A 56,492-nucleotide genomic window follows, 5' to 3' on the forward strand; every position below is an offset into this window, starting at 1 on the left:
CGGTGGAACTGAGCGCGGCTCAGAAGAAATCGAGACGTGGGCGCAATATTGCGCTCGGCGTGCTGCTGGCTGGTCTGGTGGTGCTGTTCTACATCATCACCATCATCAAGATCGGTTCTCACTGACGATGTGAGGCCGGGAGGAGAGGAGGAGGACATGGCGAACATGGGAGCAGAGACGGGAGCGGCGACCACGCAACGGCTCAGCAATCGCTCGATCCTCGTGCTGTGTCTGGTATTCTTCTTCGCCATGATCGGCATGGCTTATGCGGCAGTGCCGCTCTATACGCTCTTCTGCCGGGTGACGGGGTACAACGGCACCACGCAGCGCGTCGAGCAATATTCCGACGTCATTCTCGACAAGACCATCAACGTTACCTTTGACGCCAACACCTCCAACGGCCTGAACTGGGATTTTCGTCCGGTCGACAGGCTGGTGACGCCGAAGATCGGTGAAACCGTGCAGGTGACGTTCAAGGCAACGAACCGCTCGCCGGTACCGACCACCGGTACGGCGGTGTTCAACGTGACGCCGATGGAAGCGGGTGCCTACTTCAACAAGGTTGAGTGCTTCTGCTTCACCGAAACCACGTTGCAGCCGGGTGAGACGCTGGAAATGCCGGTGGTGTTCTTTGTCGATCCGGATATCGCCACGGCGCGCGAAACACGCAACATTCATACTTTGACGCTTTCTTATACGTTTTATCCGGCCAAAACGGAAAAACCGGTTGCGTCGCTGCCGGTCAGGACGGAAGCTGACGCAAGTAAATTGTGAGAGGAGGCCGGGTCTTCGCTGGAAGGCCGGGTCAGGGAAGAGACATTCGGGGATTGTCGCACATGGCAGATACGCATCAGAAAAAACACGACTACCACATCATAGATCCCAGCCCCTGGCCGCTTCTGGCGTCGATCGGCGCCTTCGTGCTGACCTTCGGTGGCATCTGTTACATGCGTTATCTCTCCGGCGGCTCCTTCAAGCTGTTCGGACATGAGCTTGCCAATCCCTGGCTGTTCTATATCGGCCTCGTCATCGTGCTCTACACAATGTACGCATGGTGGTCAGATACGATCAAGGAAGCGCACGAGGGCAGCCACACACCGGTCGTTTCGCTGCATCTGCGTTACGGCATGATCATGTTCATCGCGTCGGAAGTGATGTTCTTCGTCGCGTGGTTCTGGGCCTATTTCGATGCCAGCCTTTACCCGCATGAAGCCATTCAGGCATCGCGCCTCGAATTTACCGGCGGGCAATGGCCGCCGAAGGGTATCGAGGTCATCGATCCGTGGCATCTGCCGCTCTACAATACCGTTATCCTGCTTCTGTCCGGCACCTGTGTCACCTGGGCGCACCATGCCCTGCTGCACAACGACCGCAAGGGTCTGATCGCCGGTCTGTCGCTCACCGTCGTGCTCGGCATCCTGTTCTCCACCGTGCAGGTGTACGAGTACATGCACGCGCCGTTCGACTTCAAGAACTCCATCTATGGCGCAACCTTCTTCATGGCGACCGGCTTCCACGGTTTCCACGTCTTCGTTGGAACCGTGTTCCTGTTGGTCTGCCTGTTCCGGGCGCTCGTCGGTGATTTCACGCCGAAGCAGCATTTCGGTTTCGAGGCGGCCGCGTGGTACTGGCATTTCGTCGACGTCGTATGGCTCTTCCTCTTCTTCGCGATCTACATCTGGGGTGGCTGGGGCGCACCTGTCCACGGCTGATGGTTCCCGAAACAGACGTGGGAGCGGCCTGCGGGCCGCTCTTTTCGTTTGCGGCGGAGAAAAAAGCTTCTTAGAGGGGGAGATCGTCATGGCCGGACGGGAGGGCGATGTTTTCGCGCCTGTGGATCCAATCAAGGCGGGTTTGGCGGGCTGCTGCCCGCGCTGCGGAAACGGCAGGCTGTTTGATGGGTTTCTCAAGCTGAAACCGGAATGCACTGCCTGCGACCTGGATTATGCTTTTGCCGACGCGGGCGACGGTCCTGCGGTTTTCGTGATGCTGATCGTCGGTTTTCTGGTGATCGGCCTTGCGCTGTGGGTTGATGCCCGTTTCGCGCCGCCGGTCTGGATGCATGCCATGCTTTGGCTACCATTCGCGGTCATCATTTCCCTTATTCTGCTGCGCAAGCTCAAGGGCATCATGATCGCCCTGCAGTATCGCAACAATGCAAGCGAAGGCAAAATCGATCGTGAATGACGTATCGCGTATCAACGCTGCGGAGCGGCGTGTCGGCTTTGCCGCCCCGCTTGTCCTGCTCGCTCTCGCTATTCTTCTCGGGCTTGGCACATGGCAGGTCCAGCGGCTTCACTGGAAGGAAGGCCTGATCGCCGATATCGCCGAGCGGCGTGTGGCGCACCCGGCGTCTCTTGCCGATATCGAGGCGATGGCGACGTCGGGCGATGATATCGAATATCGCCGTGTGGCGCTTTCGGGTGTTTTTGACCATGGCCGCGAACGGCATTTCTTCGCCACTTACGCTGGCCAGACCGGATATTATGTCTATACCCCGCTGACGCTTGGCGATGGCCGGGTGATCTTCGTCAATCGCGGTTTCGTTCCCTTCGATGTGAAGGAGCCAGCCAGGCGCCAGCAGGGGCAGGTGGAGGGCGAGGTTCACATCCAGGGATTGGCGCGTGCGAAACTCGCAGGCAAGCCATCCCTGATGCTGCCCGACAACGACATTGCCAAGAACATCTTCTACTGGAAGGATCTGATGGCGATGGCGGAAAGCGCAGGCGTTCCCGCCGCGCGGCTGGTGCCGATCTTTGTGGATGCGAATGAAGCGCCCAATCCTGGCGGCTGGCCGAAAGGTGGCGTGACGCTCACAGATTTGCCGAACAATCACCTTCAATATGCGATAACGTGGTATGGCTTGGCGGCAGCCCTTGTCATCGTCGTCGGTTTTGCCTATTTCCGGAACCGAAGCGGGCAAGACGATTGATCGGTGTCCGCGGACCGGAAGGAGAGGCCGTCGCGAAGGCCAGGGAGAGGTTACAGGAGCAGGAATGAACATTGCCGTTTCCAAACCCCCTTTGACGATCAGGCTGTGCGGGCCGCGCGGTTTCTGCGCAGGCGTCGACCGCGCCATCCAGATCGTCGTGCTGGCGCTGAAGGCCTATGGCGCGCCAGTCTACGTGCGTCACGAAATCGTTCACAATCGCTACGTCGTCGAAGGGCTGGAAGCCAAAGGTGCGGTTTTCGTCGAGGAACTGCATGAAATTCCTGCCGAACACCGCGAGCAGCCGGTGGTCTTTTCGGCGCATGGCGTGCCGAAATCCGTGCCGGAGGATGCGCAGGCACGCAATCTATTTTATCTCGATGCGACATGCCCGCTGGTTTCCAAGGTTCACAAGCAGGCCATGCGCCATCAGCGCCTTGGCCGCCATGTGGTCCTGATCGGCCATGCCGGACACCCGGAAGTCATCGGCACCATGGGGCAGTTGCCGGAAGGTACGGTGTCGCTGGTCGAGACGGTGGACGATGTGGATCACTACGAACCCGCAGATCGCGAAAACCTCGGTTTCGTCACCCAGACGACGCTTTCCGTCGACGATACCGCCGGCGTTATCGCCAAGCTTCAGGAGCGGTTCCCTGCCATTCAGGCACCAGCCGCCGACAGCATCTGTTACGCCACCACCAACCGTCAGGATGCGGTGAAGCAGGCGGCTCCCGGCTGCGATCTGTTCATCGTTGTCGGCGCACCGAATTCGTCCAACTCGAAGCGTCTGGTGGAAGTCGCACTTCGCGCAGGCGCGAAACGTTCCGTGCTGGTGCAGCGCGCCGCGGAAATCGACTGGGCAGAGATCGGCGATGTTCGCACCGTTGGCCTTTCGGCAGGCGCATCCGCTCCGGAAGTGATCGTCGATGAGATCATCGAAGCCTTCAAGGCACGTTTCGACACGACGCTCGACCTTGCCGTCACCGTCGAGGAAACAGAACATTTCCTCGTGAACCGTGAGCTTCGCTCTGTCGAACTGACGATTGAGGACATGGCTTTCGTCAACGGCAATGCCAGCAATGCCCTGCCGCCGAAATCCGCCACAGACAGTCTTTCCTGATCGCGATTTTTAACGTCATTCCTAGCAAGAGATTTGAAATTGGCAGTTTACACGGACATCACAGAGGATGACCTGAGGGATTTCCTCTCGCAGTACGATGTCGGCACGCTCACGTCCTACAAAGGGATTGCCGAAGGCGTCGAAAACTCCAATTTCCTGCTGCACACGACGAAAGATCCGCTGATCCTGACGCTTTACGAAAAGCGGGTGGAAAAGTCCGATCTGCCGTTTTTCCTTGGTCTGATGCAGCATCTGGCGGCGAAAGGTCTGTCCTGCCCGCTGCCGCTGCCGCGCAACGATGGTGCGCTGCTCGGAGAGCTGTCCGGTCGTCCGGCTGCTCTCATTTCGTTCCTTGAAGGCATGTGGCTCAGAAAGCCGGAAGCGAAACATTGCCGCGAAGTCGGCAAGGCGCTCGCCGCCATGCATCTGGCCGCCGAAGGTTTCGATATCAGACGCCCTAATGCGCTTTCAGTCGAAGGCTGGAGGGTCCTGTGGGAAAAATCGGAAGCGCGCGCCGACGAGGTCGAGAAGGGCCTGAAGGCGGAAATTGCACCGGAGCTTGAGTATCTGGCCGCAAACTGGCCCGCGGACCTGCCTGCCGGCGTCATTCATGCGGACCTGTTTCAGGACAACGTGTTCTTCCTCGGCGACGAACTGTCCGGTCTGATCGATTTCTATTTCGCCTGCAACGACTTGTTGGCCTACGATGTGTCCATCTGCCTCAATGCGTGGTGCTTCGAAAAGGATGGCGCTTATAACGTCACTAAGGGCAAGGCGCTTCTGGAGGGCTACCAGTCGGTGCGCCCTCTGAGCAAGGCGGAGCTTGAGGCGCTGCCGCTTCTGGCGCGCGGCTCGGCGCTGCGCTTCTTCCTGACCCGCCTCTACGACTGGCTGACGACGCCGGAAGGTGCGCTCGTCGTGAAGAAAGATCCGTTGGAATATCTGCGCAAGCTGCGCTTCCACCGGTCGATCAACCATGTCACCGAATACGGGCTGGCTGACGTATGAAGCATATCGATATCTTCACCGATGGTGCCTGCTCCGGCAATCCGGGGCCGGGCGGCTGGGGTGCCGTGCTGCGTTTCGGCGAGGTCGAGAAGGAATTGTCCGGCGGCGAGGCCGACACGACCAACAACCGCATGGAACTGATGGCGGCCATTTCGGCGCTGAATGCCCTGAAGGAGCCGTGCGAGGTCGATCTTTATACTGACAGTTCCTACGTGAAGGACGGCATTACCAAGTGGATTTTCGGCTGGAAAAAGAAGGGCTGGAAAACCGCTGACAACAAGCCGGTCAAGAACGTGGAGCTGTGGCAGGCGCTTGAGGCGGCGCGCGAGCGTCACAAGGTCACGCTGCATTGGGTAAAGGGCCATGCCGGTCATCCCGAAAACGAGCGTGCCGACGAACTTGCGCGCAAGGGCATGGAGCCGTTCAAACGGCGGTAACGAAAGCCTGCTCTATTCTGCCTCGATGTTGATCGGGCCGCAATTACGGGGTTGAGAAAACTGAAACCCGACATATCGTGTCGGCAAATATCCGCCTGGGCGCCGATTCTGGTCCGCCCGCAGCGGGAACGACAACGCAGGCAGAGGAGCCAATCATGATCCTGCATTGTGTATTTTTGCGTTTCAAGGCAGCAACGGCGCCTTCCGAAAAACATGCGGTTTTCGAGGCCATCGCTGCTCTCAAAGACGAGATACCCGGCATAGTGGATGTTAAATACGGCCAGAATGTCTCGCCGGAGGGGCTGAACGGCGGCTTCGTGGATGGTTTCGTCGTGACGCTGGAAAGCCCGGAGGCCCGTGATGAATACCTGTCACACCCCAGGCACGTCGAGGTCGGTGAACGTCTCGTTTCCCTGACCGATGGCGGACTGGCGGGGCTTCTGGTCTTCGATATGAACATATGAAAAAGGGCGGTTTTACCGCCCTTTTCTTTATGCGGCAGCCTGTCGGATCAAAGCTGCTCGATCATCGTGGCAGCCGAAGAGACGGTTGCCTGACCGGGATTGTCCTCGACGTTGAGGGATTTCACCACGCCGTTTTCGACCAGCATGGAATAGCGCTTGGAGCGCACGCCAAGGCCACCGCCGGAAAGATCGGCATCAAGGCCAAGGGCCTTGGTGAAGGAGGCATCCCAGTCGGGCAGGAAGTGGATCTTGCCCTGTCCACCGGACGATTGCGCCCATGCGCCCATGACGTGCCAGTCGTTGACGGCAACCACGGCGATATCGTCAACGCCCTTGGCAAGAATGGCGTCGCGGTTTTCCAGATAACCGGGCAGGTGGTTCAGCGAGCAGGTGGGCGTGAAAGCGCCCGGCACGGCGAAGAGAACAACCTTCTTGCCGTTGAAAAGGTCATCGGTCGTGGTTTCTACCGGGCCGTCCGCCGTCTTTTCCTTGAAGGTCGCGGACGGCAGCTTGTCACCGATCTTGATGGTCATGTCTTTGCTCCTCTGGCCATGCGATTTGCAGGACTATAGAGCATGGATATTGAAAATCGAGAGCCGTTTTGCGTTCTTTCAGAGGGGCGGCGCGGCAGATCAGGGTTTGGGGAAGGCGAGGTTTGTTTCCATCGCCCGGTTGCCGCTCTTGACCAGAATGGGCCAGCTTTGGCCCTGTACCTGATAGGTCTTGGGCAACCCCTTTATGTTCATGTAGAACGATAGCTTGCGTTTGTCGCGCACCAGGTTCTGCGGCTCGAAATAGGCAAAGCCCGAAGGCCCGGCCACGAAGATTTCCGTTTCTTTCGGCGCATTTTCAGGCAGCAGAAGCTGAACGCCAAGCATGCTCTTGTCGGGTGTGATGTGGAAGCCGGTGACATTGAAGTCGTCGGACGGCGCCTCGGGCAATGTCGTGCGGGCCTCATTCAACAACTGCCGTTCCTCCGTATCGGCATCGCCGGGACTGCCGCGGCCGATTTCGAAAGTCGCCTCGAAGGGAATGCAGATATTCTGGCACACGCCGATGAAGGCAGTCATCTTTATCTTTTCGCTCGTCGCATGGCCGACCGTCCTGAGTTCGAACGGAAGCCCGACGGCGCGATCATAGCCGATGTCGTTGAGATCGCCGTTCTTGATCATCTTGGGAACGGGATAAGACATGGACGCCAAGGTCACGCCGCTGGATGGGTCGAGGTTGATCTGTGGTGGAATGCCCGCTTCTCCCGGTTCCCGCCAATAGGTGATCCAGCCCTCGTTGGGTTCGATCTGCAGGACACCGCGTATGGTGCCTTCCTCGTCCCGGGCGAGGCTTGCTACGCGCATTCGCCCACCTTCGCTCGTCGCCCAGTCGGTAATCTCCGCCTTCGCGGCGTGGGCGCATCCGATGACGATAACGGTTGCGATACAAGAACGTGAAAACTGGATGAATGTCCTGATGCTCATTATTTCCGTCTAACCCAACATCGGCAGGTGGGCCAGTTACGATTTTGTGCCGTTCATCATTTTCGGTTGATTGATGGCGCGGGATGCCGCATCCTGTTGATTGTCGAAATGCGACGCCGCGCTCCGCCGATGTGCGGGCGGCGGCCTTCCGGAGGCGCCTGTGAGCTTTTCAACCCTGATGGAAAAACGCGAACGTGGCTTTCTCGACGGTCAGTTCCTGATCGCCATGCCGGGATTGGACGATGGAAACTTCGCCCGTTCGGTCGTTTACATCTGCGCCCATTCGGACGCGGGTGCCATGGGATTCATAATCAACCGACCGCAGCAGATCACGTTCACGGATATCCTGCTGCATCTGAAGCTGGTGGACAGCAATGACGCGATCATGCTGCCCAACCGCACCCGCGAATTCCCCATCCAGTCCGGTGGTCCGGTGGAAACCGGACGGGGTTTCGTGCTGCACTCGGATGACTACGGAAGCGAGTCCAGCATTCCGGTGAGCGATGAGATTTCGCTGACCGCGACCCTCGATATCGTGAGAGCCATTTCGGACGGACGCGGCCCGCGCAGGGCCACCATGCTGCTTGGTTATGCAGGCTGGGGGGCGGGGCAGCTTGAAAATGAAATCGCCAACAATGGCTGGCTGAACTGCCCGGCCTCGGATGAGCTGATCTTTGATCGCCTTCTCGACACCAAGTATGAACGGGCGCTTGCGTTGATGGGCGTCGACGCCCGCATGCTTTCGGCGGACGCCGGACACGCCTGAAACTCCCCACACCTTGCAATTTATCGCCGGAACCAAAGTCTGATCCCCGACGTTACTCTCCCGAAAACCGGACGAACCAGCCGGTTCAACAAAGGAGAAACACCATGGGTAGCACATCGGACAAGATCGCTGGCAAAGCCAATGAAGTTGCTGGCAAGGTGAAGAAGAACGTCGGCGAAGCCACCGGCAATAATGAACTGCGTGCCAAGGGTGCTGCCCAGGAAGCCAAGGGCAAGGTGCAGACGAGCGTCGGCAAGGCCAAGGACGCCGTCAAGGGCGCTGTCGACCGTATGTAAGGTCGGACCTCACCGTGAGCGTTCACGGGAAGAAATTCGAAGCGCATGTGTCTTTGGCACATGCGCTTCTGTCGTAATCGCACCCCCTTTTCTGGCAACGTCCTCCCGTTTCCGGTCAACATTGACAGGTTCCCTCATGAAGCTTTTCTCCTGCGCCTCCTGCGGACAGCCAGTGCATTTCGATAACCGTTTCTGCGTGGCCTGTGGCCATCGGCTGGCCTTTGTGCCGGAGCGCCTTGCCATGGAGGCGTTGGCGCCCGTTGGGGAGCCGAACTGGCAACTCGTGGCTCAGCCCGAAAAGCAGGTGCGTTTTTGCGCCAACGAGGTGAACGACATCTGCAACTGGGCGGTGCCTGCGGAAAGTGACAGTCCCTTTTGTCCGGCATGTAGCCATAACCGGCTCGTGCCGGATATTTCCACAGAAGAGGGGATCGGACAGTGGCGACGCATCAGCCAGGCACAGCGCCATCTGTTCTATTCGCTGCTGCGGCTAAACCTTCCGCATCCGAACCGTGATGTTGATCCGGCAGGCGGCCTCGTTTTCGATTTTCTGGTGGATGAAGTGGCACCCGATGGTTCCATCATTCCGGCAATGACGGGACATGACGAGGGACTGATCGCCATCCGTGCGGCGGAAGCCGATGATGTGACGCGCGAGCAGGTAAAGGCCAACATGAACGAGCCGTACCGAACGCTGCTCGGCCATTTCCGCCACGAGGTCGGACATTTCATCTGGAACAAGCTGGTGCGCGACAAGAATCTTTTCGCACCTTTCCGTGCCGTCTTCGGAGACGAGCAGGAGGACTACGGGGGTGCGCTGAAGCGAAATTACGAGCAAGGGCCGCGCCCGGACTGGCAGGAAAGCTTCATCAGTTCCTATGCCTCCGTGCATCCGTGGGAGGACTTTGCGGAATGTTTCGCTCATTATCTGCACATCGTCGACACGCTGGAAACCGCGCGAGCCTTCGGTGTTGCAATCGATCCTGACGGGCACGAGGAGATGGCGGCGGAGGTGACGTTCGATCCGTATTACGCCCGCAGCGCCGAACAACTCGTCAAGGCGTGGATACCGCTCAGCGTCGCCATCAATTCCATCCAGCGCAGCATGGGGGAGGCGGACCTTTATCCCTTCGTGCTGAACCCGCCGGTGGTGTCCAAGCTCGAGTTCATTCACGCACTGCTACATGGTCAAGTCGCATCCCAGAACTGGGCGCAACAGGAAATTCTGCAAGGCGTGATGGTTCAGTAAGCGATGACACACACTCGGCGTCATCCTCAGGTCAGGCCCGAGGATGGCGTCGCATAGGGTGAGGACCGCAATGGTACTTCGTCAATCTACGAGGCCCGCTTGGTCTGCTGGAACTGTTCGCGCAGCAGTTTCAGCGCCGTTTCTGCCGAACCCGGCGTTCCGAACAGGAAGCTCTGCCCGTAGTGGCAGTTCATGCGGGCAAGTTCCGCCGCATCTTCCGGCGTTTCGATGCCTTCCGCCACGACCTGCATGTCGAGCGCGCGCGCCATGGCGATCACCGAGCGCAGAAGCACGTTGCGCTTGTCGCTGGTATTGGCAACCAGAGCCTTGTCCAGCTTGATCGTGTCGAACGGGAAGCGGGTGAGATAGGCAAGTGACGAATAGCCCGTGCCGAAATCGTCCATGGCAAGGCTCAAACCGGTTTCCTTGAGCTTGGAAAGCACCAGACGCGCCTGCTCAGGATTTTCCATGACAACGGATTCCGTCAGCTCGAGCTTCAGCTGCTGCGGGTTGCATCGCGTGCGGGTGAGCATGCTGCGCACGTCGTTGTAGAGCTCGTTGTTCAGCAACTGAGCACTGGAGATATTGACCGAAATGAAGATCGGCATCTTGTCGATGGCGTGCTGCCAGTCCATCAGGTCGGTTGCCGCACGCTCCAGAGCGAACATGCCGAGCGGCTCGATGAGGCCGGACGCCTCCGCCACGGGAATGAACTCGCTCGGCGGAATATTGCCGCGTTTGGGGTGCTCCCAGCGCATCAGCGCTTCGAAACCGGCCAGCCCGCCGTCATCCAGCTTGATGATCGGCTGATAGGCAAGCGACAGTTCCTTGCGCTCGATAGCGCGGCGCAGATCGCTTTCCATCTGCAGACGATCCGTGCCGGAGGTGCGGAAGGCCGGGCGGAACGGTTCGACGCGGTTGCCACCAGCCCGCTTGGCCCGGTACATGGCCAGTTCCGCATCGCTGAGCAAACCGGCTGCACTTTCCTGCTGATCGATCCATGACACGAGGCCGATGGAGGCCGTCAGGATGATTTCGCGGTTGGCGAAGTTGATCGGCACCATGATCGCCTTGTTCACCGCATCGGCGAAGTCGGCGACACGCTGCGGGTCGCGCTCAGAGGTGAGGATCAGGCCGAATTCGTCGCCACCAAGACGGGCAAGCGTGTCCTGCGGTTTCAACAGACGGCGCAGGCGCCGTGTCAACGCGATCAGGATATTGTCGCCCGCCGCGATACCGAGCGTGTCGTTCACCAGTTTGTAGCGGTCGATATCGATCGCCATCACCGTCGGGCGCACACTGTCGCCATCGGTTGACAGGTTGAGGATCGATTGCAGGCGGTCGAGGAAGACCTGGCGGTTCGGAAGTCCGGTCAGGTTGTCGTTCATCGCGTCCTGCAGCAGCCGCTCGACAGAGTTCTTCTGCTCGGTGATGTCGGTGATGGTGCCGACGCAGCGGATGATCTCGCCGTTCGAACCGAGAACCGGACGGGCGCGGATCTGCAGCCAGTGAAAATGGCCGTCCTCGGCGCGGATGCGGAACTCGTGGTTCAGGCGGCCTTTACGGTGATCCAGCAGCACGTCGAGCGTCGCCTTGAAGCGGTCACGGTCGTCAGGGTGCAGGCGTGGCAACCAGTTGCGGGCCGCACCGTGCATCGTGCCCGGCTCAAGGCCGAGACGGTTGGAAATGTCGGGTGTGGTGACGATACGGTCGCGGGTCACGTCCCAGTCCCATACGGTATCGCCGGAGCCGGTGAGCGCCAGCGACTGCCGCTCGAGATCGGAGAACAGCCCCTGTTGGTAGGCGCTGCCGGCAAAGGCGTGCTGGATGACTGTGAAACCTATCAGCAGCACGATCAGAACCAGGCCGCCACCGAGTGCAGGCTGCACGATGTCGTTGTCCAGCTGGCCCGTCACCGTCAGCCAGCCTCCGAACAGCCAGACGATGATCAGCGCCCACGAAGGCACCAGCAAAATCGCCCGGTCATAGCGGTTGAAGCCGAGATAGATGATGAGTGCGATGCCCGCCGTCGCCGTCAGCGCAAAGGAAACGCGCGCGATACCTGATGCGATGGAGGGATCGTAGATTGCCACGCCGAACAGCAAGGCAAGACCGACCACCCAGGCAAAGGTCGCATAACCCAGATGTGCATGCCATCGGTTGAGATTGAGATATGTGAACAGGAAGACGACGAAGCTGGAGGCGAGCGCCACTTCCGCGCCCGCCCGCCATATTCGCTGGTCGCTCGATGTCACGGTGATGAGCTTCTCGAGGAAGCCGAAGTCGACACAGATATAGGCCAGAACAGCCCAGGCAAGCGCTGCCGATGCCGGGAGAACCGAGGTTCCCTTCACGACGAACAGGATCGTCAGAAGCACGGCCAGAAGACCGGCAATACCCAGCACGATGCCGCGATAGAGCGTAAAGGCGTTGATGGTGTCCTTGTAGGCTTCCGGCTCCCACAGATAGATCTGCGGCAGCTGCGGTGTCGAAAGTTCGGCAACGAAGGTGATGACCGAGCCGGGGTTCAGCGTGATGCGGAACACGTCGGCATCCGGGCTTGGCTGCCGGTCGAGCGCGAACCCTTCAGATGGCGTGATGGCCATGATGCGCTGCGAACCGAGGTCCGGCCAGAATAGCTTCGAATTCACCAGACGGAAATGCGGTGCGACGATGACGCGCTCCAGCTGTTCTTCGGAAACATTGGCAAGCGCGAAAACGGCCCAGTCGCCCTGGTGATCCTGCGAGCTGGCGCGCACCTCGATGCGGCGGCGAATTCCATCCGGCCCGGGTGCCGTGGACACCTGAAAGGCTTCACCCTGATTGGCGTAGATATCGGTCGTGGCGGTCAGGTCCAGCGCCGTGTCATCACGGGAAATCTTGACAGGTTCGAAAGCATGCGATGCGGAAGCGAAAAAAAATAGCAGCAAAAAGACAGTCGCGGCCAGAAACAGCGCCGCCATACGTGGAATAAAGCGTGGCGCAAAGTGATCGTTGGTCATGTATCGTACTTCGTTCCGCCGGAGCTTTGCTTGTCGGCAAGAAGGGAAAACATCATATGATCCCGCCATTCGCCGTTGATTTTCAGATATTCCCGCAGGAGACCTTCCCGCTGGAACCCGGCATTTTCAAGAAGCCGGATGCTTTTGAAGTTTTCCGGAATACAGGCTGCCTCGATGCGGTGCAACTGAAGTCCGTTGAAGATGTAGGGTATTACCAATTTTAATGCGGCAGACATATGGCCTCGGGCGGCATGACGCTCACCGATCCAGTATCCGACCATGCAGCTTTGCGCCGCGCCGCGGCGGATGTAGCCGACGGTCAGTCCGCCGAGCAGCGTCGTTTCTTTTTCGAACAGCAGAAACGAAACCGCGGTGCCGGAAGAGAATTCCTGCCCGTTGCGCACGACGCGCATGCGAAACGAGCTTTCCGTTAGCTCATCGGTACGCCAGGCGGGCTCCCACGGCTGCAGGAACTGTCGGCTTTCGGATCGCAACGTGTGCCATTGCTTGAAATCGCCGTAACGCGGCAGTCTCAGAAGGTGGTTGGCGCTGCGCAGCTCTGGTGTGTCGTGGTGTCGGGAGAGAAAACGCAGCATTCAAGTCCCTGTGCGGAACGCCTCCGCTCTCAGCCGTTTGCGATGATCTTTGTTGGCTGCTGCGCCGAAAGCGCCGCAGTGATGTCCGAGAGCGGTGCCAGATGCTCGAGCGGGCCGATGGCGGACAATGTCGGAACTCTATCGAAAAACAGCCGTCCTGCAAGATCGGTGAGGCGCTCGGTTGTGATGTCGCCGAGGCGCTGCATCATTTCCTCGTTGGGGATTGGTCTGCCATAGAGCATCATCTGGCGGGCGATCTGGCCAGCGCGGGCTGCGGGGCTTTCCTGTCCCATCAGCAACTGCGCACGGATCTGAGCACGGGCGCGGTCGATTTCCTGCTGGTGGATGTTCTCGGACGATTTTTTCAGCTCGTCAACGATGACCGGCACGAGTTCGGGAAGATCCGTGCTGCCGGTTGCCGCATGCACGCCGAAAATGCCGGTGTCGGAGAAACCCCAATGGAAGGCATAGACGGAATAGCAGAGGCCTCGATGCTCACGCACTTCCTGGAACAGGCGGGACGACATACCGCCGCCGAGAATGTTGGCAAGGATCTGGGAGCAGTAGAAATCGCGGGCGTGGTAGGCCTTGCCCTCGAAGCCGAGCAGAACCTGCGCGTCCATGAGGTCACGCGTTTCGCGGATTTCCCCGCCGGTATAGATAGCCTTTTCGAAGACAGGCGGTGCGGAAGGGGTGATCGGCAACGAGGCGAACCGCGATTCCACCTGCCTGACGAAGCTGTCGTGATCGACGGCGCCAGCAGCGACAACGAAGATGCGGTCCGTCGTGTAATTGCGGGACAGATAGTCGCGGATCTGGCCGGTCGTGAAGGATTGCACCGTGTCCGGTGTGCCGAGGATCGGACGCCCGATCGTCTGATCGCGATAGGCGACGCCTGAAAAGTTGTCGAAGATCACGTCATCGGGCGTATCGGTCGCAGCGCCGATCTCCTGCAGAATGACGTTCTTTTCGCGCTCAAGCTCGTCTTCATCGAACAGCGATTCCGTGAGGATATCTGCAAGAATGTCGACAGCGAGCGGGACATGATCCTTGAGAACGCGGGCGTAATAGGAGGTTGTTTCGGTCGAGGTCGCCGCGTTTACCTCTCCGCCGACATTCTCGATCTCTTCGGCGATCTGCCGCGCGGTACGCCGCGATGTGCCCTTGAAGGCCATGTGTTCGAGAAGGTGGGCAATGCCGTGTTCGGCAGTCGTTTCGTTGCGGGAACCTGACTTGACCCACACCCCGAGAGCGACGCTTTCGAGATGTGGCATTCTTTCTGTCACAACGGTCAACCCGGACGAAAGCCGGGTCAAATTTACTTTCATATCAGCGTCTTTCCGCGTCTCTATTGGCTGGCGCGCGCATGTTTGCCGATAAATGTTTCCACGGCTTTAAGCTCTGCGTCCAGAACGTCGAAACGCTCCTCCCGGTTCATAAGATCGGAGAGCCATACTGGAAGCGCCGGATCGATTGCGCAAGCGGATTTTACGGCGGCCGGGAATTTAGCCGGGTGGGCGGTCGACAGAACCACCATCGGGCTGGATGCCTTCTCATGCTTTGCAGCAACGAAAACGCCGGTCGCCGTATGCGGATCGATCAGGTATCCGGTCTTTTCCAGCGTCTCGCGGATCGTTGCGGCAACCTGTTTTTCGGTGGCGCGGCCTGCCCGGAAATCGCGCTTGATGAACTTCATGGCCTTTTCCGGGATTTCGAATGCGCCGGATTGCTTCAGGCCGTCCATGGATGCTTTCACCGCTGCGCTGTCGCGGCCATAGGCTTCAAACAGAAGGCGCTCGAAATTGGACGAAATCTGGATGTCCATGGAAGGTGAGGTTGTGGCCTTCACGCCGCGCATCTCGTAGCGGCCGGTTTTCAGCGTGCGTGCCAGAATGTCGTTGTCATTGGTGGCGACCACCAGCTTGTCGATCGGCAGGCCCATCTTCTTGGCGACGTAACCGGCGAAGATGTCGCCGAAATTGCCGGTTGGAACGGTGAAGGAGATCTCGCGATCCGGGCCGCCGAGTGCCAGCGATGCCGTGAAGTAATAAACCACCTGCGCCATGATGCGCGCCCAGTTGATGGAGTTGACGCCCGACAGCTTCACGCCGTCGCGGAACTTCGCGTCGTTGAACATTTCTTTGACGAGGTTCTGGCAATCGTCGAAGTTGCCGTTGATCGCCAGAGCATGCACGTTCGAAGCGGACGAGGTGGTCATCTGGCGCTGCTGCACCGGAGAAACCTTGCCGTTCGGGAAGAGGATGAAGATGTCGGTGCGCTCCCGGCCCGCAAAGGCGTCGATGGCCGCGCCGCCGGTATCGCCTGACGTCGCGCCGACAATGGTTGCGCGCTCGCCGCGCTCGGTCAGCGTGTAGTCCATCAGGCGGGCCAGAAGCTGCATGGCGACGTCCTTGAACGCCAGCGTCGTGCCATGGAAAAGTTCAAGAATGAAGCTGTTCGGACCGGTCTGCACGAGCGGAACGACGGCCGGATGGCGGAAGGTCGCGTAGGCATCGTCGATCATCGAACGGAACGTATCGGCCGGAATTTCGCCGCCGGTGAAGCGGTAGAGAACCTCGAAGGCGACTTCCTGATAGGTCTTGCCGCGCAGGTTGCGAATTTCCTTCTTGGACATGGACGGCCATTCGCGCGGAACATAAAGCCCGCCATCGCGCGCCAGACCCGCCAGAAGCGCGTCGCAAAAACCAAGCGAGGGGGCCGTACCCCTGGTCGATACATATTTCACGAGATGTTCCCTTGTCCTTGACCTGCATTTCGTCCGCAGCATTCCACCTGAAAACGACGATTGGCGTGGTAATGAAGGGCTTTGAGGAAAATTCAAGCAAAACCGAACATCAGCCAATCGATTTTTTCCGGCGTCGCTGCTATAGACCATCGCCATCCGGCGTGAAAGGCCAATAAACAGCGTCTCCGGTTCGGTTCCGGGGCAAGGGAGAGGAATTAGCAGAGTGTCAGGGAATTTCTTGCGTTTGTCCGCCGCGATGTCGCTTCTGGTTGTCGTTGCAGGCTGCAACTCGTCCAACCCGTCGGAGTCTCTGGCGGTCAATCCACCGGCGAATGCGGCCAATCCGGTCACGCCGGTCGTGCAGGCCAATTGCCCGACGGTGACGATCCTCGATACCGACGCCGTTCACCGCGTTTACGCGGGTGGCGCGAAGGATGATCCCACCAAGCTCGCCTATCAGGTGTCGTTGTCGGATACGACCCGTTCGTGCACCGCAAATGAAGCGACGCTGACGGTGAACGTGCTGGCGCAGGGCCGTCTGGTTCCCGGTCCGATGGCCAAACCGGGCCGTATCACCGTGCCGATCCGCGTGACGGTGAAGGATGGCGACGGCGAGATTTACGGCGAGACGACCAATTTCGCTATTGATGTGCCAGCCGGTTCCGCAGGCACGCAGTTCATCTTCAACAACGACCATGTTGCCATTGCAAACGCAGCAGGCGGCGCGCCGAGAACGGCCAATGTCTACATCGGCTTTGCCGATCAGGCCGCCAAGGGCGCAAAGGCCAAGACATCGCGCCGCTAAGGCTTGCAGAATGCATCAAAAGAAAAGCCGGGGCGCTCTGCCCCGGCTTTTTTGTTGATTGGGACGGGTGTCCGGCTACTCAGAAAGCGCCTTCCCATTCCGCCATGGCGGCGATGACGGCGGGCAGATCCTGCATGCGGGAAATCACGGTTTCCGCGCCCGCGTCGGTCAGCTTGTCGGCATGGCTCGGATAGGTGTGCGATGCGCCGGTGAAGCCGATGACGCGCATGCCCGCAGCCCGGGCGCCATGGATACCGTGAACGGAATCCTCGACGACGACGACGCGATCCGGTGACACGCCGAACTGCGCTGCGCCATGCAGGAAGATGTCCGGTTTCGGCTTCACGCGATCCGGCCCCAGATCCTTGGCGGAATAGATATGCGGCGCGAAATAGGGCTTCAGGCCGACTTTCGTGAGCATCATGTCGAGACGATGGCTGGACGAGTTGGAGCAGATGCAGCGTGGCGTCGTCAGCCGCGAAAGAGCGAACTTCACGCCTTCGATAATTTTCACGTCTCGTTCCAGCCGCGCGTCGAGCAGCTTTTCCGACTTGTCGAGCAGAGAAGCTGAAAGCGGAATGCTAGCCTCGTTCTCCACCTGCAGAAGAATGTTCTTCCACGTCATTCCGGCGAAGCGCTCACCCATCTCCTCGACGGAGATCGGGTAACCCGCCTCCGTCAGCAGGCGGGATTCTACCTGGGCCGCGATGATTTCGGAATCGACCAGAACGCCGTCGCAGTCGAAAATAATGAGGTCGAAGCCGCTCATGGGCGCTCCCTGTATCGTGCCTGTTGTGGAAGAAAAGCGATGCCGGGGCTTTTAGACCATGTCAGCCTCAAGCTCAACCGTTGCACCTGCAACGGTTGCCCGCGTTCATGGCATGGCTCCGCTCGGTTCCTGGCCGCGTAAAAACCGCTACACAGATTTGCGTGACTTGCGGTATGGGATGACATGCCCAAGACAGTCAGAGCCAGACCTGAAGACACGATTGCCGCACGCATAAGCCGCGCTCTCGCCGACCGTATCGTTCGCGGCGAGCTGGCGCCCGGCGAGCGGCTGCGTCAGGATCATGTCGCTGCCGAATTCGGCGCGTCGCATGTGCCGGTGCGTGAGGCGTTTCGCAGGCTGGAAGCGCAGGGGCTTGCCGTCAGCATTCCGCGTCGCGGCGTGCGCGTTGCGGATTTCGGTCTTGCTGACGTACGTGAGGTAGCCGAGATGCGCGCCGCACTCGAGGTGCTGGCGCTTCGCCATGCGATCCCCAACATGACGCCTGTCATCCTCGACGCAGCGGAGGCGGCGACTGTCGAGGGCGACCACGCGCTTAACGTCCAGCATTGGGAGGAGGCGAACAGGCGCTTCCATCGCCTTATCACGGCGCCCTGTAAGATGCCGCGCCTGATGGAGGCGATCGACGGCCTTCATGCCGCAAGTGCCCGTTTCCTGTTTTCCGCCTGGAGGGCAGGGTGGGAGCGGCGCACCGATACGGATCATCGCGCTATCATCGACGCCCTGCGTGGCGGTCGCGCGGAAGAGGCGGTCCGAATCCTTGATGGCCATGTGCAATGGATCGGCCGCACCGCGATCCGCACGTCATCCGGTTCCGTCCATGACGCCTTTGCAATTGTCGGATAAATTATAGATAATTTTACAGCGCCATAATTACCTGATTAATATCGATAATAATGGATTTCGTCCACAGGGATGATTTCCACGTGGCGTTTCCTGCACTTTCTTCTGTTGCGTTTCTGCGGAAATTTGAACTACCAATATGCCGCTCGCAGAAATTATCTATAATTTTTAAAAGGAGAGATAGATGGCAGCCGAGATGCGCAATTCCACGATTGCATTTTTTGACATTCCCGCACGATCCTATGTTCAGCAGGCGATCTTTATCGTCGCCGGAACGCTCGTTCTGGCGCTTGCATCGCAGATTTCCGTGCCGATGGTGCCGGTGCCGATCACTATGCAGACATTTGCGGTGACGATGATTGGCGCTCTGTACGGCTGGCGTCTCGGCACGCTGACGGTCCTTGCATGGCTGGCCGAAGCCATGGTCGGCCTACCGGTTCTTTCCGGGTTGAAATCCGGCATCGCACCCTTCATCGGCCCGACGGCGGGTTACCTCGTCGCATTCCCGATCATGGCGTTACTCGTCGGTTTCGTCACCGAGAAGGGTGTGACGGGCGAGCGTCCCGTTGCTGGCTTCCTGCTTCATCTCGTTGCGAACCTCCTGTGCCTTGCACTCGGATGGATCTGGCTGGCTGGCATGATCGGCGCTGAAAAGGCGTGGATTGCGGGCGTCGCTCCCTTTATCCTCGGCGCAGCATTGAAATCCGCGCTGGCTGCCTCCGTTCTGAAGGCCGTGTCCCTGCGTCGGAAGACGGCTGCGTGACGATACGCCTTCGTGCCCATCACCTTCTCTGCATGCTGACCTATGTGGGGAAGGGATATACGCCGGGCTTCACGATCAATTATGATCGGATCGCCCGGCGTATGAACGATGGTGAGGAAATCGAACTCGTTGAAGGTCCGGACGACATCTGTCGCGGCCTTCTATGCGAGAAGGATGCACATTGCTTTAATGCAAGCGTGCTGCGGAGAGACGAGGCCGCCCGGCTTTCGGTCTCCGCCTTGATGAACGAGACGTTCAGCGCGGGAAAGCGCTTTCACGTCTCGCCGGCCTTCCTGCTGGAACTGCGGGCCGCCTTCGCCGCAGGCAGGATAAGGCAGGCCTGCCGTGGCTGCCAGTGGCACAAGCTCTGTGATCGGGTTGCAGAATCGGGCTTTCACGGCGTCCGCATAGGCGATCAGGCCGTCGCTGCCGAGATTACTCCGTGATGCTGATCTCGGTACGCTCGGCAGCCTTGACCGTTGCCCTGGTTTCCTTCGGCTCACGGTTCGTCTTCTTGTCGTAACTGACCCTGATCGAATAATCGCCCGGATGCAGCGTTTCCTGGTGCTTCGTTGCATAGCGCCCGGAAATCTCCTCCGAGGTACCTTGAAGGTCTTTCGTGATTGCGAGGATGTCGATCCGCTCTGCTCCGGGGGCGTTGACGGCAAGAACACCGGCGTCGAGGTTTACTGTCAGCTCGGTGCGCTTCCCGGCCGTGACGGTGAAGGGCTGCTGCACGGTTACGTTGCCAAGACGGGCACTCATCACGAAGTCGCCGGCCGGCATCTCCATCACTTTGCCAATGCCGTACGTGCCATTGATCGACTGGCGGGTGCCATCCAGCGTTTCCTTGGCCGAAAGCGCTTCGAAGCGGATATCGTCTGTCTCCACCGCTTTTCCGTCTTTCGCATAGGTTGCTTTTGCAATCACGACGCCGCTGGGAATGATGAGGTCGTGGCGCAGGGTTTCGCCAGCCTTCACGTCGAGTGTTTCCTCGGCGCGGGCAGGGCCGATGCTGCCGGAAAGCGTGATCTTGCCCGAAGGCACGAAAGTTCTGGTTTCGCCGTAGACGCTTTCAGTGAAAGATCCCTGTGTGATTTCGGTTCTAGCCTGCGCCTCGACTTCGCCGCCCGCGCTGCGCCGGGGAATGACAGTCAGCTCGGCGGCATTGAAGCTGGCCGTTGGCCGCGCTGTTGCGCCATCCTTCACCTCGAAGGGGATTTCCCGGACGATGTTGCCGAGCGCTGCGACGCCCACATATCTGCCGGCGGGCAGCTTCGCCTCGAATGTCGCATCGTAGGAGCCTCCCGCGTTGACATCGGACCGTTGTCCGGTGGCATCGGCCTTGTAGAAATCCCAGCGAACCGCAGCGCTGTCGCCGAGCGACGGCCCGCCATCGAAAAGCACGGCGTCGGTCACGACGTTAAAAGCAGCCTTGGGTGCCTGCGACCAGGCGGGCGTGGCAATGGCCGTCATCAGGAGGCCGGACGAAATCGCGCCTGCCGCAAAAACTGCTGTCTGTTTCATGATGTGCATTTTGAAGTTCACCCCCGCGATTTGCGATCGGCACGTGACATCTCGTACCCCGCGCAATGACCCGTTGTGCACAACGTTTATGAACGGCTGCGGGTTCCATCCTTCGCCCGCCAGAGGGCAGGCATATGGAATCTCATGCGTTTATTTCGAAATTTCCGTGACTTGTTCAGTCTTTGATAACCATCTTCGGTAACCATAAGCGTCAGTAGAGAGTAAGCGTATGGAGCGAGTACCAATGGCAGCAGTTTTTCCGTTGTCCGATTTTCGGCGCGCCGGTTTTGATCGTGTAGGTGAAAGCGACGCCTGGAAAGACAGCATCATCAAGGGTGATTGTGTTGCTGCCTTGGATGCTCTTCCGAGCCAGTCGGTGGATGCGATTTTCGCCGATCCGCCCTACAATCTCCAGCTTGGTGGCACGCTTCACCGTCCGGATCAGTCGCTGGTCGATGCAGTGGACGACGAGTGGGACCAGTTTGCGTCCTTCGAAGCATATGATGCTTTCACCCGCGCATGGCTTCTGGCCTGCCGCCGCGTTCTGAAGCCCAATGGCACGATCTGGGTTATCGGCTCCTATCATAACATCTTCCGCGTCGGCGCGATGCTGCAGGATCTCAATTTCTGGATCCTCAACGATATCGTCTGGCGCAAGACCAATCCCATGCCGAACTTCAAGGGCCGCCGTTTTCAGAACGCCCATGAAACAATGATCTGGGCGAGCCGTGATTCGAAGGCGAAGAGCTACACCTTCAACTATGAAGCGCTGAAAGCCTCGAACGACGACGTACAGATGCGCTCCGACTGGCTGTTCCCGATCTGCAGCGGCCACGAGCGGCTGAAAGGCGATGACGGCAAGAAGGTCCATCCGACACAGAAGCCGGAAGCCCTGCTGGCCCGCATCATCATGGCGTCCACAAAGCCCGGTGATGTGGTTCTCGATCCCTTTTTCGGTTCTGGCACGACGGGTGCGGTTGCCAAGCGCCTCGGCCGTCATTTTGTCGGCATCGAGCGTGAGCAGCAGTATATCGATGCGGCGTCCGCGCGTATCGCCGCCGTCGAGCCGCTCGGCAAGGCTGAACTCACCGTCATGACCGGCAAAAAGGCCGAGCCGCGCGTCGCGTTCAGCACGCTGCTGGAAAGCGGCCTTGTCCGACCCGGACAGGTTCTGACGGATGCGAAGCGCCGTTATAGCGCCATCATTCGTGCCGATGGTACGATTGCGTCCGGCGGTGCCGCCGGTTCCATTCACCGCCTTGGCGCGAAAGTGCAGGGGCTCGACGCGTGCAATGGCTGGACGTTCTGGCATTTCGAGGATGGCGACCAGCTGAAACCCATCGACGATCTGCGAGCAGTCATCCGCAGCGAACTGGCAAAGGCTGAATAGTCACGAGGCCGAAAGGCTCAAGGCGAACGATCCACCGCCCGCCATTGCCAGTCATATGTCCCTGTCCGGTTTTAGTACCTTCAGTCCCGGATGGGGAACGACCAACGCCCGGCGCGTCATCGTGCCGGGCGTTGTTGTTTCTGCACTCATGTGGTGCATCTATCAGGAAATCGGAATCGATTTTCAGAAGTAAAGGTACGTGGTTTCAGAAGGTTGGAGCATTTTTCCACAGCGTTCAGAAGAATGCGCAACACTCCAAGGTTACAATTTATTGACGATCATCAAATCCATTGCAAGGTTCACGCAAGTGTGAACATCTAGGTTCACCTCATCGGAATGATGAACGCGGCGGAACAAGCCGTAACGCATCCCCGAAGCATGATTTGAGAATCCCGGCCGGTTTCGGTCAGGCTGACGCAGGCAGGGGACCGCCATTCCCGCCTGCGTCAGAATATTTCAGATCGTCACGCCGTAGTGCGCAAGATCCTTCTTCAATGTTTCAGCATCCGTGAAGCGCACCGCCTGCCAGCCCGCAGCCTTTGCGCCATCCACATTGACTGCCGTATCGTCGATGAACAGGCTGGCAGCGGGGTCGAGGCCGAAATCTCTGGCATGCAGCTCGTAGATCGCCACATCCGGCTTGATAAGGCCAACGTCGCCCGAAACCGTCACGCCGCGCGTCTTGGTCAGGAACGGAAACATCTTCTGGGCTTCGCGGAAGGTGTCGGATGCGAAGTTGGTCAGCATCGTCACGTCGCGACCCTGATCGATAAGGCCGAGCATGATCGCGACCGAATCGTCATAAGAGTGCGAAACCATCTCGTGCCAGTATGTGCGGAAGGCGCGGATGTGTTCTTCCCGCTCGGGAAACTTCTCCACCAGCAGCGCTTCGGCATCTTCCCAGCGGCGACCGCGATCCTGCTCCAGATTCCAGTCGTGTGTGCAGATATTGTCGAAAAACCACTTGCGCTCATCGGCATCGGGGATGAGGCGGCTGTAAGGAATATGCGGATCGTAGTGGATCAGAACCTTGCCGATGTCGAAGACGATATGCTGGATATTGGTCATTAAACGTTCCTGCTGCTTTTAAACGCGCATTGGGCGGTCCGAAAACCGCCTTACACCTCTCGGCCCGAGGCCTGGAAGGCCATCGGAATAGCCTGAGTTATTGCCTTTTTCATTACAGTCGGCAGCGCCTGTGCATCAAGATTTGTGACCGGCTCCCACCAGCCGTCATTACGGCTGGTTTGCAGCCCGTCCGGAACCTGCGCACGGAAAACGGAAAGTCGTAACTCGAAATGCGTGAAGACATGCACGATGCTTCCCGCCGCCTGCCAGTCTGCGGCAAAGGGCGCTTGGCTCGCATCCGTACCGCCATCGATCCGCGCCGTCCAGCCGGTCGTCGGCACTTCGGTCATACCGCCCAGAAGACCGCTCTCCTCGCGTCGCCGCAGAAGAATTTCCCCCTTCGCGTTTACCGCGATGAAGGCGGCGCCCAGCCGGATCGGCTTTGCCTTCTTCGCCGCCTTCACCGGGAAACGTTCCGGATCGTCGGTCGCCAGCGCCAGACAGTCAATGTTGAAAGGACAGAGTGCGCAGGCTGGCCGTTTTGGCGTACAGATCGTGGCGCCCAGATCCATCATCGCCTGAGCGAAATCACCCGGCCTGTCAGCGGGTGTAATCTCCGCCACTCTTGCCTTCATCGCCGGTTTCGAACCGGGAAGAGGGGCGTCGATGGCATGGAGGCGCGAAATGACGCGCTCGACATTGCCATCCATCACCGCCGCCTGCCGGTTGAAGGCGATGGCTGCCACCGCTGCCGCCGTATAGTCGCCGATTCCCGGCAGCTTGCGAAGGCCGTCTTCCGTGTCGGGAAAGATGCCGCCGTGCTCGTTCGCCACGGCTTCCGCGCATTTCTTGAGATTGCGGGCGCGTGCGTAATAACCCAGCCCCGCCCATGCGGCCATCACCTCTTCGGAAGGGGCCGCCGCCAGATCGCCAACGGTTGGCCACAGGCTGAGAAACTTGGCGAAATAAGGCTTTACCGCCTGCACGGTCGTTTGCTGCAGCATGACCTCGGAAAGCCAGACATGATACGGATCGGCACGATTTCCCTTCGCGGCCATGGCAGGCGAGGTACGCCAGGGAAGCTCGCGATGGTGCCGGTCGTACCATCGAAGCAACGTGGCCGCATCGGACGACGGAACGGTTTTTTGAAGCATGGTTTGCCGTTTCACTTGGATTTGGCCTATACTTGGTTCATTCACCGAGGCCGATCAAGACGATCGGGCGCGGTGCGTCCTCAAAACCCGAGTAAAGAATGCGATATCCCCGGAAAGGCGTCATACAGATCGCCGAAATTGCCAACGGCATCATGGACCCTGTCCTGTCGAAGCGGGCGGGAATCAACACCGCGTTGCTCGGCTCGTGGGACGAGATCGCCGGTGACGACTTTGCCGATTGCACCCGGCCTGAAAAAATTACCTGGCCACGCCGAGACGAGGGGCCGGATCGCGGCGGTTATCAGTCGGGCGTGCTGACGATTGCCTGCGAAGGCGCGCGCGCCCTGTTTCTGACCCATGCGCAGGGTGAACTGATTGCCCGCATCAACGGCTTTTTCGGTTTCCCGGCCATCCGCCAGATCAGGATCGTGCAAAAGCCCGTTTCCCAGACCATGACCCGCAGGAGAAAACCGCAGTCCTTGCGCGGCGATGCGGCAAAACGCCTGGAAGACATGATGGACGGTATCGAGAGCGAGGCGCTGCGCAAGGCGGTGACAAGACTTGGAACCGCGGTTCTCCAGCGCAAGCCTGTCCGGAAGGGGGCATTTTGAAGCAGCGCGCCCTCCGTCCTTGACTGGTCACAATTCTTTGACAAGAAGAGTGTCAAAGGCTGCTTGTGATGAACATGTGGCCGCTATATCGGATTGGCAAGACAATAGAGTCTATTACAACAGGGTGCTTTCATGCATTTTTCCGAATTGACCGTTTCCCGTCGCAGCCTTCTCGGCGGCGTTGCTTTCGCAGCCGGTGCGACCGCGCTTCCGTTTCTTTCCATTCCCGGCGTTGCAGGCGCCCAGGAACTGCCGGAATCGACCGGTGACGTGGACATGGCGGAAGTCATGAAGCCCGGTGCGCTTCCGGAAGAGGCGCTGGGTGATGCGAATGCGCCCGTCAAGATCGTCGAATACATGTCGATGACCTGCCCGCACTGCGCGCACTTCCACAACACGACCTTCGACGAGATCAAGAAGAAGTACATCGACACCGGCAAGGTCTACTTTGTCATCCGCGAATTCCCGTTCGATCCGCGTGCGGCCGCCGCCTTCATGCTGGCGCGCTGCGCACCGCAGGGCCAGTATTTCCCGTTCGTTTCCATGCTGTTCAAGCAGCAGCAGACCTGGGCTGTCGCGCAGGATGCGCGCGCGGCGCTGCTGCAAATGTCGAAAATGGCCGGTTTTTCACAGGAGTCCTTCGAGGCCTGCTTGACGAACCAGAAGCTTCTGGATGATGTGAACGCAACGATGCAACGCGGTGCGACGGAATTCGGCGTCAACTCCACGCCGACGTTCATCATCAACGGCAAGAAGTATGCGGGAGACATGTCGGTTGAAACCATGTCGGCTGTCATCGACAAGCTCATCTGATCCGCTTTTTTTGATGAAAGCGGGCGGCGGATATTTCCGTGCGCCCGTTTTTTATTGCTCTCATATGAGTGAAAGCGGGCTGGCATGAAGTTCAACAAGCTTCGCCTCCTTGGCTTCAAATCCTTCGTGGAGCCGTCCGAATTCATCATCGAGCCAGGCCTGACCGGTGTTGTCGGCCCGAATGGCTGCGGCAAGTCCAACCTTGTCGAAGCGCTTCGCTGGGTGATGGGCGAAAACTCTTACAAGAACATGCGGGCATCCGGCATGGATGACGTCATCTTTTCCGGTTCCGGCAACCGCCCGGCCAGAAACACCGCCGAAGTCGGTCTTTATCTCGACAATTCGGACCGCACCGCGCCCGCTGCCTTCAACGATAGCGACGAGATACAGGTCACGCGCCGCATCGAACGCGAAAACGGCTCCGTCTATCGCATCAATGGCAAGGAAGCCCGTGCCAAGGACGTGCAGCTTCTGTTTGCCGATGCCTCCACCGGCGCTCGCTCGCCTTCCATGGTGGGGCAGGGGCGCATCGGTGAACTCATCAATGCCAAGCCGCAGGCTCGCCGGCAGTTGCTGGAAGAGGCAGCCGGCATTTCCGGCCTTCATTCGCGCCGGCATGAGGCGGAACTTCGTCTTCGTGCTGCTGAAACAAATCTGGAGCGCCTGGAAGACGTCACCGCCCAGCTTGAAAGCCAGATCGAAAGCCTGAAGCGGCAGGCGCGTCAGGCCAACCGCTTCAAGATGCTGTCCGCCGATATCCGCGCGCGCGAAGCGACGCTGCTGCATATCCGCTGGGTCGAGGCGAAGCAGGCTGAGGGTGAATCTGAAAGCGCGCTCAATCAGGCAACCGTCATCGTCGCCGAAAAGGCGCAGGCGCAGATGGAAGCCGCAAAACAGCAGGGCATCGCCAGCCTGAAACTGCCGGAACTGCGTGAAAACGAAGCCAGGATCGCCGCCACCCTCCAGCGTTTGCAGATTGCTCGCACACAACTGGATGATGAGGCGAACCGCCTGCTGCGCCGTCGCGATGAGCTGGCGCGGCGGCTGGCACAGCTTGGCGAGGATATCGTCCGTGAAGAGCGGCTGGTTTCCGACAACGCGCTGATCCTGTCCCGGCTGGACGAGGAAGAGGCGGAACTTCTGGAAATCCTGTCCGATTCCGGGCGTTACGCCGAGGAGACGAAGGAAGCCTTCGAAGCTGCTGCCGCAAAACTTGCCGAAAGCGAAACCGTGTTCGCGGCATTGACCGCCGAACGCGCCGAGGCTGCGGCCTCGCGCCAGCAGCTCGAGCGCGCCATCCGTGATCTTACCGACCGCAAGATGCGGCTGGAGCGGCAGTCGCAGGAGGCGTCCGCCGAAATCGACGCCATCGATGAAAAGCTCTCTGGTCTTCCCGATCCGGCCGAGCGCCGCGAAACGGTCGAGGCTGCGGAGATCGCCGTCGAGGACGCCGCGATCGTGGCGGAGGAAGCTGAAACGGCGGTCGCCGAGGCGCGTTCCACCGAGGCGCTGGCCCGTGGGCCGCTGGAGGCGGCGAGAGGCCGCCTGAACGGTCTTGAAACGGAAGCCCGTACCATTGCCAAAATTCTGGCGACGGGCGCCTCGACGGGCGGCTTCACGCCGGTTGCCGAAGAACTGACGGTGGAGCGCGGCTTCGAGGCGGCGCTTGGCGCGGCCCTTGGCGACGATCTGGAAAGTTCGCTCGATAAGGCTGCTGCGGCCTACTGGATGGTGAACGGCGACGGGTCGGGCGATCCAGCCCTGCCGTCCGGCGTCAGACCACTTCTCGATTATGCCCGTGCACCACAGGCGCTGGCCCGTGCTCTGGCACAGATCGGCGTCGTTGCGGATATGTCCGAAGCATTGCGGCTGATGCCGTCGCTCAAGGCGGGCCAGCGGCTCGTCACCCGCGATGGCGCGCTGGTGCGATGGGACGGCCATGTGGCCGGTGCCGATGCGCCGGGTGCCGCAGCCCTTCGCCTCTCGCAGAAGAACCGTCTTGTGGAAATTGAAACGGAGCTGGAAGAAGCCCGCGATATTCTGTCGGAAGCCGAAGAGCAGCTTTCGTCCGCAACCGAGGAAATCCGCCTGTCCGAACTGCGGCTGTCGGAGGCGCGTGACCGCAGTCGCCTGGTTGCCCGCCAGCTCGCCGAGGCCCGGGATGCGCTGTCTGCGGCGGAGCGCGCTTCCGGCGACCTGCTGCGTCGCCGCGATGTGGTGTCGGAAGCCGTCAACCAGATTGCCGCGCAGATTGAAGAGATCGCGGTTCAGGAAGAAAACGCCCGTATCGAGATGGAAGATGCGCCGGATCTGTCGTCTCTCGATCTTCGCCTGCGGGAGAGCCAGCTTGAAGTCGCGACCGACCGTAGTCTCGTTGCGGAGGCGCGTGCCCGTCACGAAGGACTGAACCGGGAGGCGGAAAGCCGTCAGCGCCGCATGCAGGCGATTGTGCAGGAGCGTTCCACGTGGGCTGCGAGGGCCGCAAGCGCTGCCGATCATATCGCCACGCTGCGCGAGCGCGAGGAAGAGGCGCGTGAGGAAATCGCCGAGCTGGATATCGCGCCGGAAGAGTTCGATGAGAAGCGCCGCGCGCTTCTGAACGAGTTGCAGAAGGCGGAAGAGGGGCGTCGCGACGCTGCCGACCGGCTGGTCGAGGCAGAAAACCTCCAACGCGATGCGGACAGGATTGCCGCGACCGCCCTCTCCGAACTCGCCGAGGCCCGCGAAAAGCGTGGACGCGCCGAGGAACGGCTGGTTTCGGCAAGAGAAAAACGGCAGGAAACCGAACAGCGCATCCGCGAAGCCCTGAACACCGAACCCCACATGGCCTTGCGGCTGACCGGCCTTGCACCGGATGCGCCTGTTCCTGACGTGCGCGACGTGGAGCGCGACCTCGACCGCCTGAAAATCGAACGCGAACGGCTTGGTGCGGTCAACCTGCGCGCCGAGGAAGAGCAGGCGGAGCTTTCCGCCAAACTGGCGGCACTCATCAAGGAACGCGACGACATCATCGATGCGGTTCGCAAACTGCGCGCTGGTATCCAGAACCTCAACCGCGAGGGACGTGAACGCCTGATCGCCGCTTTCGATGTCGTCAACACGCAGTTCCAGCGGCTGTTCACCCATCTTTTCGGTGGCGGAACGGCGGAGTTGCAGCTGATCGAATCCGACGACCCGCTTGAAGCGGGTCTTGAAATTCTTGCCCGCCCGCCCGGCAAGAAACCGCAGACCATGACGCTGCTCTCTGGCGGGGAACAGGCGCTGACGGCCATGGCGCTGATCTTTGCCGTCTTTCTCACCAACCCCGCGCCGATCTGCGTGCTTGACGAGGTAGACGCGCCGCTCGACGACCACAACGTCGAGCGCTACTGCAACCTGATGGACGAGATGGTGTCGTCGACGGAAACGCGCTTCGTCATCATCACCCACAACCCCATCACCATGGCGCGCATGAACCGCCTGTTCGGTGTCACGATGGCCGAGCAGGGTGTGTCGCAGCTCGTGTCCGTGGATCTGCAGACTGCAGAGCAGCTGCGGGAAGCGGTTTAATCGACGATTTCGAAAATTCTTACGTTGTTTGACGTAGGCGTATCACCCTTTCGGGTGAGGGACATAGGCAGTCATTCTGTTATTCTCTGCTCATGGCACGGGTTTACCAACCGACCGCCAATTGACCGATTGTCTGACCCCCCATCCGGGTTCCTGTACCGGATGGCAAGCCTTGCGAGGCCTGCGCTGTGGCCTCGCAAGGCTTTCTTTTTTAAAGCTGTTTCGGCCTTAAGCCACAATGACAAAAAGGGGGAGGCATGGCTTGCCAGCTTACGCCGGTATGAGCCGCAGGCGCGTTCCCCACGGATCGATTGCCTCGATGGCTCCGTCCTCCATTTCAACCAGCACGTACCCACCCTCGCGCAGCCGTTCCTTTTGCGCCAGAATGTCATCCGGATTGCGCACCGTCAGGGAAAACCAGTCTAGGCCCGTTTCCGCGACATTCCGTTCGCCCGCACCTTCGCTGCTCCATGTGTTGACGGCGAGATGATGATGGTAACGCCCGGATGACAGGAATGACGCGTCCTTGCGCTCGCCACGCGTGGACTGCAAACCCAGAGCCTGCTGATAAAATGCGCGTGCGGTATCGATTTTCCCCACCTTCAGATGAACATGCCCGATCCGCAGCGCCTCGGGTGCAATCTCGTAATCGTCCTTTCTGATGTTCGTCAGGGAAACCAGATCGTCGATATCGAGCTGCTCCGTGCCCATCTTCACGACGTCGCCAGTCCATATCCATTCGTCGCTGGGACGGTCGCTGTAGACCTCGATGCCGTTGCCTTCGGGATCGTTGAGATAGATGGCCTCGCTGACATTGTGATCGGCAAAGCCGGTCAGCGGAACCTGCGTGGCAGCCGCGTGGACCAGCCAGCGGGCCAGATCCTTGCGGGTCGGCATCAGGTAGGCGATGTGAAAAAGGCCCGCCGAGTTGGGACCTTCGAAATCCGCGGCGGGCTTGTGCACCAGATGCAGCAAGGGGAAGCCATTGGTGCCGAGCGTGACGCCGCGTGCGGTCTGCGCGATTTCTCGCAGGCCCAGAACGGACTGGTAATAGGCCTTCATGGCATCGATATCGCGCACCTTGAGTGCGGCTTCGCCGACATGAATGGGTGTTGTCAAGGCAAAGGGCGGATTGGTTGCCGCTGGAGCTGCAACTGCCCCGCCTTCGGCGCGTACAGCACCGGCAAGTGCCGATGCGGCGCAGGAAATCCCGGCGAGTTTCAGGGTGTGACGTCTGGTCAGCAGCATGGAAAATCTCTTTTTGAACTATTTTTTGTTAAGCTAACACTCCGCTTGTGCGCACTACACGAATGCGTCACCACGTCCGTAAATCCGCTTTGCGGCAATTCTTGAGATGATCTTGCCGCATTTATGCTGCACTGCGATGTAAACTTGGGGCCGCAACGTTTCCAATGCGCTGCCAATGCTGTACATGATAGAAAAATGACAACGCTTCTGGGTGGAGAGCGTGCAATGAAAAAGTGGGTCTACACTTTCGGCAACGGTGTTGCCGAAGGCAGGGCGGCTGATACAGCGATACTGGGCGGCAAAGGGGCAAACCTTGCCGAAATGGCAAGTCTCGGCCTGCCTGTCCCTCCCGGCCTCACGATCATTGCCGATGCCTGTGCGTTATATCACAAGAGCGGCCGCGATCTTCCCGAAGAACTGAAACTGCAGGTAATGTCTGGCCTGCGCGGCATGGAAACCATGACCGGCCGGAAATTCGGCGGCAGCGCGCATCCGCTGCTGCTCTCCGTGCGTTCCGGCGCCCGCGCCTCCATGCCGGGCATGATGGATACGGTGCTTAACCTCGGCCTCAACGACGAGACGGTGCAGGCGCTCGGCCACGATGCCGGAGATGCGCGCTTTGCCTGGGACAGCTACCGCCGCTTCATCCAGATGTATGCCGATGTCGTCATGGGCCTCGATCACGAACTGTTCGAGGAAATTCTTGAAGACGAGAAAAGCCGTCTCGGCCATGAATACGATACTGACCTTGGTGCAGTCGAATGGCAGCATGTCGTTTCGCTGTACAAGAAGCTGATCGAAGATGAACTGGGCGAGGAATTTCCGCAGGATTGCCATGTGCAGCTGTGGGGCGCCATCGGTGCCGTCTTCGCAAGCTGGACAAGCCATCGTGCCGTCACCTACCGCCATCTTCACAATATTCCGGGCGATTGGGGAACGGCGGTCAATGTGCAGGCCATGGTTTTCGGCAATCTTGGCTCTTCTTCCGCAACCGGCGTTGCCTTTACCCGCAATCCCTCCACGGGCGAACCGGAGCTGTACGGCGAGTTTCTCGTCAATGCGCAGGGCGAGGATGTCGTGGCGGGCATTCGCACGCCGCAGTCCATCACCGAGGCCGCCCGCATAACATCCGGCTCCGAGAAGCCATCGATGGAAAAGCTGATGCCGGAGGCTTTTGCCGAATTCACGGCGATCTGCAAACGGCTGGAAACCCATTACCGCGACATGCAGGATCTGGAATTCACCATCGAGCGCGGCAAGCTCTGGATGCTGCAGACCAGAAACGGCAAGCGCACCACGCGTGCGGCCATGAAGATTGCCGTCGACATGGTCGAGGAAGGGCTGATTTCGGAGGAGGAGGCAGTCTGCCGGATTGAGCCCTCATCGCTCGACCAGCTCCTGCACCCGACCATCGACCCGGATGTTTCGAGGCCGATCATCGGTTCCGGTCTGCCCGCCTCTCCGGGTGCTGCGACTGGCGAGATCGTCTTCACCGCAGAAGAAGCGGTTGCGGCGGAAGCGGAAGGGAGGCGCGTCATTCTGGTGCGCATCGAAACCAGCCCCGAAGACATTCACGGCATGCATGCCGCCGAAGGCATTCTGACGACCCGCGGCGGCATGACCAGCCACGCCGCGGTGGTAGCGCGCGGCATGGGCATTCCCTGCGTCACCGGCGCTGGGTCAATGCGCGTCGATATGCGCAACCGTGTGCTGATCGGCGTCGGTTGCATGCTGAAGCGGGGTGACGTCATCACCATCGACGGCTCTTCCGGCCGTGTCATGAAGGGCGAGGTGCCGATGACGCAGCCGGAGCTTTCCGGCGATTTCGGCAAGCTGATGCAATGGGCCGATCGCGCCCGTCGCATGACGGTACGCACGAATGCAGACACGCCCGCCGATGCGCGCGCGGCGCGGGCCTTCGGAGCCGAAGGCATCGGGCTTTGCCGTACGGAACATATGTTCTTCGAGGGCGACCGCATCCACGTCATGCGTGAGATGATCCTTGCCGAAAGCGAAAAAGGCAGGCGCGCCGCGCTGGATGAGCTTCTGCCGATGCAGCGTTCGGACTTCACCGAGCTTTTCACCATCATGCACGGCCTGCCGGTTACCATCCGCCTGCTCGATCCGCCGTTGCATGAATTCCTGCCGAAAACCGATGGCGAAATCGTCGAGGTCGCGGCTGCCATGGGCATGCCGCAGACGGTGTTCCGCCAGCGGCTGGATGCGCTTCACGAATTCAATCCGATGCTTGGGCATCGCGGTTGCCGTCTTGCCATTTCCTACCCGGAAATCGCCGAGATGCAGGCGCGCGCGATCTTCGAGGCGGCAGTGGAGGCAGCCCGCGTGACGGGTGCGCCGGTCGTTCCGGAAATCATGGTGCCGCTTGTCGGACTGCGGTCGGAGTTGGATTACGTCCGTGGCGTCATCGACCGTGTTGCCGCCGAGGTCGCGAAAGAAAGCGGCATGACGATCGAGTATCTGTCCGGCACGATGATCGAGTTGCCGCGTGCTGCCCTGCGCGCCCACGTCATTGCCGAGGCGGCCGAGTTCTTCTCCTTCGGCACGAACGACCTGACACAGACGACCTTCGGTATTTCCCGAGATGATGCGGCCCGCTTTATCGATACATACCAGCGCAAGGGCATCATCGAGCGCGATCCGTTCATCTCGCTCGATTTCGACGGCGTGGGAGAACTGATCCGCATCGCGGCCGAACGCGGGCGCCAGACCCGGCCTGATTTGAAACTTGGCATCTGCGGTGAACATGGCGGGGATCCTGCATCCATCCATTTCTGTGAGGATGCCGGTCTGGACTACGTGTCCTGCTCGCCCTTCCGTGTGCCGATCGCACGCCTTGCCGCTGCGCAGGCGGCACTCGTTGCGAAAACCGAAGAGGTTGTCAGCAACGTTGCCTTCATTCCCGTCAGGGGTTCTGTTGGACGATGATGCGCCGCTCCACCACTACGGGGCGGTAGAACATGTCGCGATTCATCTGCGCCTGCCAGGCGCGGTTGTCGGCGCGGCGATCCATTTCCAGATCCAGAAGGCAACCCGCCATCGGGTCGGTGCCGGGGCGGAAGCCGTAAGCGCGGCATGTCGATTCGTCGCGGGCGCGGCGTTCTTCCGGCGTCATTGTCTGGCAGGCGGTGAGCGCCAGCATGGCCGCCAGCGAGCCGAGAACGATGGAAACGCGCATCTTGTTTCTCCCTAAACCTGTATCAAACGCAGCAATCATGGATGCCGCGTTTGATACGCCTGTTTCCTGTTCGGGAAAAGCGGTTTCAACCGGGAAAGTTGCATCCGGCATCGTGTGCCGGATGACATATTACGCCGTTGCGACGTCACGGTCATCGAGCGTGTCGATGTCCTTGGCGTTGTTGTAGACGGCTTCATCGAGAATGCCCTCACGCTTGGCGACGATGGTCGGTACAAGCGCCTGGCCCGCGACGTTGACCGCCGTGCGGCCCATGTCGAGGATCGGATCGATGGCAAGCAGCAGGCCGACGCCTTCGAGCGGCAGGCCGAGCGTCGAAAGTGTCAGTGTCAGCATGACCACAGCACCCGTCAGACCGGCGGTTGCCGCCGAGCCGAGCACCGAGACGAAAACGATCAGCACATATTCCTGAATACCGAGCGGCACCTGGAAGAACTGGGCGATGAAGATTGCCGAAATTGCCGGATAGATGGCCGCGCAGCCGTCCATCTTGGTCGTCGCACCGAGCGGCACCGAGAAAGCTGCGTATTCACGCGGTACGCCAAGGCTTTTCTCTGTCACGGTTTCTGTCACGGGCAGGGTGCCGATGGAGGAACGCGAAACGAAGGCGAGCTGGATGGCCGGCCATGCTCCGGCAAAGAAGCGCGACGGTTTCAGGCCATGGGCGATGAGCAGGGCGGGATAAACCACGAAAAGTACCAGCGCCAGCCCGATGTAGACTGCCGCCGCATACCAGCCGAGCTGGGAGAGCGTCGTCCAGCCGTACTGGTCGACGGCGCGGCCAAGCAGACCGATCGTGCCGATGGGCGTCAGGCGGATGACCCACCACAGGATCTTGCGCACGATGGCGAGGAGCGACTGGTTGAACGCCAGAAACGGCTCTGCCGACTTGCCAGCCTTGAGCGCCGCAACGCCGAAGGCAATCGATACGACGAGAAGCTGCAGCACGTTGAAGTTCAGCGAGGTGCTGGCGGAACCGTTGTTGAGCCTGGTCGAGGCTTCAAGGCCGAACACGTTTGCTGGGACCAACCCCTTGAGGAAATCGAGCCAGGAACCGGTGGAGGACGGCGCAGCCGCCGCTGTGTTCGCAATGGCCGTGTTCAGGCCGGGCTGGATGATGAGGCCGAGTGCGATGCCGATGACCACGGAAATCAGCGCCGTGATGGCGAACCACAACAAGGTCTGCCACACGAGCTTCGCGGCATTGCTGAGATTCTTCAGATTGGCGATCGATGCGACGATGGCGGTGAAGATCAGCGGCGGAACGAGGGCGCGCAGAAGCTGCACGAAAATGCTGCCGATGGTCTGAAGCGTCACGGATAGCCAGTTCTGGCTGCCTGCGGCGTCCGGGCCGATATTGCGTGCAAGAAGCCCGAGCAACAGGCCGACGACCATGGCGCTCAGCACCTGGAAGCCGAAGTTGCGATAAAAGGGTTTCGACCCCGAGGGGCGGGAAGGCGACGTTGCCTGTGACATGATACGTCTCTTTTTTGTGCGGGAAATCGAGAATGTTGCACTTTTAGCATGCAATGTCTGGGAAGGGCTGGAGAATATGTGAAATCCAGCATCAATTAAGACATGAACTTGCGTAGTATCGGCGCCGATGGTGCATTATTCCCGCTAACGTCGAGTTTCTGGAAAGATGTTGCGCTCGTCCGGGCGGGTGCTCATTCGCCCGCAGATCGCGCCTGTCCTTTGTTTTCCTCGCCGCAAATCCGGTTTATGACATCATATGCAGGTGATTCTTTCGCCCACACCACGCTCCGGACCCTGACCGGGTCTTGATCCTAGGCCATGCGATTATACGGATATCCGCTTTCATGACTGTGCGTTTCGTCCGGCCTGTTTCCTTCGCCGCTTATCTGTCTCGTTATCTCGGTTTTGCCGCGCTGGCGCTTTTTCTCATCGCTGTCGGCCTGCATCGCTTCGGGCCGCTGACGACGCCCGACCTTGTGGGTTTGCTGCTGATCTCGGCCGGTATCGCTGCCCTTGCCGTTCTTCTGGCTCTGATCGGGCTTGAACGCCTCTGGACGAAAGGCTCGCGGGGTGGTCTTTGGGCGCTTTCGGCGCTGATTTTTTCTGGCCTGCCGCTCGGCGTTGTCGGTTATGGCGCCTTTCTCTACTGGCAACAGCCGAAGATTTACGACGTTTCGACTGACCTGACGGAGACGCCGGAATGGCTGGTTCCGCCCGTGGCGAACCAGCAGTGGCTGGTTCGTCCCACCGTCCTCGCCGCGGAAGATCGCGCCGCGCAGTCAAAGGCCTATGCCAGCCTTGCCGGACGCCGTTATGAGGGCGCCATCGACCGTATCTACGCAGCCGCCAAGAAAACGGCGAGCGCCCAGAAAATCCGCATTACGCATACCAGGGGGGTGATCGGCGCACCCACCGAACCCTCCATCGGGGTGCCCGAGCAGGACCGGACGCCGCCCACGGAAGACACGCCGCTGGACGATCTGCCGTCCACGGTGCCGGTGCCGCTGGCCCGGCCGGCAGATGCCCCGCTTCCCGCATATTTCAGCGGAAACGGGATCGTGTCGATGCAGGGGGAGACGCGCACGCTCGTCTGGGGTTTGCGCTTCGACATTCTGATCCGCCTCAAGGAGGAGGCGGAAACGACGGTTGTCGATATCCGTGTGGCATCACGTTATGGACCGCACGATCTCGGCATGGGTGCGGATATAGCCGAAGCCTTCCTCGACGCGCTGGATGCGGAAATGCAGGGCCTGAACGACAGCTGATGCGCTGAAGGTCGCGTGGCGGTTGAACATGTGGTTGTCGTCGAAATCATCCGGGCGAGTGTGAGATGAGCGCCTGAGCAAAGTCCTCACCTGATTACAGTCACGCCGGGAAATATTCGCCCAGCAGGGAGGGCGGGCCGTCCGTCTGGACCTGACCCTTTTCGATCAGGTCCTCGATATGGGCAAGAACGGAAAGGGCAGCTGCGCCGTGAAGGCGCTTGTCGGTGCTGGCATAGATCACCTTAACCATGTCGGCGATAAACCGGTCGCCATCCTTGATACGCTTGAGAACGGCTTTTTCACGCATGCGGCGATGGGCGCGAAGGCCGCGCATGAAGGGCGCAGGTTCCCGGACCGGTCCGCCGTGGCCGGGCAGGAACAGCCGGTCGTCACGCTCCAGAAGCCGCTCGAGCGATTTCATGTAGTCGCTCATCGCTCCATCCGGCGGGGCGACGATGGTGGTGGCCCATGCCATTACATGATCTGCGGAAAAGACGATGCCGCTCCCTTCAAGCGCGAAGGCCGCATGGTTGGCGGTGTGGCCGGGTGTGTGCAGGGCAGTCATTCGCCAGCCGTCGCCTGAAAGGCTCTCGCCGTCACCAAGCGCGATATCCGGCACGAAGCCCGTATCCGAGCTTTCCGCAAAGGGGTTCGTTTCACCTTCGTGCAGCGGGCGGGCGGAACGGTGCGGCCCTTCCGCAACCGTCAGCGCGCCGGTCGCCTCCTTCAAGCGCCTTGCCAGCGGCGAGTGGTCGCGATGCGTGTGGCTGACGAAGATATGCGTCACCTCACGTCCTTTAAACGCCGCCATCAGCGCCTGGAAATGGGCCTCGTCTTCCGGGCCGGGATCGATCACGGCCACCGAACGATCACCGACGATATAGCTGTTCGTGCCATGAAAGGTGAAGGCGGAAGGATTGTTGACGGTCATGCGCTGGATGCCGGAAGCGACAGGCACGGCCTCGCCATAGGCAGGCTGGAAATCGAGATCGAATGCCGGGTCCGCCATCGAGACCTCCTGAAATAATGCCATGCCCAAAGGGAGCCGCGGCCGCACCGCACAATCACCACGACCTAACATGCGATCTCCGCCACGGCATCCAAAAAGCTTGGATTTTGTAAAAAAATAACCAGAAAGGTGATTGCCGCTGCCGCCCGGCTTTGATAATCAGGCGCGGTTCGGACAGAGGCGCTTCGCCATCACTGTCCTGTTGGGGCGTCGCCAAGCGGTAAGGCACCGGTTTTTGGTACCGGCATTCCCAGGTTCGAATCCTGGCGCCCCAGCCATTTTCGCTTTAACGAATAAGATTAGACGCTTGAGGACGTGGGGTGGGATGTTTTCCTTCTTACCTTTGGTTATCCTTAATACCATAGAGCTTTGTGGCACCTAAAAGGCCACGTAACGGACAGAGCAGTTTGTCCGCTAGTCGGTAACAGCACTCATAAATTTGATGCCGAAATCGGTTAACCGAAGTTCCTTGAAGACGCGAACACCAGTTTGTGGATTATTTGTACCATTCTTAAAAAGAGGTTCTTGATTTGCGCTGTCGTAAAAAGCGGTCAGCCCTAGAGCGTACAAGTGTTGTCCATAAAACCCGATATTTTCTGGAAAAGATAAATCTTCACGGGGAATTTCATCAATCTCAATATGCTGTCCAGTGAAAATCTTCTTGTAGGCATCATAATCGTGTGTGAATTGCTGGCGAAATGATCTCCCAGTCTTCAACCTGTTCCACATGGCGCACAGTAGTAAAGCTTCGTCGGACGATATTTGCTTAATGAGCAACGGAAAAGCCGGATGTGCATTCTGGACACGTTCGCTGTTCATGCTTGAGCTAAGCAGTCGAGAAAACATCTCGTCAATTGGTGTGCCTTCAGGTTCATATCGCACACCTTCAAAGATCGGTCCGAGAATCTGGGGTGGTGGTGCTATACGTTGTTCTTTCGGCACACGACGAAGCGAGTTGTCTATGTATCGCCTCAAGCGATCTTGGAGAGCCGCCGTTAGTTGAAATGGCGCTAGAACGAGATGAAGCGTTTTAGTTAGGTCTTCGATGACCGACCCGATTTGCTTTGCTCCAGGCTGTCCTGCGTCTTCATAAATCTCTTTGACTGGAATTTGCTTTGCAACTTCTGTCGCTATTGCCGTTGCGAGGTCCGTCGATTCCGCCATGCGCTAATCCCTTTGATTCGGCCTGACGTATTATATCGCTAAACAAAAACGCCGCGCACTCATCGAATGCGCGACGTTTTCATGTTGTTCTCTCAGTCGATAGAACGCCTTACAGCGCGATATCGGGAACCTTCTTCGCCGGTTCGCCAGCTGGAACGGTCGTGGTGGAGTTCAGCGCGTCGCGGTTGATCTGCGGCGGGGTGGGCAGCTGCAGCTGCTCGGCGGTGTAGGCCCATTCCTGCTGCACCATGTCGGCGGAATCGTTCAGCTTTGTGCCGTAGCTCGGAACGATCTGGCGAATCTTCGCCTGCCACTCGGGCGTTGCCACCTTGTCCTTGAAGACTTTTTCCAGAACGTTGAGCATGATCGGCGCGGCGGTCGAAGCACCCGGCGATGCGCCGAGCAGACCGGCAATGCTGCCGTCCTTCGAGGCAACGATTTCCGTGCCGAGTTTCAGCACGCCGCCCTTGTCGGCATCGCGCTTGATGATCTGCACGCGCTGACCGGCCTGCCACAGGCGCCAGTCGTCCTGTTTGGCGTTCGGGAAATATTCCTGCAACGCCGCGAAACGGTCGTCGTCGGACATCATCAACTGGCCCGCGAGGTATTCCACCAGCGGGTATTCATCTACGCCGACGCGCACCATCGGCCAGGCATTGCTGGTCGTGACCGAGGAAACGAGGTCGAAATAGGAGCCGTTCTTGAGGAACTTCGTCGAGAAGGTCGCGAACGGGCCGAACAGGATGACGCGCTTGCCGCCGATGACGCGGGTATCGAGATGCGGAACGGACATGGGCGGGGAACCGACCGATGCCTTGCCATAGGCTTTCGCCAGATGCTGCATCGTGATGTCGGGGTTCTCATTGACGAGGAAGGAGCCGCCGACCGGGAAGCCCGCATAGTCGTCGCTTTCCGGAATGCCGGACATCTGCAACAGGTGCAGCGCGCCGCCGCCTGCGCCGATGAAGACAAACTTGGCGTCGACGGTTTCCTCGCTCGAATCCTTCAGGTTCGTATAGGTCACGCGCCAGCTGCCATCCGCATTGCGCTGGATGTCGGCGACTTCGCTGTTGAGCTTCAGGTCGAAGTTGGGCTGGCTTTGCAGATGCGCGGCGAACTGGCGGGTGATTTCGCCGAATTCCAAATCCGTGCCAAGCGGCGACCAGGTTGCTGCGATCTTCTGGGAAGGATCGCGGCCTTCCATCATCAGCGGCACCCACTTCTTGATCTGTTCCGGATCGGTGGAGAATTCCATGCCGGCGAACAGCGGGCTTGCCTTCAGCGCTTCATAGCGCTTCTCGAGATAGGCGATGTTTTCATCGCCCCAGACGAAGCTCATGTGCGGCGTGTGGTTGATGAAGGAGCGCGGGTTCTTCAGAACGCCGTTCTTCACCTGCCATGCCCAGAACTGGCGCGAGATCTGGAACGACTCGTTGATGGCGATGGCTTGCGTGATCTTGACGTTGCCGTTGGCGTCTTCCGGCGTGTAGTTGAGTTCTGCGAGCGCGGAGTGGCCGGTGCCTGCATTGTTCCAGCCGTTGGAGCTTTCGAGTGCGACACCGTCCAGCCGCTCGAGCATCCGGATCGACCAGTTCGGCTCGAGTTCGCGCAGCCAAACGCCGAGCGTCGAACTCATGATGCCGCCGCCGATCAGTAGCACATCAACCTTCTGGGGCGCGCTGTTGGCCAGCACCGCAGAGGACGGCAGTGCAGCCGCGGCAATGCCAGCCAGCGCGGTGCCGAGAACCTGTCTGCGGTTCATGGGAAGCGAATTTTGGGAAAAATCGGTCGTCAGGGATTTGTCTTGATCGATGGGAGTCATGGCCATTCCTGGTTCTTGTTGTGTGTCAAAACACTCCTCCCGCCGGCCCCGTTATAGCAATCGCCAGAGGCGCACAACCGGGTCTGGGCGGCTGCTGTCAAGCGATTTACCTCCAGATTCAAAGGGGCAAATGGTCGCGGCGTGATTTTTACGCGGCATTTTTTCGCCGTAATCGCAATTATCGGACGAGGGGCGCGTCATTCAAACGGTTGAAACCGGAGAAGGGGGCAAAACCTGATAAAAGTCAGGAAACAGACCCGCCAAGCGTACCGCGCATGGGTGATATGCGCTCAGCGGGACGAAAAAAGCTCGTGAAAACGAGAAGGCCCGCCTGTTGATGGGCGGGCCTTTGGCTTTTTTGAGCTTTGTAAACTCAGTCTGCGGCAAGAAACTCTGCGCAATAGCTCGGGCCGTTCACGCCGGGACGGTCGGATACCGTGCGGACCGAGGTGATGCGGTAGTCGCTCGAAACGTTCAGCTGCACGGTGCAGGAGAGGTAGGCCGTGCGGGCGGGCGAAATCTGGCGGCCACGCTTGCCGTCCTTGCCTTCCTCGAACTTTGCCGGAACCGTCGCCTTCTTGTAGCCGCCGCGCCAGTTGTAGATTGTGGCGCTGCCAGCTTCGGTGTCGCTCAGTGGCGGGCCGAATTTTGCGAAGAAAACGCCGGCCGACTGGCCGACCCACCGGCTTTCAACGGGGCTCTTCTGGGTGAAGGAAGGGCCGGAACCTGTCGATGTGGTGCAGGCGGAAAGCGCAATTGCCAGTCCTGCGAGCGTTATGCTGCGAAAATACATGGTGAAATGTCCTTGTGTCCGAGTCCGGGCTTGCTGCCGATCATGCCGTTCCCCTAGCAGATTTGAGGCCGGGGGGCAGGGGTGGCTTGAACCTTGACGAAAATTTCCTGCCACAATTGCTTTTTTGTAACGTTCCGTCATCTCAAAAGCTTGCTATCGCGGGCTATGCGCGAAGTACTTCGGCCACCTGCCGGAACTTGTCACAAAAAATGCAATATCCCGCTTGTCGAATGCCGGAGGCTGGTCTATAGAAGCGCCGCTGGTCACGGAGTGTAGCGCAGTCTGGTAGCGCACCACGTTCGGGACGTGGGGGTCGGAGGTTCGAATCCTCTCACTCCGACCAGCTGAAAAGCCAAATAATATAATGGCTTCAAGAAATTCCCGACCACTTCTGCAAATCTCTCAATTCACGCCACGGCCCGAAGCCGCACTGTTTCGTATCTCCTGCTGATGCGCGTTTCTGCTGCCTCCATCATAAAAACGGGAACGCAAGCGCTCGTCAGTCGTTATTTCTCCAGAACAGCAATGGAGGATAACATGCTGAAGGGTATTGCACTTTGGGCCATGGGCGTTCCGCTTTTCGTGATCGTTCTGCTTTATATGTTCGTGTTTTAAGCCGGGTATTGCTGGCAAGCACAAAAAAGGCGACTGCCATGAGCAGCCGCCTTTTTGTTTTTATGGATTAAGCCCTCAGTCCAACTCACCCAGCAAGCGGGATGCCGTGGCGTTGTCCGTGCGGCGGATTTCGATCTCGTCGCGATGCTTGGCGAGAAGCTCGCTGGCAAGCAGCTTTTCGGCGAGATCAGCCGGCAAGGACAGAAGAACCCTGTCACCTTTTTCTTCCGCGTCACCGGCATTGCGCTTGGCCGTGATCATGCCGCCCGCCACCGTGTTGTTGGTGTCGGGATCGATCAGGATGAACGAGCCGGTCGAGCGGTTCTGCTCATAGGGATCGAAGATCGCCGTCTCATCGAAGGAGAGCCGGACCTTGCCGATGGCGTTCATCGGCAGCGTGTCTTCGTGTGTCTTCCATTCCCCGGCCTTGAGGTCGAGCTGGCTGACAGGCTGCACGCTGACACGCTGACGGCGGCTGCCGCTTTTCAGCCAGTAACGCTTGAATGGCTCGATGCCGCCCGGTTGCAGCGCCACCAGCTGCGCATCGAAGGCAAGCCCTGTCTGCGGCTGCGCCTCGATGGACACGATCATGTCGCCACGCGAAACGTCCACCTGCCGGTCGAGAACCAGTGTTACCGCATCGCCCGCAACGGCGGCGTTGCGCACCAGATCGAAGGTCACGATCTGCTTGATGTTTGCGACCATGCCGGAGGGAAGCACGACAACGCTGTCGCCGGGCTTGACCGAGCCGCCCGCGACCGTGCCCTGATAGCCTCGAAAGCTCTCTCCGGGACGCGACACGCGCTGTACCGGCAGACGGAAACCACCCGACTGCGCCGAACGAACTGTCGCCAGTTCCAGCGTTTCAACCAGCGTCGGGCCTTCATACCATGGCATGGACGCCTTGCCGGACAGAACGACGTTCTCGCCCTTCAAAGCCGACATAGGAATTGCGGTGATCTGCTTGATGCCAAGATCGGAGGCGAAGTCGCGGAACTCATGCGCGATCAGCTCGAACCCGGCCTTGTCGTACCCCGTCAGGTCGATCTTGTTGATGGCGAGCACGAATTGGCGGATCCCCATCAGCGCGGCGATGGTGGCGTGGCGGCGCGTCTGTTCGAGAATGCCGACACGCGCGTCGATCAGCAGCACGGCTAGATCGGCGGTCGAGGCGCCGGTCGCCATGTTGCGTGTATATTGCTCATGCCCGGGGGTGTCGGCGACGATGAAGGCACGCCGGTCGGTGGCAAAATAGCGATAGGCTACATCGATGGTGATGCCCTGTTCGCGCTCGGCCTGCAGACCGTCCAGCAGCAACGCGAAATCGGGCAGGCCAAGATCGTTCTGCTTGCCGCTGTCGCGGTGAAGCGTTGCGGCCTGGTCTTCTTTGACGGCCTTGGTGTCCCACAGCAGACGGCCGATCAGGGTCGACTTGCCGTCGTCCACGCTGCCGCAGGTGATGAGGCGAAGCGGGCGCGTGTCACGCGCCGCCTTCGAATGCTCGGCGAAGGGCAGGATCGTTGCGGAAGAGGGGGGAATGGTGGCGGCCGCGGTCATCAGAAATAGCCCTCGCGCTTCTTCTTCTCCATCGAACCGGACTGGTCGCGGTCGATGGCGCGGCCCTGCCGTTCGGAAACGGTAGCGATTTCAAGCTCGGCGATCACTTCCTGAAGCGTGGTCGCCTCGGAGCGGATCGCGCCGGTCAGCGGGAAGCAGCCGAGCGTGCGGAAGCGGATCGAGCCGTGCTTGATCTCTTCGCCCGGCTGAAGCTCCAGCCGCTCGTCCTCGGCCAGGATCATCATGCCGTCGCGCTCGATATAGGGACGCTCCGCGGCGTAATAGAGCGGAACCAGCGGAATGTTCTCCGCCTCGATGTAGCGCCAGATGTCCACTTCGGTCCAGTTGGACAGCGGGAAGGCGCGCACGCTTTCACCCTTGCGGACCATGCCGTTGTAGATGTTCCACAGTTCCGGGCGCTGGTTGCGCGGATCCCATTTGTGGTCGGGCGTACGGAAGGAATAGATACGCTCCTTGGCGCGGCTGGCTTCCTCGTCGCGTCGTGCGCCGCCGAAGGCCGCGTCGAACTGGCCTGCATCCAGCGCTTGGCGCAGTGCTTCCGTCTTCATGATGTCGGTGTAGAGGGCCGAGCCGTGGCTGAACGGCGTGACGTTCTCCGCGGCGCCACGCGGGTTGGTATGGGAAATGAGGTCAAGATCGTATTCCTTGACGATGTTGTCGCGGAACTCGATCATCTCCTTGAATTTCCAGCCGGTATTGACATGCAGCAGCGGAAAGGGAATGCGGCCGGGGAAAAACGCCTTGCGTGCCAGGTGCAGCAGCACCGAACTATCCTTGCCGATGGAATAAAGCATCACCGGCTTGTCGAATTCGGCGGCGACTTCGCGGAAAATATGAATAGCTTCGTTTTCAAGTGCCTTCAGGTGGGGATCGAGCGGCGGCTTGGATGCGACGGTATTCTTGCTGTCCGTCTCGTGGACTGCGTTGGACATTGTAAGCTCCGGTATGTCTATGAAATGATTATCGTTGCGGGATGGCGGAAATGGCGGAACTCTGTTCCGCGCCAGCGACGTGAAGACCGCATTCGCGTTTCTCGTCGTTTTCCCACCACCATCGACCGGCGCGTTCTGGTTCGCCGGGCTTGATGGCGCGCGTACACGGCTCGCAGCCGATCGAGGGATAACCGCGCGCATGCAACGGATTGACGGGAATGTTCTCGGCAGCGACATGGGCGCGGATCTTTTCGATATCCCAGTCGGCCAGCGGATTGATCTTGATGAGATTGCGCTCCGCATCGAATTCGGCAAACGGCGTGGTCGCGCGGTTGCCGGACTGACCGCGACGCAGGCCCGTGATCCAGAAGGACGCGCCTTCCAGAGCCTTGCCGAGCGGGATCAGTTTTCTGATATGACAGCAGGCGTGACGGGCTTCGACGCTTTCGTAAAAGCCGTTGAGGCCGTATTTCTCAGCATAGGCGTCGATATCGTCCTGGTCGGGACGGAAGCGGCGGATTTCAATGCCGAAACGATCTTCCGTTTCCTCGATGAGGTCGACGGTTTCCTTGAACAGACGTCCGGTTTCCAGCGTTACAACATCCACCGGCAGCCGGTGCGTTCCGATTGCGGCGGTAATGACCTGATCTTCGATGCCGAGACTGGTGGTGAAGACGGCGCGGCCGCCGAGGCTTGCCACAAAGGATAGCCGACCAGCGAGATCGAGCGCTGCAAGTGTGGTGTCAAGCGATGCGATATCGGCGGTTGCGGGTACTGGAACAGGCTTAATCGTCATTGTCACGTCCGGGATTACGATGGCCGATTATTGTTGAATTCTAAGGCTTCGGACAGAAATGACAGTCTGACTCCACTGCGGTTCAGAGCAAATATGTCTCATGGCGGTGGGACCGTGCGCAAAAGATGCCCGTTCACCTTGTTGCAACGCCGTATTTGAATTGTGACAGCAACTGCGCTAAGCCTGAATTGCCCTGTATTTCGGGTTGTGTTGTACTGGTTTCACGATGATTTCCCAGAAGGCAAAATATGCGCTGAGAGCGCTGGCTGCGTTGGCAAAGTCCAAGGAGGCCGGCCCTGTGCAGATTTCCGATATCGCCCGCGAACAGGCCATTCCGAAAAAGTTTCTCGAGCAGATCCTGCTGGAACTGAAACACGACGGCATGGTCGAAAGCCGCCGCGGCAAGCAGGGCGGTTATCTGCTGCTGCGTCCGGCCAACGATATCACCTTCGGCGAGGTTTTGCGGCTGATCGACGGACCGGTCGCGCCGCTGCCCTGTCTGTCGCAGACCGCCTATCGCCGCTGCGAGGACTGTGATGGCGAAAGCGCCTGCGAAATACGCCACGTCTTCGCCCGTGTGGCCGATGCCACCCGCAACATCCTGTTCAACACCACAATCGCGGATGCCGTTGCCGGTGTCGACGTGCCGGAACTGCTGACGGCCTGACATACTGCACACACGTCAACAGAATTTTCCGTAACGGCGCTTGTCGAAGGCTGGAATGACGGGAAGCGATAATGCGCTCACCGCATCCTTTCAGGCCAAGGCCGCGAAAAAATCGTCTAAAGTACGATAATATTTTTCCCAAAACTGGCAAAAAATCGTCAAAAATGTGAAACGCTTTTGCATTCGGCAAACTTTTACACGACGCTTGTTGCGCATTTCGCTTATGCTGCGTTGTATTTGTTGCCCGCGCAAACGCGTTAAGGAAACACTTTTTCGATCGTATTCGGCCTCATTGACCAACTCTACTGGACCGGTAGAGTTAAGCCATCTTCATCAGGAGGGAATACCGATGACTAAGCTTCTGTCCGGTTTGAGCGTTGTCGCTCTCGGCCTTTCACTGGCTTTGGGGGGCGTTGGCTCTGCTTTCGCGGAAACCAAGCTTCTCAACGTGTCCTACGATCCGACCCGCGAACTCTACAAGGAATTCAACGAAGCCTTCGCCAAGAAGTGGAAGGCAGACAGCGGGGAAGACGTCACCATCCAGCAGTCGCACGGCGGTTCCGGCAAGCAGGCCCGTTCTGTGATCGACGGACTGGAAGCAGACGTGGTGACGCTTGCGCTACAGAGCGATATCGACGCTATCGTGTCGAACACCGGCAAGATCAACAAGGACTGGCGCACCCGCCTGCCGCACAATTCTTCTCCTTATACCTCCACCATCGTTTTCCTCGTTCGCAAGGGCAACCCCAAGAACATCCATAACTGGGGTGATCTGGTGAAGGGCGATATCCAGATCGTCACGCCGAACCCGAAGACCTCCGGCGGCGCGCGCTGGAACTATCTGGCCGCATGGGCCTGGGCGAACGAAGAGTTCAAGGGTGACAAGGCCAAGATCGAAGCCTATGTCGGCGAACTCTACAAGCGCGCTCCCGTTCTCGACACCGGCGCACGCGGCTCGACGGTGACCTTCGCCCAGCGCCAGATCGGCGATGTTCTGCTGGCATGGGAAAACGAAGCCTATCTGGCCGGTGAGGAATTCGGCAAGGATGCCTTCGATATCGTCGTGCCGCCGATCTCGATCCTGGCGGAGCCTCCGGTTGCCGTCGTTGATGCCAACGTCGATGCCAAGGGCACCCGCAAGGCCGCCGAGGCATATCTCAACTATCTCTATTCGGACGAGGGGCAGAATATCGCTGCCAAGCACTTCTACCGCCCGTCCAATCCGGCCGTGGTTTCGAAGGACCTGCTCAAGCAGCTGCCCGACATCAAGCTTGTGACCATCGATGATCCGCAGTTCGGCGGTTGGGCCAAGGCACAGCCTGAACATTTCGGTGACGGCGGCATCTTCGACCAGATTTACAAGCCCGCGAACTAGGTGGATGATGGGCGGACGCCAAAGCCCATCACGCGGTAGAAATACCGGAAAAGCTTGAGGTTGATCGACCGGACACCGTGCCGGTCGATGCTTTGTAACAAGACCGGAGAATAACCGGTCCTCTTATTGTATCTCCGGAGCCTTGATGACCAATAACGTGTCCGGAAACAGGTGGAAGTGGCGTCAATCGAGTGTGATACCGGGTTTCGGCCTCACCTTCGGTTATACGGTCTTTTACCTGTTTCTCATTATTCTTATTCCGCTTGCCGGTCTGGTCTGGTCGACGGCAAAACTGGGTCTTTCGGATTTTATCGCCATCGCCATGGACCGCCGCACCCTGAATGCGTTGCGTGTCAGCTTCGGCACCGCGTTCCTCGCGGCAATGGTCAATGCGGTTTTCGGCGTCATCGTCGCATGGGTTCTCACACGTTACCGCTTCCCCGGCCGCCGTTTCGTCGATGCCATCGTTGATCTGCCTTTCGCGCTGCCCACGGCCGTTGCCGGTATCGCTCTGACGACGCTTTACGCCAATCGCGGCTGGGTCGGTTCGCTGTTCGAGCCTTTCGGCATCAAGATCGCCTTCACGCCAACCGGCATCGTCATTGCGCTGATCTTCATCGGGCTGCCTTTCGTTGTACGCACCGTCCAACCGGTGATGGAAGAGATCGATCGGCAGGTGGAGGAGGTGGCCGCCACGCTGGGCGCCAACCGTTTTCAGACGATCACGCGCGTTCTGCTTCCAAGCCTGACGCCCGCCATCCTCACGGGCTTCGCACTCGCCTTCGCCCGCGGTGTCGGCGAGTACGGCTCGGTCATCTTCATTGCGGGTAACATTCCCTATGTCTCGGAAATTGCCCCGCTGCTGATCGTCATCCGCCTTGAAGAGTTCAACTACGCGGGTGCGACGGCCATCGCCACCATCATGCTGATCATCTCGTTTGTCATGCTTTTCGTCATCAATCTCATTCAGGCCTGGAGCCGCAAGAGGTACGGTTATGTCTGATGCCATCTCCCGCACCTCCGCCAAGCCGTTTCGTGACCCGGCCAGTGAAAGCCTGACAGCTCGGTTGACGCTGATGGGCATCGCCTTCCTGTTTCTCGCCGCCTTCCTCGTGCTGCCGCTGGTGTCGGTGTTCTTCGAGGCATTCCGCACTGGGCCGGATGCCTTCTGGGAGGCGATTTTCGAGCCGGATGCGGTCGCCGCTATCCGCCTGACGTTGCTGGTTGCCGCGATATCGGTGCCGCTCAACCTCGTGTTCGGCGTTGCTGCGGCCTGGGCCATCGCGAAGTTCGAATTCCGAGGCAAGGCGTTCCTGATTACCCTGATCGACCTGCCGTTTTCGATTTCGCCGGTCATATCCGGTCTGGTCTACGTCATCCTGTTTTCTTCGCACAGCGTGCTTGGCCCGTGGCTTAAAAGCCATGGCATCGAAATTCTCTTTGCCGTGCCGGGCATCGTGCTGGCGACGATCTTCGTTACCTTCCCCTTCGTGGCCCGCGAACTGATCCCGCTGATGCAGGAGCAGGGCAACGGCGACGAGGAGGCGGCGATTTCGCTCGGTGCGAGCGGGTGGCAGACTTTCTGGTATGTGACGGTCCCCAATATCAAATGGGGGCTGCTCTATGGGGTTCTGCTCTGCAACGCCCGCGCCATGGGCGAATTCGGTGCCGTGTCGGTGGTGTCTGGCCATATCAGGGGTGAGACGAACACCATGCCGCTGCATGTCGAGATTCTCTATAATGAGTACAACATGGTCGCGGCCTTCTCGGTGGCGACGCTGCTTGCCGGTCTGGCGCTTGTGACCCTCGTTCTCAAAACAATTCTTGAAATTCGCTTTGGCGCGGGCAACGCAGCCGGCAAGCATTGAAAGGCATCTTCATGGAAGTGAAAGTTTCCGGCATCACCAAGCAGTTCGACCGCTTTCCGGCGCTGAACGATGTGTCGCTCGACATCCGTTCCGGTGAGTTGATCGCCTTGCTCGGCCCCTCCGGTTCCGGCAAGACGACGCTGCTGCGCCTGATTGCCGGTCTGGAGCAGCCGACCCAGGGGCAGATCTTTTTTGGTGATGAGGACGCTTCGCACCGCACGGTTCAGGAGCGCAATGTCGGTTTCGTTTTCCAGCACTATGCACTCTTCCGTCACATGACGGTGGCGGAGAACATTGCCTTTGGCCTCAAGGTGCGTCCGTCCGACAGACGCCCGCCCAAGGCTGAGATTCGCAAGCGTGTGTCCGATCTTCTGGACATGGTGCATCTCTCTGGTCTGGAGAAGCGTTACCCCAGCCAGCTTTCCGGCGGTCAGCGTCAGCGCGTGGCTCTTGCCCGCGCCGTTGCCATCGAGCCGAAGGTTCTGCTGCTCGATGAGCCGTTCGGCGCGCTCGATGCCAAGGTGCGCAAGGAACTTCGCCGCTGGCTGCGCGAGTTTCACGACCGCACGGGGCACACCACGATCTTTGTGACCCACGACCAGGAAGAAGCGCTCGAACTGGCCGACCGCGTGGTGGTCATGAGCCAGGGCAAGATCGAGCAGGTCGGCACGGCCGACGACGTTTACGATACGCCGAACTCTCCTTTCGTATTCTCCTTCATCGGTGAATCTTCGAGCCTGCCGGTGTCGGTGCGTGATGGCCATGTGCTGTTTCAGGGCGAAAGCATCGGCATCCATGAAAGCGGGGCGGGTGACGGCGAGCTGTTCTTCCGTCCGGAAGATGTCGTGCTGACGCAGGAAAAGGACACGCTGTACGGCAAGGTCACCACCTGTCGCCGCCTTGCGGGTACGCGTATCGCCGAGATCGATATCGCCAACGAAGGCCACGCGCCGTATCACCTCGAAATCGAGGTGCCGCTCGATGCTGCCGTGGCGGTCGGGGCCGAACTGCGTTTCCGCCCGACACGCTGGAAGGTGTTTCGCAAGTAACGTCAGCTTTCCGTCATTCCTGCTCGAGGCCGGAACGCCGATGAGGGTGATCTTGCCGGAAGTATCAGAACCGGCAATGGTTTTGACAAGGCGTGAGCCTCACATTTCCGCAGTGAAATAAAATGAATCCAGAAACGGAAAAGGGTCGCCAGAGGCGACCCTTCCATGAGTTTGGTCTTGTTTCAGACCCGGGACTGTTTCTCAACGTTCCGAAGGTTGGGCCAATTATGCCGAGGGCTGCCCCGGCGAAACCGCACCCTTTCCATTGCCTGAACCAAAGACCGAAATCTCATTAGACATTGGATCACCTCCTTCCACTACGTTGAACATAACTAAAAGGTAGTACGATTCGTGCGGATTGCAAGCGAAGCGTCACGAAACGGTCATCACGATTTTGCCGACGTGGTTGCTGCTCTCCATCAGGCGGTGCGCCTCAACCACATCTTCGAGGCTGAAGACCTGATTGATGACGGGGGCGATCTTGCCGCTTTCGACCAGCGGCCAGACCTGCTCGACGAGTTCATCGCGGATCGCGCGTTTTTCATCCGCAGTGCGTGGGCGCATGGTGGAGCCGGTGACGGTCAGGCGCTTGACCATGATTGGTGTGAGGTTGACCTTGTCCGCCACGGCGCCGCCGAGAAAGGCGATGATCGAAAGGCAGCCGTCCTTGGCGAGTAACGCGATGTTCTTCTCGAAGTAGGCTGCGCCGATCATGTCGAGAATGACGTCGACACCCTTGCCGCCGCTTTCTGCCTTGATGACAGCAGCGAAATCCTCCTCCCGGTAATTGATGGCGCGTTTTGCGCCGAGCTGCTCGCAGGCGTCGCATTTCTCCTTCGAGCCGGCCGTTGCGAAGACTTCAGCGCCGAAGGCTTTGGCAAGCTGGATCGCGGTCGTGCCGATGCCGCTCGAGCCGCCATGAATGAGGACCGTTTCGCCTTCCGTCAGCCCGGCCATCTGGAAAAGATTGGCCCAGACTGTGAAGAACGTTTCGGGCAAGGCTGCTGCCTTTACCGCATCATAGCCTTTCGGGAAGGGTAGCGCCTGTCCGGCAGGCACGGCGCAATATTCGGCATAGCCACCGCCGTTGGCGAGCGCGCAGACCCTGTCGCCGATGGCAAACTCATCGACACCCTCACCGAGTGCGACGATCTCCCCGGCGATCTCCAGCCCCAGAATCGGGCTTGCATCCTTCGGTGGCGGATAGCTGCCCTGGCGCTGGGCGACGTCCGGCCGGTTGACGCCGGCGGCATGTACCTTCACGAGGATCTCGCCTGCGCGAGGGGAGGGAACAGGCCCGCTCGAAAGCCGCATGACGTCCGGACCACCATGGGAGGAAAGGTCAACGAAACGCATGGTCACAGGCAGGGTCATGGTATGCTCCTTCATGTTGGCTGCTCCTCTGATTTAGGGGAGGCGGGCAGCTTATGGAAGAAGACCCTTTGTCGCGAGTGTCAAATTGTCTCGCCGAAACTGCGGATGACGAGGCCACCTTCGTCATCCTTCGCGGCTTTCTTGATCGCGGCGATTTCGCTACCGATCCGCTCGGGATTGGCAAGAACGAGCCCCTTCGGCAGTGTCAGGACACCGATGGAGCAGCGCAGCAGGGAGAAATCCCGCTCGTTGCCATGGCGGTCCTGGCCCTTCATGCGCCCGGCCTCGCGGTCTTCGGGAGAATAAAGTTCGGCAACATCGTCGTGGAAGTCGCTGAGCAGGCGCTCCAGAATTTCCGTCAGCTCCTCAACGGTCCAGTCGCGGACACCGATGAAGAAGTCGTCGCCGCCGATATGGCCGAGGAAGCAGTCGCCTGCGAAGAAATAGCGCCGGATCAGCGCTGAAAACAGGCTGATGGCGTGGTCCCCGGCATGGAAGCCGTACTTGTCGTTGAACGGCTTGAAATTGTCGAAGTCGCAGTAACAGAAGAACCGCATCTCGTCGCCGTCGCTGCAACTGTCGGCAATGAAGCTGCCGATGGCGCGGTTGCCGGGGAGCGCGGTCAGCGGATTCTGATCCTGCGCCATCTTCAGCTGTTTTTCATTGATGACCTTGATGAGCGAGGCGGCGGAAACGACACCGGCATAACGCATGTTCTCGGTCAGGATAACGCAGGCGCTGCCGCCCATGCTGGTGAACATGTTCATGAGCTGGTCGGCATTGGCGTCCAACCCGACAATCGGTGCGCCGTCGACGAAGTGGGATATCGTCCGCTCATACATCTTGTTTTTCAGCAGATCGCGACCGAACGGCTGATAGATATATTCCTTCAGGTGATATTCGTTGATGACGCCGCGTGGTTCGCCGTTGGCATTGAGAACGGGAAAGAACGCCTGCTGGGGGTTTTTGCGGAACAGTTCGAAAACGCTGTCCACGCTGTCGTGTTCGTAGACGGTCGGAAGCCGCTCGATCTCACGGCGGATCAGGATTTCGTCCAGCGTCTGGCTGCTGCGGCGGGCTATTCCTATGCGGTTGAGATGCGGGAAACTCTGCGGCAGCTCGCTCGTGAAAACGGTCGGTTTGGCGATCAGCCATCCCTGCACCAGATCGACTCCATATTCCCGGCAGGCCAGAAATTCCGCTTCTGTTTCGATGCCTTCCGCAATGACGCGCACGCCCAGAACATGGGCGATGTTGACGATGTTGCGAACGAGATGCTGCTTGCGCGGGTGGTGGTCGACGCTGCTGATGAAATGGCGGTCGATCTTGAGATAATCCAGCGGGAAGTCACACAGCAGTTTCATCTCGCCGTGCCCGGCGCCGAAATCATCGATCGCCAGCTTGAAGCCTTCCCGGCGCATGCGCTCGATCAGCGATTTGAATTCCGGCACGCTGGTATTGTCGAAGCGTTCCGAAAGCTCGAAGCAGATGGAGGAAGGCGGGATACCCGCCTTGGCGAGGTTTTCGACCAGCCTGTCCAGTATGACGTCGCCATGGCGGATGAGCCGGACATCGAGATTGAGGAACAGCGTGGCAGAGGAAAAGTCAGGAAGGGTGGAGAACTTCGCAAGCGCACGGCTCGCAAGCATCTGTTCGAAGTTGACCAGTTCACCGTCTTCCGCTGCCTGATCGAGAAGCGAAAGCGGATCGCGAAAACCGAGGCGGTCGTAACCACGCATCAGCGATTCATAACCGAAAATCGTGCCTGTGCTTGCTTCCACGATCGGCTGGAAGGCTGTTTCAAGCACCAGTTTCGCCATTGGAAATATTTGCCCCGAGGCAAAACGCCGGATGACTTCTTGCTCAAACGTTGCCGCCGGCATTCATTTTCTCCATGCCTGTCGTCCCTACCGGTTCTGTTCATAGGGCGCCTGATCGCACCCGACCTTCACGGACGTAGTTTATTTTGGAGGGATGATGCATGGCAGCGGTCAACAAAAGCTTTCGCCTGTGTGAAGCTTTTGTGAAAGGTTGTGCTGGCCTTCAACGAATTGGGTCGTGCTCACGAAAATCTCCAGAGATTCTCGCGAAACACAACGCAAGAGTTTAAAAAAACCGGACAGGGCACCCGCGCTGCAACAAAAGCGCAACCGGGGCGATCTGCGTGCTCTGTGGCGGACTTATGCCCGCCGGATGCGCACCGCATGGGCCGCGTAAAGCTCCGCGACGTTCAGCCGTTCCCTGTCGGGATCGTCTTCCCTGGTGGATGTCGGGCCTGCATTCTGTGCAGCGGACGCTGCCCACAGTCTCAGTGCAGCTCTGACGACCTCGCTGCCGGATGCATATTCGCCGCAATCCACGGCATCTCGCATTCTCGCTGCCTGTTCCGGGGAAATGGATACTGTCACCATTGGCATGATATCTCTCCCTGTTGTCAACGACCGCGCCGAACGAACTCGATACATGGCGATCAGCGGGCGCGCATTGACGGCTTTTTTCAATGCATTCGTCTGGCGCCGCTTCCAGCGAAATTGGTATCACCAACCATTCTACCACGAAACGCGTTCCATACCCAATTTGCAGTATATTGTGGTTTGGTTTTTCTAGTACGGGCAGGCTGACGATATATTCGCGTCACCGCCCTATTGGCTTACTCACGGATCGCAAAAGAAAGCGCGATCAATGCACAACCCTGCATGATCAGATCGATGGCCAAAAACAGGCCGAGCACCCAGAGACTGTTCACGGGCCATCCGGCAGCAATCACCAGTCCCGCAAGCGCCGTGACGAAACCGGCAGACGCGACCCACCCCCAGCCTTTGGCAGGTTTCAGCTTGAGGCCGACGTAAATGCGGAAAGCCCCGGCAATCACCAGCGATACCGCCATCACTAGGGTCAGAACAGCGGCCGTTAGGTCCGGGTTCTGAAACGCGATTACACCCGCGATGGCGTAGAGCAGGCCGCTCAATGTCCAGAACAGGATATTCTCCCAGCCCTTGACCTGAAAGGCGTGGAGCAGGTGCAAGATGCCGCCCATCAGCATCATGACCCCGACATAGAAGACCGAGGCAATGGTCGCGACCAGAAGATTACCGAGTGCGATCACGCCAAAGGTCAGGAGGACGAGGCCGAGCGCCAGAAACCATCCCCACTTCTCTTTGAGTGGCGAAAATCCGAGCGGATTGAGACTGTGCGTCATCTCTCTGTCTCCGGAGTTTGTCGGGCTACACGCTATCACGATTACCGTATAGCGCAACGTCGATCCCGGAGATTTGATCTGCCGCAAACAGGCAACCTAAATGGCGCGTTTTTTATTGATTGATGAGTCAATCAATAATAATTTGCCTTCCGTCAAGGAGAGTGAGATGCCGAAAGTCGGAATGGAGCCGGTGCGAAGAAAGGCTCTGGTGGATGCCGCGTTGCGCACCATCGGTCACCACGGATCACTGAATGTCACGATGTCGGATATCGCGCGCGAAGCGGGCGTATCGGCGGCGCTGGCGCATCATTATTTCGGCAGCAAGCAGCAGCTTCTTCTCGAAACGATCCGCAGCCTGCTTCGGGATCTGCGCCGCGATGCGGTTGCCGCGTTGACGCGGGCATCAGGTCCCCGCGAACGCCTGAGCGCCATCGTCCATGTCTCGTTCCAGTCCGACCAGTTCACGCCGGAAGCGGTGGCCGCTTGGCTCGCCTTTTATGTTGATGCGCAACGCTCGGAGGAGACGCGCCGTCTTCTGGTTCTTTATGCCCGCCGCCTGCGCTCGAACCTCCTGTCCAGCCTCAGCCGGCTTTGCCCGCCTGATGATGCGGCCCGCATCGCCGAAGGTGCGGCTGCCCTGATCGACGGGCTTTACATTCGCCACAGCTTGCGGGCCGCCCCGCCTGCATTCTCTTCCGCGCCAGCGCTTGTCGAAGATTATTTCGATGTGCAGCTCAAACCTTTTTCCGATGGACGGCGTTCCAAGCCATCCGTCCGCATTCTTTGAGGACGATATCATGACCCTGAAAGCCCAGCCCAAAGCCTCGCATTTCATCGATGGCGAGTATGTCGAGGACGTGAACGGCACGGTCATCGAGAGCGTCTTTCCTGCAACCGGCGAAATCATTGCCCGCCTGCATGCCGCCACACCTGCCATCGTGGAACGCGCCATTGCGTCCGCCAGGCGCGCCCAGAAGGAGTGGGCGGCGATGAGCCCTATGGCGCGTGGCCGCATATTGAAGCGCGCCGCCGATATCATGCGCGAGCGCAACGAGGCGCTGTCGGAACTGGAAACGTTAGATACCGGCAAACCTATCCAGGAAACCATCGTTGCGGACCCGACCTCCGGTGCGGATGCATTCGAGTTCTTCGGCGGCATCGCCCCCTCGGCGCTGAATGGCGATTACATTCCGCTAGGTGGTGATTTTGCCTACACCAAACGCGTACCGCTTGGCGTCTGCGTCGGCATCGGCGCTTGGAACTATCCCCAGCAGATCGCTTGTTGGAAGGCCGCGCCCGCACTGGTGGCTGGCAACGCCATGGTCTTCAAGCCCTCTGAAAACACCCCGCTCGGCGCGCTGAAGATCGCTGAAATCTTGGTCGAAGCCGGTCTGCCCAAGGGGCTGTTCAACGTCATTCAGGGCGATCGGGACACCGGCCCACTACTGGTCAACCATCCCGATGTCGCCAAGGTGTCCCTGACCGGCTCCGTGCCGACCGGTCGCAAGGTGGCTGCCGCCGCCGCCGGACACCTGAAGCATGTCACAATGGAACTCGGCGGCAAGTCGCCGCTGATCGTTTTCGATGACGCCGATATTGAAAGCGCTGTTGGTGGGGCGATGCTCGGAAACTTCTATTCGTCCGGTCAGG

53 protein-coding genes and 2 tRNA genes (2 of these 55 cut by a window edge) are annotated in these 56,492 nt (G+C 59.4%); 31 read left to right on the plus strand and 24 right to left on the minus strand.

Features of this window, described 5'->3' with window-relative positions; translation table 11 throughout:
* The 9 genes from N7578_RS12710 to N7578_RS12750 form a co-directional block, all read left to right on the plus strand.
* Positions 1–125: the 3' portion of a hypothetical protein gene (locus N7578_RS12710; protein WP_003521105.1), read on the plus strand. The gene continues 7 nt to the left of window position 1, outside the view; the window shows 125 of its 132 coding nt (coding positions 8–132); its start codon lies beyond the left edge, outside the window; its stop codon occupies positions 123–125.
* A 31-nt stretch (positions 126–156) separates the two neighbouring features.
* Positions 157–774, plus strand: a complete 618-nt coding sequence (locus tag N7578_RS12715) for a cytochrome c oxidase assembly protein (protein WP_311110681.1) — start codon at positions 157–159, stop codon at positions 772–774.
* Between the two features lie 62 nt (positions 775–836).
* Positions 837–1,712, plus strand: a complete 876-nt coding sequence (locus N7578_RS12720; RefSeq protein WP_311110682.1) for a cytochrome c oxidase subunit 3 — start codon at positions 837–839, stop codon at positions 1,710–1,712.
* 88 nt (positions 1,713–1,800) lie between these two features.
* Positions 1,801–2,187: a DUF983 domain-containing protein gene (locus N7578_RS12725; RefSeq protein WP_311110683.1), complete on the plus strand. Its 387-nt coding sequence runs from the start codon at positions 1,801–1,803 to the stop codon at positions 2,185–2,187.
* Complete coding sequence (locus N7578_RS12730; protein WP_311110684.1) at positions 2,156–2,932, plus strand: SURF1 family protein; 777 nt, start codon at positions 2,156–2,158, stop codon at positions 2,930–2,932. Before N7578_RS12725 ends, N7578_RS12730 begins: the two co-directional genes overlap by 32 nt.
* A gap of 64 nt (positions 2,933–2,996) precedes the next feature.
* Positions 2,997–4,049, plus strand: a complete 1,053-nt coding sequence (gene ispH / locus N7578_RS12735; RefSeq protein ID WP_311110685.1) for a 4-hydroxy-3-methylbut-2-enyl diphosphate reductase — start codon at positions 2,997–2,999, stop codon at positions 4,047–4,049.
* A 39-nt stretch (positions 4,050–4,088) separates the two neighbouring features.
* Positions 4,089–5,057 carry a homoserine kinase gene (locus N7578_RS12740; RefSeq protein ID WP_311110686.1) on the plus strand — a complete coding sequence of 323 codons (969 nt, stop codon included), beginning with the start codon at positions 4,089–4,091 and terminating at the stop codon, positions 5,055–5,057.
* Positions 5,054–5,494, plus strand: a complete 441-nt coding sequence (gene rnhA / locus N7578_RS12745) for a ribonuclease HI (RefSeq protein WP_311110687.1) — start codon at positions 5,054–5,056, stop codon at positions 5,492–5,494. The genes N7578_RS12740 and rnhA overlap by 4 nt, the downstream gene beginning before the upstream one ends.
* Before the next feature lie 155 nt (positions 5,495–5,649).
* Positions 5,650–5,958, plus strand: a complete 309-nt coding sequence (locus tag N7578_RS12750) for a Dabb family protein (protein ID WP_311110688.1) — start codon at positions 5,650–5,652, stop codon at positions 5,956–5,958.
* Positions 5,959–6,005: 47 nt separating this feature from the next.
* Here the strand turns inward: N7578_RS12750 and N7578_RS12755 are convergent, their stop codons facing one another.
* Positions 6,006–6,491: a peroxiredoxin gene (locus tag N7578_RS12755; protein WP_311110689.1), complete on the minus strand. Its 486-nt coding sequence runs from the start codon at positions 6,489–6,491 to the stop codon at positions 6,006–6,008.
* A 99-nt stretch (positions 6,492–6,590) separates the two neighbouring features.
* Entirely contained in the window at positions 6,591–7,433 is an 843-nt protein-coding gene (locus N7578_RS12760) for a protein-disulfide reductase DsbD domain-containing protein (RefSeq protein WP_311110690.1), read from the minus strand.
* 160 nt (positions 7,434–7,593) lie between these two features.
* On the opposite strand from N7578_RS12760, the gene N7578_RS12765 reads away from it, so the two are divergent.
* The 3 genes from N7578_RS12765 (at position 7,594) to N7578_RS12775 (ending at position 9,744) form a co-directional block, all read left to right on the plus strand.
* Positions 7,594–8,199, plus strand: a complete 606-nt coding sequence (locus N7578_RS12765) for a YqgE/AlgH family protein (protein ID WP_311110691.1) — start codon at positions 7,594–7,596, stop codon at positions 8,197–8,199.
* 104 nt (positions 8,200–8,303) lie between these two features.
* Positions 8,304–8,495: a CsbD family protein gene (locus N7578_RS12770; protein ID WP_003521119.1), complete on the plus strand. Its 192-nt coding sequence runs from the start codon at positions 8,304–8,306 to the stop codon at positions 8,493–8,495.
* Positions 8,496–8,631: 136 nt separating this feature from the next.
* Positions 8,632–9,744 carry a putative zinc-binding metallopeptidase gene (locus tag N7578_RS12775; protein ID WP_311110692.1) on the plus strand — a complete coding sequence of 371 codons (1,113 nt, stop codon included), beginning with the start codon at positions 8,632–8,634 and terminating at the stop codon, positions 9,742–9,744.
* A gap of 86 nt (positions 9,745–9,830) precedes the next feature.
* Here N7578_RS12775 and N7578_RS12780 read toward each other — a convergent pair whose 3' ends face one another.
* From N7578_RS12780 to thrC, 4 genes are read right to left on the minus strand one after another with little or no spacing between them, the layout of a single operon-like run.
* Positions 9,831–12,746: an EAL domain-containing protein gene (locus N7578_RS12780; RefSeq protein WP_311110693.1), complete on the minus strand. Its 2,916-nt coding sequence runs from the start codon at positions 12,744–12,746 to the stop codon at positions 9,831–9,833.
* Positions 12,743–13,342, minus strand: coding sequence for a GNAT family protein (locus N7578_RS12785; RefSeq protein ID WP_311110694.1), 600 nt, complete (start codon positions 13,340–13,342; stop codon positions 12,743–12,745). Before N7578_RS12785 ends, N7578_RS12780 begins: the two co-directional genes overlap by 4 nt.
* 29 nt (positions 13,343–13,371) lie before the next feature.
* The gene (locus tag N7578_RS12790) at positions 13,372–14,670 is read right to left on the minus strand and encodes a pitrilysin family protein (protein WP_311110695.1); all 1,299 of its coding nucleotides are present in this window, start codon (positions 14,668–14,670) and stop codon (positions 13,372–13,374) included.
* Positions 14,671–14,690: 20 nt separating this feature from the next.
* Positions 14,691–16,130, minus strand: coding sequence for a threonine synthase (gene thrC, locus N7578_RS12795; RefSeq protein WP_311110696.1), 1,440 nt, complete (start codon positions 16,128–16,130; stop codon positions 14,691–14,693).
* Positions 16,131–16,344: 214 nt separating this feature from the next.
* Between thrC and N7578_RS12800 the strand changes: the two genes are divergently transcribed.
* The gene (locus tag N7578_RS12800) at positions 16,345–16,893 is read left to right on the plus strand and encodes a PilZ domain-containing protein (protein ID WP_311112494.1); all 549 of its coding nucleotides are present in this window, start codon (positions 16,345–16,347) and stop codon (positions 16,891–16,893) included.
* Between the two features lie 79 nt (positions 16,894–16,972).
* On the opposite strand, the gene N7578_RS12805 is transcribed toward N7578_RS12800, so the two are convergent.
* Positions 16,973–17,662 (minus strand): HAD family hydrolase, encoded by a 690-nt coding sequence (locus N7578_RS12805; RefSeq protein WP_311110697.1) that lies wholly within the window; start codon positions 17,660–17,662, stop codon positions 16,973–16,975.
* 183 nt (positions 17,663–17,845) lie between these two features.
* Here N7578_RS12805 and N7578_RS12810 point away from each other — a divergent pair, with 183 nt between their 5' ends.
* From N7578_RS12810 to N7578_RS12820, 3 genes are all read left to right on the plus strand, one after another.
* The gene (locus N7578_RS12810; RefSeq protein WP_311110698.1) at positions 17,846–18,526 is read left to right on the plus strand and encodes a GntR family transcriptional regulator; all 681 of its coding nucleotides are present in this window, start codon (positions 17,846–17,848) and stop codon (positions 18,524–18,526) included.
* A 181-nt stretch (positions 18,527–18,707) separates the two neighbouring features.
* Entirely contained in the window at positions 18,708–19,286 is a 579-nt protein-coding gene (locus N7578_RS12815; protein WP_311110699.1) for a biotin transporter BioY, read from the plus strand.
* Between the two features lie 32 nt (positions 19,287–19,318).
* Positions 19,319–19,732, plus strand: a complete 414-nt coding sequence (locus tag N7578_RS12820) for a DUF1284 domain-containing protein (RefSeq protein WP_311112495.1) — start codon at positions 19,319–19,321, stop codon at positions 19,730–19,732.
* Here the strand turns inward: N7578_RS12820 and N7578_RS12825 are convergent.
* Entirely contained in the window at positions 19,722–20,762 is a 1,041-nt protein-coding gene (locus N7578_RS12825; protein WP_422646724.1) for a hypothetical protein, read from the minus strand. The two genes, N7578_RS12820 and N7578_RS12825, sit on opposite strands and share 11 nt — an antisense overlap.
* A 295-nt stretch (positions 20,763–21,057) precedes the next feature.
* On the opposite strand from N7578_RS12825, the gene N7578_RS12830 reads away from it, so the two are divergent.
* The gene (locus N7578_RS12830) at positions 21,058–22,203 is read left to right on the plus strand and encodes a site-specific DNA-methyltransferase (RefSeq protein WP_311110701.1); all 1,146 of its coding nucleotides are present in this window, start codon (positions 21,058–21,060) and stop codon (positions 22,201–22,203) included.
* 456 nt (positions 22,204–22,659) lie between these two features.
* On the opposite strand, the gene N7578_RS12835 is transcribed toward N7578_RS12830, so the two are convergent.
* Positions 22,660–23,271 (minus strand): HAD family phosphatase, encoded by a 612-nt coding sequence (locus N7578_RS12835; protein ID WP_311110702.1) that lies wholly within the window; start codon positions 23,269–23,271, stop codon positions 22,660–22,662.
* Between the two features lie 50 nt (positions 23,272–23,321).
* The gene (mutY, locus tag N7578_RS12840; protein WP_311110703.1) at positions 23,322–24,425 is read right to left on the minus strand and encodes an A/G-specific adenine glycosylase; all 1,104 of its coding nucleotides are present in this window, start codon (positions 24,423–24,425) and stop codon (positions 23,322–23,324) included.
* Positions 24,426–24,523: 98 nt separating this feature from the next.
* Between mutY and N7578_RS12845 the strand changes: the two genes are divergently transcribed.
* The 3 genes from N7578_RS12845 (at position 24,524) to N7578_RS12855 (ending at position 29,398) form a co-directional block, all read left to right on the plus strand.
* Positions 24,524–25,036, plus strand: coding sequence for a DUF721 domain-containing protein (locus N7578_RS12845; RefSeq protein ID WP_311110704.1), 513 nt, complete (start codon positions 24,524–24,526; stop codon positions 25,034–25,036).
* 132 nt (positions 25,037–25,168) lie between these two features.
* Complete coding sequence (locus N7578_RS12850) at positions 25,169–25,849, plus strand: DsbA family protein (protein WP_311110705.1); 681 nt, start codon at positions 25,169–25,171, stop codon at positions 25,847–25,849.
* A gap of 84 nt (positions 25,850–25,933) precedes the next feature.
* Positions 25,934–29,398, plus strand: a complete 3,465-nt coding sequence (locus N7578_RS12855; protein ID WP_311110706.1) for a chromosome segregation SMC family protein — start codon at positions 25,934–25,936, stop codon at positions 29,396–29,398.
* 270 nt (positions 29,399–29,668) lie between these two features.
* Here N7578_RS12855 and N7578_RS12860 read toward each other — a convergent pair whose 3' ends face one another.
* Positions 29,669–30,646: a VOC family protein gene (locus N7578_RS12860; protein ID WP_311110707.1), complete on the minus strand. Its 978-nt coding sequence runs from the start codon at positions 30,644–30,646 to the stop codon at positions 29,669–29,671.
* A gap of 225 nt (positions 30,647–30,871) precedes the next feature.
* On the opposite strand from N7578_RS12860, the gene ppdK reads away from it, so the two are divergent.
* The gene (ppdK, locus tag N7578_RS12865; RefSeq protein ID WP_311112496.1) at positions 30,872–33,592 is read left to right on the plus strand and encodes a pyruvate, phosphate dikinase; all 2,721 of its coding nucleotides are present in this window, start codon (positions 30,872–30,874) and stop codon (positions 33,590–33,592) included.
* Here the strand turns inward: ppdK and N7578_RS12870 are convergent.
* Together N7578_RS12870 and N7578_RS12875 are read right to left on the minus strand one after the other, a co-directional pair.
* Positions 33,570–33,842 carry a hypothetical protein gene (locus tag N7578_RS12870; RefSeq protein WP_311110708.1) on the minus strand — a complete coding sequence of 91 codons (273 nt, stop codon included), beginning with the start codon at positions 33,840–33,842 and terminating at the stop codon, positions 33,570–33,572. The genes ppdK and N7578_RS12870 overlap by 23 nt on opposite strands.
* 129 nt (positions 33,843–33,971) lie before the next feature.
* Positions 33,972–35,336: a dicarboxylate/amino acid:cation symporter gene (locus N7578_RS12875; RefSeq protein ID WP_311110709.1), complete on the minus strand. Its 1,365-nt coding sequence runs from the start codon at positions 35,334–35,336 to the stop codon at positions 33,972–33,974.
* 344 nt (positions 35,337–35,680) lie between these two features.
* Between N7578_RS12875 and N7578_RS12880 the strand changes: the two genes are divergently transcribed.
* On the plus strand, positions 35,681–36,601 hold the full coding sequence (locus N7578_RS12880; RefSeq protein WP_311110710.1) for a DUF1499 domain-containing protein: 921 nt from the start codon (positions 35,681–35,683) through the stop codon (positions 36,599–36,601).
* A gap of 100 nt (positions 36,602–36,701) precedes the next feature.
* Here the strand turns inward: N7578_RS12880 and N7578_RS12885 are convergent, their stop codons facing one another.
* Positions 36,702–37,610 (minus strand): MBL fold metallo-hydrolase, encoded by a 909-nt coding sequence (locus tag N7578_RS12885; protein WP_311110711.1) that lies wholly within the window; start codon positions 37,608–37,610, stop codon positions 36,702–36,704.
* Positions 37,611–37,813: 203 nt separating this feature from the next.
* On the opposite strand from N7578_RS12885, the gene N7578_RS12890 reads away from it, so the two are divergent.
* Positions 37,814–37,888: transfer RNA gene (locus N7578_RS12890), tRNA-Gln, on the plus strand.
* 136 nt (positions 37,889–38,024) lie between these two features.
* Here N7578_RS12890 and N7578_RS12895 read toward each other — a convergent pair.
* The 3 genes from N7578_RS12895 to N7578_RS12905 all read right to left on the minus strand — a co-directional run bounded on the left by N7578_RS12895 (position 38,025) and on the right by N7578_RS12905 (position 41,389).
* Positions 38,025–38,774: an Abi-alpha family protein gene (locus tag N7578_RS12895; protein WP_311110712.1), complete on the minus strand. Its 750-nt coding sequence runs from the start codon at positions 38,772–38,774 to the stop codon at positions 38,025–38,027.
* 109 nt (positions 38,775–38,883) lie between these two features.
* Positions 38,884–40,602, minus strand: a complete 1,719-nt coding sequence (mqo, locus tag N7578_RS12900; protein ID WP_311110713.1) for a malate dehydrogenase (quinone) — start codon at positions 40,600–40,602, stop codon at positions 38,884–38,886.
* Positions 40,603–40,969: 367 nt separating this feature from the next.
* The gene (locus tag N7578_RS12905; RefSeq protein ID WP_311110714.1) at positions 40,970–41,389 is read right to left on the minus strand and encodes a hypothetical protein; all 420 of its coding nucleotides are present in this window, start codon (positions 41,387–41,389) and stop codon (positions 40,970–40,972) included.
* 266 nt (positions 41,390–41,655) lie between these two features.
* Between N7578_RS12905 and N7578_RS12910 the strand changes: the two genes are divergently transcribed.
* A tRNA-Pro gene (locus tag N7578_RS12910) sits at positions 41,656–41,732 on the plus strand.
* A 347-nt stretch (positions 41,733–42,079) separates the two neighbouring features.
* On the opposite strand, the gene cysN is transcribed toward N7578_RS12910, so the two are convergent.
* Genes cysN through N7578_RS12925 form a run of 3 tightly spaced genes read right to left on the minus strand, consistent with a single transcriptional unit; the run spans position 42,080 to position 45,331 of the window.
* Positions 42,080–43,561, minus strand: a complete 1,482-nt coding sequence (gene cysN, locus N7578_RS12915; protein WP_311110715.1) for a sulfate adenylyltransferase subunit CysN — start codon at positions 43,559–43,561, stop codon at positions 42,080–42,082.
* Positions 43,561–44,514 carry a sulfate adenylyltransferase subunit CysD gene (cysD, locus tag N7578_RS12920; protein WP_311110716.1) on the minus strand — a complete coding sequence of 318 codons (954 nt, stop codon included), beginning with the start codon at positions 44,512–44,514 and terminating at the stop codon, positions 43,561–43,563. Before cysD ends, cysN begins: the two co-directional genes overlap by 1 nt.
* Before the next feature lie 28 nt (positions 44,515–44,542).
* Positions 44,543–45,331, minus strand: coding sequence for a phosphoadenylyl-sulfate reductase (locus N7578_RS12925; RefSeq protein WP_311112497.1), 789 nt, complete (start codon positions 45,329–45,331; stop codon positions 44,543–44,545).
* 205 nt (positions 45,332–45,536) lie between these two features.
* On the opposite strand from N7578_RS12925, the gene N7578_RS12930 reads away from it, so the two are divergent.
* The 5 genes from N7578_RS12930 (at position 45,537) to N7578_RS12950 (ending at position 50,269) form a co-directional block, all read left to right on the plus strand.
* Positions 45,537–45,977 carry an Rrf2 family transcriptional regulator gene (locus N7578_RS12930; protein WP_311110717.1) on the plus strand — a complete coding sequence of 147 codons (441 nt, stop codon included), beginning with the start codon at positions 45,537–45,539 and terminating at the stop codon, positions 45,975–45,977.
* Positions 45,978–46,326: 349 nt separating this feature from the next.
* A complete protein-coding gene (locus N7578_RS12935) occupies positions 46,327–47,352 on the plus strand; it encodes a sulfate ABC transporter substrate-binding protein (RefSeq protein ID WP_311110718.1) in 1,026 nt (341 codons plus the stop codon).
* A 145-nt stretch (positions 47,353–47,497) separates the two neighbouring features.
* Complete coding sequence (cysT, locus tag N7578_RS12940) at positions 47,498–48,355, plus strand: sulfate ABC transporter permease subunit CysT (RefSeq protein WP_311110719.1); 858 nt, start codon at positions 47,498–47,500, stop codon at positions 48,353–48,355.
* Entirely contained in the window at positions 48,348–49,220 is an 873-nt protein-coding gene (cysW, locus tag N7578_RS12945) for a sulfate ABC transporter permease subunit CysW (protein ID WP_311110720.1), read from the plus strand. Before cysT ends, cysW begins: the two co-directional genes overlap by 8 nt.
* An 11-nt stretch (positions 49,221–49,231) precedes the next feature.
* Complete coding sequence (locus N7578_RS12950) at positions 49,232–50,269, plus strand: sulfate/molybdate ABC transporter ATP-binding protein (protein ID WP_311110721.1); 1,038 nt, start codon at positions 49,232–49,234, stop codon at positions 50,267–50,269.
* Between the two features lie 372 nt (positions 50,270–50,641).
* Here N7578_RS12950 and N7578_RS12955 read toward each other — a convergent pair whose 3' ends face one another.
* From N7578_RS12955 to N7578_RS12970, 4 genes are all read right to left on the minus strand, one after another.
* On the minus strand, positions 50,642–51,643 hold the full coding sequence (locus tag N7578_RS12955) for an NAD(P)H-quinone oxidoreductase (RefSeq protein WP_422646725.1): 1,002 nt from the start codon (positions 51,641–51,643) through the stop codon (positions 50,642–50,644).
* Positions 51,644–51,723: 80 nt separating this feature from the next.
* Complete coding sequence (locus N7578_RS12960; RefSeq protein WP_311110723.1) at positions 51,724–53,526, minus strand: EAL domain-containing protein; 1,803 nt, start codon at positions 53,524–53,526, stop codon at positions 51,724–51,726.
* 297 nt (positions 53,527–53,823) lie between these two features.
* The gene (locus N7578_RS12965; RefSeq protein WP_311110724.1) at positions 53,824–54,060 is read right to left on the minus strand and encodes a type II toxin-antitoxin system ParD family antitoxin; all 237 of its coding nucleotides are present in this window, start codon (positions 54,058–54,060) and stop codon (positions 53,824–53,826) included.
* A gap of 233 nt (positions 54,061–54,293) precedes the next feature.
* Positions 54,294–54,842, minus strand: coding sequence for an HdeD family acid-resistance protein (locus N7578_RS12970; protein WP_311110725.1), 549 nt, complete (start codon positions 54,840–54,842; stop codon positions 54,294–54,296).
* A gap of 166 nt (positions 54,843–55,008) precedes the next feature.
* Between N7578_RS12970 and betI the strand changes: the two genes are divergently transcribed.
* A complete protein-coding gene (gene betI, locus N7578_RS12975) occupies positions 55,009–55,629 on the plus strand; it encodes a transcriptional regulator BetI (protein WP_311110726.1) in 621 nt (206 codons plus the stop codon).
* 16 nt (positions 55,630–55,645) lie between these two features.
* Positions 55,646–56,492, plus strand: the 5' portion of a protein-coding gene (gene betB, locus N7578_RS12980) for a betaine-aldehyde dehydrogenase (RefSeq protein ID WP_311112498.1). It continues 617 nt past the right edge of the window; 847 of the gene's 1,464 nt are visible here — the first part of the coding sequence; the start codon lies at positions 55,646–55,648; its stop codon lies beyond the right edge, outside the window.

The sequence above is a fragment of the Agrobacterium tumefaciens genome (genome assembly GCF_031801495.1).
Lineage (GTDB): Bacteria > Pseudomonadota > Alphaproteobacteria > Rhizobiales > Rhizobiaceae > Agrobacterium > Agrobacterium tumefaciens_K.

Excerpts from the sequence above, each read along its gene's own strand:
- N7578_RS12715 (WP_311110681.1), top strand. The coding sequence starts at position 157 with ATGGCGAACATGGGAGCAGAGACGGGAGCGGCGACCACGCAACGGCTC.
- N7578_RS12720 (WP_311110682.1), top strand. The coding sequence starts at position 837 with ATGGCAGATACGCATCAGAAAAAACACGACTACCACATCATAGATCCC.
- N7578_RS12725 (WP_311110683.1), top strand. The coding sequence starts at position 1,801 with ATGGCCGGACGGGAGGGCGATGTTTTCGCGCCTGTGGATCCAATCAAG.
- N7578_RS12730 (WP_311110684.1), top strand. The coding sequence starts at position 2,156 with ATGCAAGCGAAGGCAAAATCGATCGTGAATGACGTATCGCGTATCAAC.
- ispH (WP_311110685.1), top strand. The coding sequence starts at position 2,997 with ATGAACATTGCCGTTTCCAAACCCCCTTTGACGATCAGGCTGTGCGGG.
- rnhA (WP_311110687.1), top strand. The coding sequence starts at position 5,054 with ATGAAGCATATCGATATCTTCACCGATGGTGCCTGCTCCGGCAATCCG.
- N7578_RS12750 (WP_311110688.1), top strand. The coding sequence starts at position 5,650 with ATGATCCTGCATTGTGTATTTTTGCGTTTCAAGGCAGCAACGGCGCCT.
- N7578_RS12755 (WP_311110689.1), bottom strand. The coding sequence starts at position 6,491 with ATGACCATCAAGATCGGTGACAAGCTGCCGTCCGCGACCTTCAAGGAA.
- N7578_RS12760 (WP_311110690.1), bottom strand. The coding sequence starts at position 7,433 with ATGAGCATCAGGACATTCATCCAGTTTTCACGTTCTTGTATCGCAACC.
- N7578_RS12770 (WP_003521119.1), top strand. The coding sequence starts at position 8,304 with ATGGGTAGCACATCGGACAAGATCGCTGGCAAAGCCAATGAAGTTGCT.
- N7578_RS12775 (WP_311110692.1), top strand. The coding sequence starts at position 8,632 with ATGAAGCTTTTCTCCTGCGCCTCCTGCGGACAGCCAGTGCATTTCGAT.
- N7578_RS12780 (WP_311110693.1), bottom strand. The coding sequence starts at position 12,746 with ATGACCAACGATCACTTTGCGCCACGCTTTATTCCACGTATGGCGGCG.
- N7578_RS12785 (WP_311110694.1), bottom strand. The coding sequence starts at position 13,342 with ATGCTGCGTTTTCTCTCCCGACACCACGACACACCAGAGCTGCGCAGC.
- N7578_RS12790 (WP_311110695.1), bottom strand. The coding sequence starts at position 14,670 with ATGAAAGTAAATTTGACCCGGCTTTCGTCCGGGTTGACCGTTGTGACA.
- thrC (WP_311110696.1), bottom strand. The coding sequence starts at position 16,130 with ATGCTGCGGACGAAATGCAGGTCAAGGACAAGGGAACATCTCGTGAAA.
- N7578_RS12800 (WP_311112494.1), top strand. The coding sequence starts at position 16,345 with ATGTCGCTTCTGGTTGTCGTTGCAGGCTGCAACTCGTCCAACCCGTCG.
- N7578_RS12805 (WP_311110697.1), bottom strand. The coding sequence starts at position 17,662 with ATGAGCGGCTTCGACCTCATTATTTTCGACTGCGACGGCGTTCTGGTC.
- N7578_RS12810 (WP_311110698.1), top strand. The coding sequence starts at position 17,846 with ATGCCCAAGACAGTCAGAGCCAGACCTGAAGACACGATTGCCGCACGC.
- N7578_RS12815 (WP_311110699.1), top strand. The coding sequence starts at position 18,708 with ATGGCAGCCGAGATGCGCAATTCCACGATTGCATTTTTTGACATTCCC.
- N7578_RS12820 (WP_311112495.1), top strand. The coding sequence starts at position 19,319 with ATGCTGACCTATGTGGGGAAGGGATATACGCCGGGCTTCACGATCAAT.
- N7578_RS12825 (WP_422646724.1), bottom strand. The coding sequence starts at position 20,762 with ATGACGGCCATTGCCACGCCCGCCTGGTCGCAGGCACCCAAGGCTGCT.
- N7578_RS12830 (WP_311110701.1), top strand. The coding sequence starts at position 21,058 with ATGGCAGCAGTTTTTCCGTTGTCCGATTTTCGGCGCGCCGGTTTTGAT.
- N7578_RS12835 (WP_311110702.1), bottom strand. The coding sequence starts at position 23,271 with ATGACCAATATCCAGCATATCGTCTTCGACATCGGCAAGGTTCTGATC.
- mutY (WP_311110703.1), bottom strand. The coding sequence starts at position 24,425 with ATGCTTCAAAAAACCGTTCCGTCGTCCGATGCGGCCACGTTGCTTCGA.
- N7578_RS12845 (WP_311110704.1), top strand. The coding sequence starts at position 24,524 with ATGCGATATCCCCGGAAAGGCGTCATACAGATCGCCGAAATTGCCAAC.
- N7578_RS12850 (WP_311110705.1), top strand. The coding sequence starts at position 25,169 with ATGCATTTTTCCGAATTGACCGTTTCCCGTCGCAGCCTTCTCGGCGGC.
- N7578_RS12855 (WP_311110706.1), top strand. The coding sequence starts at position 25,934 with ATGAAGTTCAACAAGCTTCGCCTCCTTGGCTTCAAATCCTTCGTGGAG.
- N7578_RS12860 (WP_311110707.1), bottom strand. The coding sequence starts at position 30,646 with ATGCTGCTGACCAGACGTCACACCCTGAAACTCGCCGGGATTTCCTGC.
- ppdK (WP_311112496.1), top strand. The coding sequence starts at position 30,872 with ATGAAAAAGTGGGTCTACACTTTCGGCAACGGTGTTGCCGAAGGCAGG.
- N7578_RS12870 (WP_311110708.1), bottom strand. The coding sequence starts at position 33,842 with ATGCGCGTTTCCATCGTTCTCGGCTCGCTGGCGGCCATGCTGGCGCTC.
- N7578_RS12875 (WP_311110709.1), bottom strand. The coding sequence starts at position 35,336 with ATGTCACAGGCAACGTCGCCTTCCCGCCCCTCGGGGTCGAAACCCTTT.
- N7578_RS12880 (WP_311110710.1), top strand. The coding sequence starts at position 35,681 with ATGACTGTGCGTTTCGTCCGGCCTGTTTCCTTCGCCGCTTATCTGTCT.
- N7578_RS12885 (WP_311110711.1), bottom strand. The coding sequence starts at position 37,610 with ATGGCGGACCCGGCATTCGATCTCGATTTCCAGCCTGCCTATGGCGAG.
- N7578_RS12895 (WP_311110712.1), bottom strand. The coding sequence starts at position 38,774 with ATGGCGGAATCGACGGACCTCGCAACGGCAATAGCGACAGAAGTTGCA.
- mqo (WP_311110713.1), bottom strand. The coding sequence starts at position 40,602 with ATGGCCATGACTCCCATCGATCAAGACAAATCCCTGACGACCGATTTT.
- N7578_RS12905 (WP_311110714.1), bottom strand. The coding sequence starts at position 41,389 with ATGTATTTTCGCAGCATAACGCTCGCAGGACTGGCAATTGCGCTTTCC.
- cysN (WP_311110715.1), bottom strand. The coding sequence starts at position 43,561 with ATGACCGCGGCCGCCACCATTCCCCCCTCTTCCGCAACGATCCTGCCC.
- cysD (WP_311110716.1), bottom strand. The coding sequence starts at position 44,514 with ATGTCCAACGCAGTCCACGAGACGGACAGCAAGAATACCGTCGCATCC.
- N7578_RS12930 (WP_311110717.1), top strand. The coding sequence starts at position 45,537 with ATGATTTCCCAGAAGGCAAAATATGCGCTGAGAGCGCTGGCTGCGTTG.
- N7578_RS12935 (WP_311110718.1), top strand. The coding sequence starts at position 46,327 with ATGACTAAGCTTCTGTCCGGTTTGAGCGTTGTCGCTCTCGGCCTTTCA.
- cysT (WP_311110719.1), top strand. The coding sequence starts at position 47,498 with ATGACCAATAACGTGTCCGGAAACAGGTGGAAGTGGCGTCAATCGAGT.
- cysW (WP_311110720.1), top strand. The coding sequence starts at position 48,348 with ATGTCTGATGCCATCTCCCGCACCTCCGCCAAGCCGTTTCGTGACCCG.
- N7578_RS12950 (WP_311110721.1), top strand. The coding sequence starts at position 49,232 with ATGGAAGTGAAAGTTTCCGGCATCACCAAGCAGTTCGACCGCTTTCCG.
- N7578_RS12955 (WP_422646725.1), bottom strand. The coding sequence starts at position 51,643 with ATGACCCTGCCTGTGACCATGCGTTTCGTTGACCTTTCCTCCCATGGT.
- N7578_RS12960 (WP_311110723.1), bottom strand. The coding sequence starts at position 53,526 with ATGCCGGCGGCAACGTTTGAGCAAGAAGTCATCCGGCGTTTTGCCTCG.
- N7578_RS12965 (WP_311110724.1), bottom strand. The coding sequence starts at position 54,060 with ATGCCAATGGTGACAGTATCCATTTCCCCGGAACAGGCAGCGAGAATG.
- N7578_RS12970 (WP_311110725.1), bottom strand. The coding sequence starts at position 54,842 with ATGACGCACAGTCTCAATCCGCTCGGATTTTCGCCACTCAAAGAGAAG.
- betI (WP_311110726.1), top strand. The coding sequence starts at position 55,009 with ATGCCGAAAGTCGGAATGGAGCCGGTGCGAAGAAAGGCTCTGGTGGAT.